This window comes from Kushneria aurantia DSM 21353, assembly GCF_000382245.1.
Classification (GTDB): domain Bacteria; phylum Pseudomonadota; class Gammaproteobacteria; order Pseudomonadales; family Halomonadaceae; genus Kushneria; species Kushneria aurantia.
This window is the reverse complement of record NZ_KB907883.1, coordinates 1-57501: the sequence shown is the minus strand read 5'-3', so window position 1 is coordinate 57501 and position 57501 is coordinate 1. Positions and strand designations below refer to the sequence as shown.

General features: G+C 63.8%; 49 protein-coding genes, 1 other RNA gene and 3 pseudogenes (1 of these 53 only partly in view). 18 read left to right on the top strand and 35 right to left on the bottom strand.

Translation table 11 applies throughout. The features are described from left to right. Positions 1-774: the beginning of a VWA domain-containing protein gene (locus tag H146_RS20335; RefSeq protein WP_019952525.1), read on the bottom strand. 1005 nt of this gene lie to the left of the window's left edge; 774 of the gene's 1779 nt are visible here — the first part of the coding sequence; it begins with the start codon at positions 772-774; its stop codon lies beyond the left edge, outside the window. Between the two features lie 2 nt (positions 775-776). Then, complete coding sequence (locus tag H146_RS0114065) at positions 777-1241, bottom strand: hypothetical protein (protein ID WP_019952524.1); 465 nt, start codon at positions 1239-1241, stop codon at positions 777-779. Between the two features lie 51 nt (positions 1242-1292). Between H146_RS0114065 and H146_RS0114060 the strand changes: the two genes are divergently transcribed. Next, positions 1293-3383, top strand: coding sequence for a S9 family peptidase (locus H146_RS0114060; protein ID WP_033195753.1), 2091 nt, complete (start codon positions 1293-1295; stop codon positions 3381-3383). A 15-nt stretch (positions 3384-3398) separates the two neighbouring features. On the opposite strand, the gene H146_RS0114055 is transcribed toward H146_RS0114060, so the two are convergent. The 7 genes from H146_RS0114055 to ffs all read right to left on the bottom strand — a co-directional run bounded on the left by H146_RS0114055 (position 3399) and on the right by ffs (position 8920). After that, complete coding sequence (locus H146_RS0114055; RefSeq protein WP_019952522.1) at positions 3399-3848, bottom strand: YcgN family cysteine cluster protein; 450 nt, start codon at positions 3846-3848, stop codon at positions 3399-3401. A gap of 26 nt (positions 3849-3874) precedes the next feature. After that, positions 3875-4183, bottom strand: a complete 309-nt coding sequence (locus H146_RS0114050) for a YcgL domain-containing protein (RefSeq protein WP_019952521.1) — start codon at positions 4181-4183, stop codon at positions 3875-3877. A gap of 23 nt (positions 4184-4206) precedes the next feature. Next, positions 4207-5361, bottom strand: a complete 1155-nt coding sequence (gene rnd / locus H146_RS0114045; protein ID WP_019952520.1) for a ribonuclease D — start codon at positions 5359-5361, stop codon at positions 4207-4209. A gap of 111 nt (positions 5362-5472) precedes the next feature. After that, a complete protein-coding gene (recR, locus tag H146_RS0114040; protein ID WP_019952519.1) occupies positions 5473-6075 on the bottom strand; it encodes a recombination mediator RecR in 603 nt (200 codons plus the stop codon). A gap of 13 nt (positions 6076-6088) precedes the next feature. Then, positions 6089-6415: a YbaB/EbfC family nucleoid-associated protein gene (locus H146_RS0114035; RefSeq protein ID WP_019952518.1), complete on the bottom strand. Its 327-nt coding sequence runs from the start codon at positions 6413-6415 to the stop codon at positions 6089-6091. A gap of 52 nt (positions 6416-6467) precedes the next feature. Continuing rightward, positions 6468-8606, bottom strand: a complete 2139-nt coding sequence (gene dnaX, locus H146_RS0114030; protein ID WP_019952517.1) for a DNA polymerase III subunit gamma/tau — start codon at positions 8604-8606, stop codon at positions 6468-6470. A gap of 217 nt (positions 8607-8823) precedes the next feature. After that, an RNA gene (gene ffs / locus H146_RS20815) (signal recognition particle sRNA small type) lies at positions 8824-8920 on the bottom strand. Positions 8921-9133: 213 nt separating this feature from the next. Between ffs and H146_RS0114025 the strand changes: the two genes are divergently transcribed. Genes H146_RS0114025 through H146_RS0114010 form a run of 4 tightly spaced genes read left to right on the top strand, consistent with a single transcriptional unit; the run spans position 9134 to position 13105 of the window. Next, on the top strand, positions 9134-9799 hold the full coding sequence (locus H146_RS0114025; protein ID WP_019952516.1) for a response regulator transcription factor: 666 nt from the start codon (positions 9134-9136) through the stop codon (positions 9797-9799). A 2-nt stretch (positions 9800-9801) separates the two neighbouring features. Continuing rightward, positions 9802-11226, top strand: a complete 1425-nt coding sequence (locus H146_RS19455; RefSeq protein ID WP_019952515.1) for a HAMP domain-containing histidine kinase — start codon at positions 9802-9804, stop codon at positions 11224-11226. Next, positions 11223-12347, top strand: coding sequence for an ABC transporter substrate-binding protein (locus H146_RS19450; protein ID WP_019952514.1), 1125 nt, complete (start codon positions 11223-11225; stop codon positions 12345-12347). Before H146_RS19455 ends, H146_RS19450 begins: the two co-directional genes overlap by 4 nt. Beyond that, the gene (locus H146_RS0114010; protein WP_019952513.1) at positions 12344-13105 is read left to right on the top strand and encodes a TlyA family RNA methyltransferase; all 762 of its coding nucleotides are present in this window, start codon (positions 12344-12346) and stop codon (positions 13103-13105) included. Before H146_RS19450 ends, H146_RS0114010 begins: the two co-directional genes overlap by 4 nt. Here the strand turns inward: H146_RS0114010 and H146_RS0114005 are convergent. Then, positions 13102-14007, bottom strand: a complete 906-nt coding sequence (locus tag H146_RS0114005) for a LysR family transcriptional regulator (protein ID WP_019952512.1) — start codon at positions 14005-14007, stop codon at positions 13102-13104. The genes H146_RS0114010 and H146_RS0114005 overlap by 4 nt on opposite strands. Positions 14008-14134: 127 nt before the next feature. On the opposite strand from H146_RS0114005, the gene H146_RS0114000 reads away from it, so the two are divergent. From H146_RS0114000 to H146_RS0113980, 5 genes are all read left to right on the top strand, one after another. Continuing rightward, a complete protein-coding gene (locus H146_RS0114000; protein WP_019952511.1) occupies positions 14135-14608 on the top strand; it encodes a DoxX family protein in 474 nt (157 codons plus the stop codon). Positions 14609-14884: 276 nt separating this feature from the next. Then, entirely contained in the window at positions 14885-15802 is a 918-nt protein-coding gene (locus H146_RS0113995) for a phospholipase A (RefSeq protein ID WP_019952510.1), read from the top strand. A gap of 122 nt (positions 15803-15924) precedes the next feature. Continuing rightward, positions 15925-16260, top strand: coding sequence for an ElaB/YgaM/YqjD family protein (locus H146_RS0113990; protein WP_019952509.1), 336 nt, complete (start codon positions 15925-15927; stop codon positions 16258-16260). Next, positions 16260-16688 (top strand): phage holin family protein, encoded by a 429-nt coding sequence (locus H146_RS0113985; protein ID WP_019952508.1) that lies wholly within the window; start codon positions 16260-16262, stop codon positions 16686-16688. The genes H146_RS0113990 and H146_RS0113985 overlap by 1 nt, the downstream gene beginning before the upstream one ends. Next, positions 16675-16956 (top strand): YqjK-like family protein, encoded by a 282-nt coding sequence (locus tag H146_RS0113980; RefSeq protein WP_026351997.1) that lies wholly within the window; start codon positions 16675-16677, stop codon positions 16954-16956. The genes H146_RS0113985 and H146_RS0113980 overlap by 14 nt, the downstream gene beginning before the upstream one ends. Before the next feature lie 239 nt (positions 16957-17195). On the opposite strand, the gene H146_RS0113975 is transcribed toward H146_RS0113980, so the two are convergent. The 14 genes from H146_RS0113975 to H146_RS0113910 all read right to left on the bottom strand — a co-directional run bounded on the left by H146_RS0113975 (position 17196) and on the right by H146_RS0113910 (position 35419). Beyond that, complete coding sequence (locus tag H146_RS0113975; RefSeq protein ID WP_019952506.1) at positions 17196-18395, bottom strand: BaiN/RdsA family NAD(P)/FAD-dependent oxidoreductase; 1200 nt, start codon at positions 18393-18395, stop codon at positions 17196-17198. 75 nt (positions 18396-18470) lie between these two features. Further along, positions 18471-19454 carry a phosphogluconate dehydrogenase (NAD(+)-dependent, decarboxylating) gene (gene gnd, locus H146_RS0113970; protein WP_019952505.1) on the bottom strand — a complete coding sequence of 328 codons (984 nt, stop codon included), beginning with the start codon at positions 19452-19454 and terminating at the stop codon, positions 18471-18473. 272 nt (positions 19455-19726) lie between these two features. Further along, entirely contained in the window at positions 19727-21106 is a 1380-nt protein-coding gene (locus H146_RS0113965; RefSeq protein WP_019952504.1) for an L-serine ammonia-lyase, read from the bottom strand. Positions 21107-21246: 140 nt separating this feature from the next. Next, positions 21247-22119 carry a formyltetrahydrofolate deformylase gene (gene purU, locus H146_RS0113960; protein WP_019952503.1) on the bottom strand — a complete coding sequence of 291 codons (873 nt, stop codon included), beginning with the start codon at positions 22117-22119 and terminating at the stop codon, positions 21247-21249. Between the two features lie 60 nt (positions 22120-22179). Then, positions 22180-22839 (bottom strand): sarcosine oxidase subunit gamma, encoded by a 660-nt coding sequence (locus H146_RS0113955; RefSeq protein WP_019952502.1) that lies wholly within the window; start codon positions 22837-22839, stop codon positions 22180-22182. Beyond that, a complete protein-coding gene (locus H146_RS0113950) occupies positions 22832-25885 on the bottom strand; it encodes a sarcosine oxidase subunit alpha family protein (RefSeq protein WP_019952501.1) in 3054 nt (1017 codons plus the stop codon). Before H146_RS0113950 ends, H146_RS0113955 begins: the two co-directional genes overlap by 8 nt. Continuing rightward, a complete protein-coding gene (locus H146_RS0113945) occupies positions 25882-26271 on the bottom strand; it encodes a sarcosine oxidase subunit delta (protein ID WP_019952500.1) in 390 nt (129 codons plus the stop codon). Before H146_RS0113945 ends, H146_RS0113950 begins: the two co-directional genes overlap by 4 nt. 173 nt (positions 26272-26444) lie before the next feature. Further along, complete coding sequence (locus tag H146_RS0113940; protein ID WP_019952499.1) at positions 26445-27695, bottom strand: sarcosine oxidase subunit beta family protein; 1251 nt, start codon at positions 27693-27695, stop codon at positions 26445-26447. A 13-nt stretch (positions 27696-27708) separates the two neighbouring features. Further along, positions 27709-29010: a serine hydroxymethyltransferase gene (glyA, locus tag H146_RS0113935; RefSeq protein WP_019952498.1), complete on the bottom strand. Its 1302-nt coding sequence runs from the start codon at positions 29008-29010 to the stop codon at positions 27709-27711. A gap of 178 nt (positions 29011-29188) precedes the next feature. Beyond that, a complete protein-coding gene (locus H146_RS0113930) occupies positions 29189-30250 on the bottom strand; it encodes a GlxA family transcriptional regulator (RefSeq protein ID WP_019952497.1) in 1062 nt (353 codons plus the stop codon). A gap of 132 nt (positions 30251-30382) precedes the next feature. Beyond that, a complete protein-coding gene (locus H146_RS0113925) occupies positions 30383-31147 on the bottom strand; it encodes an ABC transporter ATP-binding protein (protein ID WP_019952496.1) in 765 nt (254 codons plus the stop codon). Further along, on the bottom strand, positions 31144-32208 hold the full coding sequence (locus H146_RS0113920) for a FecCD family ABC transporter permease (RefSeq protein ID WP_019952495.1): 1065 nt from the start codon (positions 32206-32208) through the stop codon (positions 31144-31146). Before H146_RS0113920 ends, H146_RS0113925 begins: the two co-directional genes overlap by 4 nt. After that, positions 32205-33230 carry an ABC transporter substrate-binding protein gene (locus H146_RS0113915; RefSeq protein WP_019952494.1) on the bottom strand — a complete coding sequence of 342 codons (1026 nt, stop codon included), beginning with the start codon at positions 33228-33230 and terminating at the stop codon, positions 32205-32207. The genes H146_RS0113920 and H146_RS0113915 overlap by 4 nt, the downstream gene beginning before the upstream one ends. A 35-nt stretch (positions 33231-33265) precedes the next feature. Continuing rightward, entirely contained in the window at positions 33266-35419 is a 2154-nt protein-coding gene (locus H146_RS0113910; protein WP_019952493.1) for a TonB-dependent receptor plug domain-containing protein, read from the bottom strand. A gap of 246 nt (positions 35420-35665) precedes the next feature. On the opposite strand from H146_RS0113910, the gene dsbD reads away from it, so the two are divergent. From dsbD to H146_RS0113890, 3 genes are all read left to right on the top strand, one after another. Further along, positions 35666-37588: a protein-disulfide reductase DsbD gene (gene dsbD, locus H146_RS0113900; protein ID WP_019952492.1), complete on the top strand. Its 1923-nt coding sequence runs from the start codon at positions 35666-35668 to the stop codon at positions 37586-37588. A gap of 71 nt (positions 37589-37659) precedes the next feature. Then, a complete protein-coding gene (locus tag H146_RS0113895; RefSeq protein WP_019952491.1) occupies positions 37660-38871 on the top strand; it encodes a WD40 repeat domain-containing protein in 1212 nt (403 codons plus the stop codon). A gap of 43 nt (positions 38872-38914) precedes the next feature. Then, positions 38915-40393 (top strand): sensor domain-containing diguanylate cyclase, encoded by a 1479-nt coding sequence (locus tag H146_RS0113890; protein ID WP_156826832.1) that lies wholly within the window; start codon positions 38915-38917, stop codon positions 40391-40393. A 29-nt stretch (positions 40394-40422) separates the two neighbouring features. Here the strand turns inward: H146_RS0113890 and H146_RS0113885 are convergent, their stop codons facing one another. Further along, the gene (locus H146_RS0113885) at positions 40423-41658 is read right to left on the bottom strand and encodes an NAD(P)/FAD-dependent oxidoreductase (RefSeq protein WP_019952489.1); all 1236 of its coding nucleotides are present in this window, start codon (positions 41656-41658) and stop codon (positions 40423-40425) included. A gap of 15 nt (positions 41659-41673) precedes the next feature. Next, complete coding sequence (locus H146_RS0113880; protein WP_019952488.1) at positions 41674-42588, bottom strand: MBL fold metallo-hydrolase; 915 nt, start codon at positions 42586-42588, stop codon at positions 41674-41676. A gap of 216 nt (positions 42589-42804) precedes the next feature. Between H146_RS0113880 and H146_RS0113875 the strand changes: the two genes are divergently transcribed. Then, positions 42805-45000: an OsmC domain/YcaO domain-containing protein gene (locus tag H146_RS0113875; RefSeq protein WP_019952487.1), complete on the top strand. Its 2196-nt coding sequence runs from the start codon at positions 42805-42807 to the stop codon at positions 44998-45000. Positions 45001-45241: 241 nt separating this feature from the next. On the opposite strand, the gene H146_RS0113865 is transcribed toward H146_RS0113875, so the two are convergent. The 4 genes and pseudogenes from H146_RS0113865 to H146_RS0113850 all read right to left on the bottom strand — a co-directional run bounded on the left by H146_RS0113865 (position 45242) and on the right by H146_RS0113850 (position 50798). Beyond that, positions 45242-47671 carry a calcium-binding protein gene (locus H146_RS0113865; RefSeq protein WP_019952485.1) on the bottom strand — a complete coding sequence of 810 codons (2430 nt, stop codon included), beginning with the start codon at positions 47669-47671 and terminating at the stop codon, positions 45242-45244. 69 nt (positions 47672-47740) lie between these two features. Beyond that, entirely contained in the window at positions 47741-48442 is a 702-nt protein-coding gene (locus H146_RS0113860) for a hypothetical protein (protein ID WP_156826831.1), read from the bottom strand. 377 nt (positions 48443-48819) lie between these two features. Then, positions 48820-49017: pseudogene (locus H146_RS0113855) on the bottom strand (IS1595 family transposase); the annotation flags it as partial. A 260-nt stretch (positions 49018-49277) separates the two neighbouring features. After that, the gene (locus H146_RS0113850) at positions 49278-50798 is read right to left on the bottom strand and encodes an MFS transporter (RefSeq protein WP_019952482.1); all 1521 of its coding nucleotides are present in this window, start codon (positions 50796-50798) and stop codon (positions 49278-49280) included. A 132-nt stretch (positions 50799-50930) separates the two neighbouring features. On the opposite strand from H146_RS0113850, the gene H146_RS0113845 reads away from it, so the two are divergent. From H146_RS0113845 to H146_RS0113835, 3 genes are all read left to right on the top strand, one after another. Beyond that, positions 50931-51869 (top strand): LysR family transcriptional regulator, encoded by a 939-nt coding sequence (locus H146_RS0113845; protein ID WP_019952481.1) that lies wholly within the window; start codon positions 50931-50933, stop codon positions 51867-51869. A 115-nt stretch (positions 51870-51984) separates the two neighbouring features. Further along, on the top strand, positions 51985-52794 hold the full coding sequence (locus H146_RS0113840) for a hypothetical protein (RefSeq protein ID WP_156826830.1): 810 nt from the start codon (positions 51985-51987) through the stop codon (positions 52792-52794). Beyond that, positions 52794-53156, top strand: coding sequence for a HEPN domain-containing protein (locus H146_RS0113835; protein WP_019952478.1), 363 nt, complete (start codon positions 52794-52796; stop codon positions 53154-53156). The genes H146_RS0113840 and H146_RS0113835 overlap by 1 nt, the downstream gene beginning before the upstream one ends. A gap of 266 nt (positions 53157-53422) precedes the next feature. Here H146_RS0113835 and H146_RS0113830 read toward each other — a convergent pair whose 3' ends face one another. From H146_RS0113830 to H146_RS22495, 4 genes and pseudogenes are all read right to left on the bottom strand, one after another. Beyond that, on the bottom strand, positions 53423-53746 hold the full coding sequence (locus H146_RS0113830) for a helix-turn-helix domain-containing transcriptional regulator (RefSeq protein WP_019952477.1): 324 nt from the start codon (positions 53744-53746) through the stop codon (positions 53423-53425). A 1-nt stretch (position 53747) separates the two neighbouring features. Further along, on the bottom strand, positions 53748-54089 hold the full coding sequence (locus tag H146_RS0113825; protein WP_019952476.1) for a type II toxin-antitoxin system RelE/ParE family toxin: 342 nt from the start codon (positions 54087-54089) through the stop codon (positions 53748-53750). Between the two features lie 299 nt (positions 54090-54388). Further along, positions 54389-54766 (bottom strand): nuclear transport factor 2 family protein, encoded by a 378-nt coding sequence (locus tag H146_RS0113820; protein ID WP_019952475.1) that lies wholly within the window; start codon positions 54764-54766, stop codon positions 54389-54391. 170 nt (positions 54767-54936) lie between these two features. Then, positions 54937-55658: pseudogene (locus tag H146_RS22495) on the bottom strand (DUF1989 domain-containing protein). A gap of 543 nt (positions 55659-56201) precedes the next feature. Here H146_RS22495 and H146_RS20805 point away from each other — a divergent pair. Continuing rightward, positions 56202-57203: an alpha/beta fold hydrolase gene (locus H146_RS20805; protein ID WP_245558748.1), complete on the top strand. Its 1002-nt coding sequence runs from the start codon at positions 56202-56204 to the stop codon at positions 57201-57203. Positions 57204-57212: 9 nt separating this feature from the next. On the opposite strand, the pseudogene H146_RS22190 reads toward H146_RS20805, so the two are convergent. Then, positions 57213-57501 (bottom strand): annotated as a pseudogene (locus H146_RS22190) (hypothetical protein); the annotation flags it as partial.

Genomic DNA, 57501 nt, shown 5'->3' with positions numbered 1-57501 from the left:
TGCGATAAGCGTCACCGGCCCCTCGTCGGCAGCGTGAAAAACCAGCGCGGTGAATTCACGCACCCGCTCATCGACCTCGAAACGGCCGTTGTCCAACGGCAGTTGCTGGCGCGGTACGACCTGGTTGAGCACATCGAGGAAGGAGCGCAAAAGCTCGCTGGCGTCGGGCGCCACCGAGGCGAGACCGCCGGTCTGCTGCGACAGGGCGCGCATCAGATCGATATCGGCATTCTCCGACAGCGCAATGGTATGCACCACCACATTCCTGTCGGCGAGTTCGGGTGCCAGTTCATCGAGGATACGCTGGCGTGATTCCCTGTTACGGGCGTCACTGTCGGTCACGGCGGGAACGTCGACCATGCCGTCGGTCAGCACGATCAGATGCGTCGTGACGTGGCGGTCGAGCGTAGCGGTAACCCGCTCGAGCGCCGACTCGAGATCGGTGTACTGTTCATAGCGGGTCAGCTGCGGCAGCACATTCAGCGCGCGCTGGCGCCAGCGGTCGTTGACCTCGGCATCCGCCAGCGGATTGGTAACCTGCTGGCCAAAGGTCCAGAAACCGGCGCGGGTGCCGTCCGGCAGCAGATCGACCAGCAGGCGCACGCCGCTGGCGCGCAGATTGGCGCTGTCATTGTCCTTCATGCTGCCGGAAACATCGATCACAAGCCGCACGTCGGCGGCTTCAGGCGCACTGTCGTCGGCGGACCACGCAGGCACCGCGTTCAGCGACAGTACCCATAGCGTCAGCCAGAGTGTCAACCAGCGCGCGATCATGTCTACCTCCCCAGCGAAGGCTCCTGACGCCCGCCGCCGCTGCGCCGACGTGCCGACGTACCGGCTTCCCGGTCGGCATCGCGGCGACCGCGAGAAGCGCCTTTGTCGTTATCATTATCGTTGTCGCCACCGCGGCGATAGCACCACAGCGCGACCAGCAGCATACACAGCGCTGCGCCGGCCAGCATCAGCGAACCGGCATAGAACAGTTGGGCACTGTTGCGCTGCAAAACGCCCACAGCCGCCACCACCAGCGCCGGGGCCCAGCCGGAATAGCCCAGCTCCGACTCCGGCCCCGGCACGGTAAAGTGGGCCGGCATCCACAAACACCCCGCCACCATGGCAGTGATCAGCCAGCGCGGCAGGCGCGGTATGAACGAAATGGCAAAGTAGCCGAAAACCAGCACGATCAGTGATAGTACAAACCAGATGAGCCACAAAAGCGGCATCGAATCGGAAATCAGCACGGACGACAAACCTCCGGGTGAGTGATGGTGATCAATGTTACACTGCGTGGCATGAAAGCACATCCATCAGCGCCCTCGGTCGCGCGCTACCGACGCCCCGACGATCCTCTCTGGCACTGGCTCGAAGAGCGTGACAGTGTGCAGGTCAAGGATTTTCTCAACGCCGCCAACCTTGACTGCCAGCACTGGTTCAAGCCCCTGTCATCGCTTTCCGAGGCACTCTATCAGGGCCATCTGGCACGGCGCGAGCTGGCGGTAACCGGTCTTGCCACGCCGCTCGATCACTACGCCTACTGGAGTGAAACTGCCGCAGACGCCGACTATCCGGTGCTCTGGCGACACCCTCTCGGCGCCGGTCTGGACCATCACGACAGCGAGCGGTGTGGCCATCAGTGCCTGATCGACCTGCAGGCGCTGGCCCGTGATGAAGACTTTCTCGAGCTGGGCGATATCGTCTTTTCCGAGGACGAGCAGTGGATGGCCTGGACGCTCGACACCCGCGGCGACGAATTTTTCGACCTGTGGCTGCGTCACCTGCCCGACGGCGAGGCGCGGCGGCTGGAAAGCGGTATCGGTCCGGAGCTGTGCTGGGCCGAGGACAACGCCACCCTGCTGTTTACCCGCTACGACGACACCCAGCGTCCCGCCACCGTGTGGCGTCGCCACCGTGATGAAACCAGCGCGGTGCAGCTTTACGAGGAGCGCGACGCCGAATTCTGGGTGGGTCTGGGCAAGACCCGCTCGCGACAGTGGCTGGTGATCTCCAGTGCGTCCAGGGACACCAGCGAAAGCCACCTGATTCCGGCCGCGGCGCCAGCCACCGAGCCGCGCTGTTTCAGGCCGCGACAGAGCGGCGTAGAGTACGCTATCGATCACCGTCCCGGCACCTTCTACGTGCTGCACAACCGCGCCGGGCCGCATTTTCGTGTCGATATCGCCGCGGAGAATGCGTTCGACCACTGGCAGGTGCTGATCGAGCACCGCGACGACACCACTATCGAGGAGATCGACACCTTCGCCTGGGGGCTGGTGCTGACCGAGCGCGACCACACCACCGCTCAGGTGCATCTGCGCCTGTTGGAGCCGGACGCCGCTCACAGCCTTCAGCGCGACGAGTGGCTACCGATCTTCGAGATGCCCTGCAGCCTGGCGCTGGCCGACAACCCCCATTTCCATGAGCGCCGGCTGCGCCTGCACGAGGAGTCCTTTACCACTCCGCCGCGCTGGGTGGAGATCGATCTGGACAGCGGCGCGCGCCAGGTACTGCGCCAGCAGCCGGTTCATGGTGACCTGGCCCCCGAAAAGCTCGCCTGCCGGCGCCTCTGGGCAACCGCTTGCGACGGTGAGCGGGTGCCGGTGTCGATTGTCGCCCGTGCCGATCTGATCGATAGCGGCACACTGCCCACCCTGCTCTACGGCTACGGTGCCTACGGCCAGACTCTCGACCCCTGGTTTTCGATCTCACGCCTCGAGCTGCTGGCACGCGGCGCCGCCTTTGCCGTGGCGCACGTGCGTGGCGGCGGCGACCGCGGCGAGCCCTGGTATCTGGCCGGCAAGCTGGCGCACAAGGAGAACAGCTTTCGCGACTTCCTGGCAGCCCGCAACCTGCTGGTCGAGCAGGGCTTCGCCAACGAGCGCCACATCGCCGCCTACGGCGCCAGCGCCGGTGGCCTGCTGGTTGCCGCCAGCGTCAACCTGGATCCCGACGCCTTCTGCGCGGTGGTGCTCGATGTCCCCTTCGTCGACGTACTACGCACCATGGAAAACCCCGAGCTGCCGCTCACCACCGCCGAGTACAGCGAGTGGGGCGATCCTCGCGAGCCCGAGGCGCAGCAGCGCATTCAGGGCTACTCGCCGCTCGACAATCTCGCCCCGGTCTCCTGGCCGGCGGTTTATCTGCAGGGCAGCTGGCACGACACCCGCGTGCCCTATTGGGAGCCGGCCAAGCTCTACGCCCGCCTGCTGGAGATGAACCGTGCCCGCGGACCGGTACTGCTGCACACCGACATGACCGCGGGCCACGGCGGCGCCTCCGGACGTTTTCACGCCTGGCGCGACGTCGCGCAGCAGGACGCCTTCATCCTTTGGGCGCTGGGAATGGCGGAAAGAGAGAGGGCGCACCAGGGCGGCGATGCGCCATAAACCGGAGGCACCGCCCTACCCCTCGATCGGCAGCACGGCGATGATGTAATCCTCATAGTCCTGCTCGTCGACGGCGTCCTCGCTGATCGTCATGCCGCGCACACTGATGCCGGCACGATGAACGCTCATCGGGTCGCCGCTGATCAGCGGATGCCAGGCGGGCAGCGTCTCGCCGCGCGCCACCCGGCGATAGCCGCAGGTCTGCGGCAACCAGTAAAAACGCCGCACCCGTTCCGGGGTGAGCTGCAGGCAGCCCTCGGCGCGGCTGAGCCGGTTCGGGTAATCGCGGCAGCGCACCGCGTCGCTGTCCAGCAGCCGACAGGCGAGCGACAGTGTCGCGATATCGCCGCTCTCCTCGTCTTCCAGCCGCACCAGACAGCACTGACCGCAGCCATCGCAGAGTGCCTCCCACTCGTGCTCGTCGAGCTCCTCGAGGGCAAACCGCTCCCAAAAACGTTCACGCATCGCGCCCTCCGCGCAACGGTCGGTCGTCACTCTCCACCGGGCACCCCTGCCTCGTCGCCTTCGACAGAAAAGGCCCGATCGCGGCTCAGGACGTCGCCACCGGGCGGCATCTGCAGGTAGTAGCCCTTGTCGCGCAGCGCCTCGATCACCGCCTGTATCTCCACCCGCGCCAGCCGCCGTCGTTCATCGAGAGGAATAATCATCACCGGTCGCGGCGTGCCGAAGTGTTCGAGCAGCGCTTGGGGAACGTCCTCGAGGCCGCGGGCGCGGTCGACGTAGAGAAACATCTCCTCAAAGCGCGGACTGCTGAAGATCTGACAGAGCATCGGGTACATGACGGTCTCCAACGGTGCCGGGCTCACTCGAAGCTTTCGAGGGTATCGACCAGGATGGCGTTGAGTATCTCACCGCGCCAGCCGCCGAAAAACGGCCAGGGCGCGGCGTGCAGATCGGCCGCGATCCATTTTTCCAGATCGCGACGTGTCGCCAGCAGCTCGGGCGGCAGCGACAGCGCCTCGGCGCGCTCGCGTACCTGCTGCTTGAGCGCTTTCATGCGCCGCTTGTAGGTGGCGTCCAGCGGCGATGGCAGCGCATGGGGCAGCTCCTGGTCATCAAACTGTGCGGCCTGCGCCACCAGCGCCAGCACGGCGTCACCGTCGCGCTTGATAAAGCCCGGCTTGACGCCGTCAATGGCGGCCAGCTCATGACGGTTGGTCGGCATGGCCGCGGCGATCTCCATCAGCAGCGCATCGCTGGCCAGCCAGCCGCGCGGCAAGTCGCGATGGCGCACCGCCTGTTCACGCCAGCCGCACAGGCGCTGAAAGGCAGCCAACTGGCGCGGCGTCAGACGCCAGGCGTTACGGTGGCGCAGATACCACAGATCCGGGTCGCGCTCGCCGCGGGCGCTATCCAACAGCGCCGCGCACTCTTCATGCAGCCAGCCGAGGCGCCGGTCGGCGCCCAGCTGCGCCGACTGACGTCGCCACAGCGCCGGCAGCCAGCAGACATCGAGCGCCGCGTAGCGGCACTGCTCGGCGCTGAGCGGGCGCAGCAGCCAGTTGGAGCGGGTTTCGTCCTTGGGCAGATGCACCTGCATCCAGTGCGCCACAAGGCGCTGATAACTGATCGAAATCTCGTCGCAGAGCAGGGCGTGCGCCAGCTGCGTATCGACCATCGGTGAGGGCACATCGCCCATCCAGCGCTGAAAGATTTCCAGATCCTCGCCGCAGGCATGAAAGATCTTGAGCGGTCCTTCTTCACCCAGCAAACGCCGTAGCGCGGGGGTGGGAGAAAGCGCCACGGGATCGATCAGCCAGGCCTCTTCGCTGCTGCCCAGCTGGATCAGCGCCGGCTGCGGGTAGAAGGTCGTCTCGCGCATGAACTCGGTGTCGACACCGATCACATCGCAGCCGGACAGCGCCTCGCAGGCGCTGTCCAGCGCCGCTTCGCTGTCAACGAAATACCAGCGGACGCTATCAGACTCGCTGCCGCCTGACAGAGCATTGCTCGACATAGAGATTCCATTGAGGGCCGCAGGCCGGCGCGCAGCCAGTACGACCGTATTCAAAAGGCGAATATTCAAAAAAACGACGCGCGCCACAGGATGGCGTCGGCCCACCCTGCTTCACTCGAAAGGCTGGCGGCCCATGAAAGCGCGTGACAGGGTGCCGCCGTCGACGTACTCCAGTTCGCCGCCCATCGGCACACCGTAGGCCAACCGCGAGCACCTGACGCCCAGCGACCGCAGCTGCTCGGCAATGTAGTGCGCACTGGCCTCGCCCTCGACGGTCGGATTGGTGGCCAGAATCAGCTCGGAGACCTGCCGCTCGCTGACGATACGCTCGAGCAGATCGAGCCCCAGCGCCTCGGGGCCAATGCCGTCGATCGGTGACAGATGACCGTGAAGCACGAAGTAGCGGCCATTGAAACCGCCGGCTTCCTCAATCGCCAGCAGATCGGCCGGCGACTCCACCACACAGAGGCTGTGATCGTCGCGGCGGCTCTGTTCGCAGATGCTGCACAGCCGGCTTTCGGTCAGGTTACGGCAGCGTTCGCAGTAGCCCACCTTCTCCAGCGCCTCGGAAAGCACCTGCGCCAGCCGCTGGCCGCCCTCGCGGTCACGCTCCAGCAGATGAAACGCCATGCGCTGCGCGCTGCGCGGACCAACACCGGGCAGCACGCGCAGAGTTTCCAGCAGCCGATCGATCAGAGGAGAAAAGGTCGCCATGATATCGGCAGGCTCAGAACGGCATCTTGAAGCCGGGCGGCAGATTCATCCCCTCGGTCACCTCTTCCATGCGCGAGCGAGAGTTGGCATCGACCTTGCGCACCGCATCGTTGACCGCAGCGGCCAGCAGATCCTCGAGAAACTCCTTGTCCTCCGCCATGACGGCCTGATCGAGATTGATGGCGGTAACGTCGTGGCGGCCATTCATGGTCACCTTGACCATGCCGGCGCCGGATTCGCCATGCACTTCGGTTTTGGCGATCTCCTCCTGCACCTGCTGCATCTTCTCCTGCATCTCCTGGGCCTGCTTCATCATGTTGCCCATGCCACCCTTGAACATTGCAGAAATCCTCTCGCTGTTGCGGGCCGCGGTTATCGCCCGCCTGGTTGAATCAGCCCCGGTCGGTGCCACTGTCCTGCTCGAAAGAGGTCACCGTACGCTCCAGCAGCCGGGCGCCGAAGGTCTGCTGTAGTGATTGTATATGCGGATCATGCTCGAGCGCTTCAACGGCGCGCTGACGACGCTGCTGCTCGAGACGCTCGCGGTGCCGCGCCGGGGTCTCCAACTGCGGGTCGATCTCGTTTACCTCGATCATCACGCGGCGCGACTCACCGGCGCCCTCCAGCGCCGCGGCGAGTCGCTCGCGATGGACATCGGCGTTCATGGCGCTCTGCGACGGATCGAGGCGCAGCGTCAGCGCGCGGCCGTCGTCGCTGTCGACCACGCAGTTGGCGACCAGATTGGCCGTCATGCCGGAGAGCGCCAGTCGCGGAAAGAGGCGCAGCCAGCGGGTATTGTCGAGCGGCCCGCGGTCGTCCGGCTCCGCCTCGGCATCCGCCGGGGCCACCTCCGGGGGCGACTCGCTGCCGAGCGGTGGTGGCCCAGCGGGCGGCGACTCGGAGAGCGCTGCGGTGTCGACGGCTGCGGCGGGGGCATGGCTGAAGTACGCCTCAAAGGCACTGTCGGCGGCCTTTTCATCCATGCCCTCGTCGGCCTGCGGCGGTTCGGGCATGCCGAACGCCTCGGCGGTATCCTCGTCCGCCGGCGGCTCCGGCACCAGTCCGGGTTCGGTGGTATCGGCCACCGGCGGTTCGGCCCCCTCGTTGACGAGTGCTTCGGCAAGCGCCGCACTCTCTTCGCTGGCGGGAAGCGAGGAAGCGTCGCTGTCGTCGTCCCAGGGCGGTGCCGGCGAGGGCGCTTGCTGTGCGTCCGGGGGCACCGCCGAAGACTCCTCGACGGGCGCCTCCATGGGCTCCTCGAACCTCGCAGGGGCTACCGACTGCGACGATGGCGCAGCCGCCGGCGAACCATCGGCCGTGGCGTCCGGGCTCGACACGGCGGCAGAATCGCCAGTGCCGCCCCCGGTAGCCGAAGCCTCTTCCGACGACGCAGCCGGTGGTGCGCTTGCGCGAATCGGCAGTTCGGCGGGAGCCGGTGCCGGGGCGCCCTGAGGACGAAAGGCGAGCATGCGCAGAAGCGTCATCTCCAGCGCAGTACGCGCCTCCGGTGCACTGTCCATATCACCGCGCCCAGCAATGGCGATCTGATAGTAGAGCTGCACATCCTCGGCGCTGAAGCGCCCGGCCAGTTCGAGCAGCGCCTCCCTGTCGCCCTCGCCGTTATCCAGCGCATCCGGCACCATCTGGGCGACGGCAAGGCGATGAAACACGCCTGCCAGCGCATCCAGCACGCCGGCAAAATCGGGCCCCTGCTCGGCCAGCGTCGCCACCTCGGCGAGTACCGCGGCAGCGTCACCGCGCGCCAGCGCCTCGGCCAGGCCCAGAATGCGGCGCTGATCGAGGGTGCCCAGCATGGCGATCACATCGGCCTCGCGCACCTCGCCGTGACCGAAGGCGATCGCCTGATCGGTGAGCGACAGGCCGTCGCGCATCGAACCGTCGGCGGCGCGCCCCAGCAACCACAGCGCGGCCTCGTCGAAGGGCGTCCGTTCATGACCCAGGATATGGCGCAGGTGCCCCACAATACGCTCCGGCGTCATGCGCTTGAGCGCGAACTGCAGACAGCGCGACAGCACCGTCGCCGGCAGTTTCTGCGGGTCGGTAGTGGCAAGCAGGAAGCGTACGTGAGGCGGCGGCTCTTCCAGCGTTTTCAAAAGGGCATTGAAGCTGTGCGTCGACAGCATGTGCACTTCGTCGATGAGGTACACCTTGTAGCGCCCCTGGGTGGGCGCGTACTGCACGTTGTCGAGCAGCTCGCGGGTGTCCTCGACCTTTGTGCGCGACGCGGCATCGACCTCGATCAGATCGACAAAGCGCCCCTCGTCGATCGCGCGGCAGGTTTCACACACGCCGCAGGGGCGCGAGGTCACGCCGCTTTCACAGTTGAGGCAGCGCGCCAGAATGCGCGCCAGGGTGGTCTTGCCGACGCCGCGCGTGCCGGTAAACAGATAGGCATGGTGCAGCCTGCCCTGATCCAGCGCATTGACCAGCGCGCGGCTGACGTGCTCCTGCCCCACCAGCTCGTGAAACGTGCGCGGCCGCCATTGGCGGGCCAGTACCTGATAGCTCATGCAGCGCGATAGCCCTGAAAAACTCTGCCGTAATAGCGGATCGCAGCAACGTCCGGCGTGCTGCGCAAAGGCCTTATTCTATCGACTTGCCGGTGGTGCGCCAATTACCGTGAAGCGGCCGGCATCACAGCCCGGGGGGATGACGACAGCAAAAAGGGGAAAGGCCGGAAAGAAAGAAAAGGATGCGAGAGATAACACCAGGATAGAGGGTGGTAACCCCCGACAGCCACATCCCGGCACACGCAGCCATCACTACCGTTGCTCCCTTCCGGGCCTGGCGGGGTTTGCGATATAGCGTTGCGAGAGGACCATCGAGGGTCACCATAACAGGTTGATGCGAAACCGCCGACGGGCGGGCTTCAATCAACCGAGCGCGTATACTGGCAGCATGATTTCAAAGGGTCAAGCCTGACCGGCACCCCCTCAACCAATACCGCCGACTTCGGTTAGAATGTGGTGGCGCAGATGCCTTCTGCCAACTCTTGTTGCAACACCGCCCCCATCGCGAGCGAGAATCTCCAACCATCATGTCACTACTGCTGATCGAGGATGACGAACTACTGGCGCGCACGCTGGAGAAACTGCTGCGTCAGTACGACGAGACCGAGGTGATCGGCGACGGTCATCTCGCCTGCCAACGTCTGGCCCAAACCACCTCATGCGCGCTGGTGATCCTCGATCTCAATCTGCCAGGACGCAGCGGACTGGAGGCGCTGGCGGCGCTGCGCCGACACGACAGCAAAACGCCGGTACTGATTCTGACCGCCCGCGCCTCGGTAGAGGATCGCGTCGCCGGACTCGACGGCGGCGCCGATGACTACCTCACCAAGCCCTTCTCGCTGTCCGAGTTCGAAGCGCGTGTGCGTGCCCTGCTGCGGCGCCAGCGCAGCACGGTGGCGGAGTATGTCACGATGGGTGGGCTCAGCCTGCACCTGCCCACCCAGCGCCTGCAGCTCGGCGACGCCCCGCTGTCGCTACCGCCCCGCGAACAGCGCCTGCTCTCCTGCCTGCTGCGCCACGGCAATCGGGTCATCTCGCGTATGCGACTGATCGAGGAGGCCTTCGGCAGCGACGAGGAGATGCGCGACAACGCCCTCGAAGTGCAGATTCACCGCCTGCGCCGTCGCCTCGAGGAGAGTGATGTGCAGATTCGCACCATACGCGGCATGGGCTACCGGCTGGAGCAGCGCTGAAGATGTCGCGCGCGTCGTCTTCCCATCACGGCGCCAGCCTCTATCGCCGCCTGCTGATCTGGCTGCTGCTGCCGCTGGTGATCACTCTCGCAATGCTGCTTTTACAGGCCTGGCAGAGCGCTCAGCGCAGCGCCGACCGCGCCTATGACCGTCTGTTGGCCTCGGCAGCGGGCGTTATGGCCGAAAGCGTCAGCTGGCAGGATGATCGCCTGTGGTTCGATATTTCCACCACCGCCCTCGAGATGCTGGCGCCACGCGGCGACGAGCGGGTGTTCTACACCCTCGCTGATGCCAATGGCGCAATGATCACGGGCAATGCCGATCTCACGACCCTGTTGCCGCCTTCGCAAATGAGCACCGACTTTGCCACTGTCACCGCCTACTGGCACGGCATCGAGCTGCGCGTGGGGGCGCGTCACAGCCGGCTGACCGGCTGGCGCAACCGGGCGCCCTTCACGGTGCTGGTGGCCCATACGCCGGAAGCGCGCCACGATATGGCATGGGGACTGTTTCGCGACAGCGCGCTGCGGCTGGTGGGGGTGCTACTGCTGGCTGCCGGTGCCCTGCTGCTCGCTGTGGGCATGGCGCTGCGACCACTGCAGCGGCTGCGCCGTCATCTGCGCAGTCGCCGTGCCGACGACCTCAGGCCGCTACAGATGAAAGCGCCGCGCGAACTGGGCGAACTGATCGACGCCCTTAACCTGCTGCTGGCGCGCCAGCGGCGTGCGCAGATGCATCAGCAGCGCTTTATCGGCGACGCCTCCCACCAACTACGCACCCCGCTCGCCGGCATCTCGGCCAGCGCCGAGCTGGCGCTGCGCAGCGACGACAGCGTCCGCTGGCGCGAGGCGCTGATACAACTGCAGGGCGGCACAAGACGCGCTGCAAGGCTGGCCGAGCAGCTACTGTCACTGACCCGTTTGAACTCCCCGGAAGCGCCGCTGGAGCGGCGTCCGCTGGCGCTGGAGGAGATCGCCCGCGAGGCGTTGCTACGCTTTCTGGATGCCGCCGACCGGCGCGGCATCGATCTGGGCCTGGCGGAGCCCTGCCCGGCGCGACAACTGCCGGCCTGCGACTGGCAGCTTGAGGAAGCACTGGGCAACCTGATCGACAACGCTCTGCGCCATGCAGCTTCAAGGGTAACTGTCGGGGTAAGACAATCACCGCCGGCGCTGTGGGTCGCCGACGACGGCCCGGGCGTGCCGGTCGAGCTGCACAGCGATATGCTGCGTCCCTTTCGCCGCCGCGAGGAGGGCAGCGGCGGCAGCGGCCTGGGGCTGGCGATCGTCGACAGCATAGCGCGTGCCCACGGCGGGCGAGTGGCCATGACGGCTGCCGACGGCGACTTCACGATCTATCTGGAGCTGGGCGAGCACGGCGAACCGGACACCTCAAGCGACGCAGGCAGCGAGGAGCACCACCTTTGACAGCCGGATACCACAGGCCGGCGGCGCTTTTACTGGCCGCCCTGATCATTACCGCCACGCCGTCCCGAGCAGATACCCGGCTGCACTATCACGGCGACGGCAACACCCGGGGCGACGCTGCGGCGCTGGTGATCGCCGGCGTCATCGAACCAGCGGAGATCGATCCGCTACTGCGCGCCTTTCACGACCGATATCCGACGATCGATATTACCTATCAGGACGTTTCACGCTCCTACCAGGCCCATCAGCAGTGGCCGCCGAGTATTCGCGAAGGCTACATCGATCTACTGATGTCTTCCTCGATGGGCAATCAATACCGCCTTGCCAACGAAGGCTATGCGCGCCCCTTCGACGCCGACACCCTCAACCCGAACTGGCCACGCAACGCCCGCTGGCGCAATGAACTTGTGGGCCTGACCCGCGAGCCGCTGGTGATGGTCTATAACCGTGCGCTGCGCGACATTGCCACGCCGCCGCGTGATCACGGCGAACTGCTGACGCTGCTGACCCAACACCGGGAGGCGCTCGACGGCAGGGTAGTCAGCTATGACCCCGCCAGCAGCGCTACCGGTTTCATGGCGATGGCCAGCGATGTGGCGCGCTCCCCCGAAGCGTGGTCGCTGTTCGAAGCCATGGGAGCGGCCAATGCCGAATGGCGCGAAACCACCACATCGATGCTTTCAGGGCTGGCTGATGGACGCTATCTGATCGGCTACAATCTGATCGGCTCCTACGCCCGCCGCGCAGCGGCGCTGCATCCCGAGCTGGTCATACAGATGCCTCGGGACTACGCCCTCGCCCTGCAGCGGCTGGCCATGATTCCCCATAGTGCCCGCCACCCGCAGGCGGCACAGCGCTTTTTGTCCTTTATCACCTCCCCCGACGGTCAGCAGGTAATGGCCCGTGAGACCACCCTGAGCTCACCACATGCCGAGGGCGATGCGGCGGACGACGACGCACTGGTACCGATTCGTCCGGGGCCGGCGCTGCTGACACTGACCGATCCGCTCCAGCGAGCCTCGCTGGTGGCGCAGTGGCGATCATTGACGCAGGGCGAGACGACCGAGTCTCCTCGTATTCCTGCCATCAACGGCAATGCTGTCGAGAGCAGGAACCGATGAGTGGCCTGAAACGCCTTGATCAACTGCTGGTCGAACAGCAGCTGGTGCGCTCACGCTCGCGCGCGCAGCGACTGATCCGCAACGCTCGGGTGCAGCTGATAACCCCTGACGGCGCGCGCACCCTGACTCGCCCCGCCGAAAGGATGCCGGGCGACAGCCACCTTGTGGTTCTCGACGACCCCGAAGAGCGCTACGTCTCCCGCGCCGGCCTCAAGCTGGAGGCGCTGATCGCCGCCAGCGGCAGGCTCGACGGTCTGACAGTGCTGGATGTAGGCCAGTCGACCGGCGGTTTCAGCGACTGTGCGCTGCGCCACGGCGCGCGACGGGTGATCGGCATCGAGGTCGGCCACGGCCAGCTCGACGTCGACCTGGCAGCCGATGAGCGCGTTACCGTGCTGGAGGGCGTCAACGCCCGCCGCCTCCCCGACGAGGAGCTCGTAGCGCTGGCCCCGGAAGGCATCGAGGCGGTAGTGATGGACGTCTCCTTTATCTCCCAGACGCTGATACTGCCCGAACTTTCGCGCCTGCTGCGCCCCGGCGCGCGATTGCTGAGCCTGGTCAAACCGCAGTTCGAACTGTCGCCCGCAAAGATCGCCGCCGGCGGCCTGGTGCGCGACACGCGCCACTACGCCGAAGTCGAAACGCGCCTGCGAGCGGCCTGCGCCGAGTGCGGCTTCGAAATACTGCTGTGGATGGCGAGCCCGATCAGCGGCGGTGACGGCAACCGCGAGTTCCTGCTCCACGCACGGCGGCTTTAACCGTTCGCATAGCGGCGACAGGCGCCCACCAGAGCGTCGGCCAGCGCCGTGGTCGCCGGCCCCGCGCTGCGCCGGTCGCTGTGTACCAGAAACAGCTCCGCGCTGCGATGCTCACCGTCGATCAGCGGCAGCCGGCGCAGCCGATCGGCCGCCAGCTCATCACCGATGTGATCAATTGGCAGCCAGGCAAAGCCCAGGCCGTCGCACACCAGTCGGATCGAGGTGTGCAGGTGGGATACCGTCCAGCGCTGTTCGCTGGCGAAGCGGCCGGCGTCGCGCTGGCGCCGCAGTCCCGAGTCACGGACCACGAACTGGCGATAGCCGCGCAGATCGTCACTGCTGACCTCACGGCCGAGCCGATGCAGCGGATGAGCGGGGCTGGCGACCGCCACGAACGCCACCGTCAGCAGCGGCTGTGCCGGCAGACCCGGGGGCGTCTGGTGGGTGATCGCCAGCTCCGCGCGGGCGTCGAACAGCGCCTCCAGGGTGCCGGAGAGCATGGTTTCAACCAGCTGCACCCGACAGTCGCGGCTGGCCGGGGCGAAGTTGGCAAGGACGTGACTCAGCAGCGCGGGCGGAAAGATCTCCTCCACCACCAGCCGCACTTCGGGCTCCCAACCGTCGGCCAGATTGCGCGCCTGCTGCTCGAGACTCAGCGCCTCTTCGATGATAGTGCTGGCGCGGCGCAGCAGCGCCTCGCCGGCCGGCGTGATCACCGTACGCCGCCCCTGCGTCGTCAGCACAGGGACCGGGAGCTGCTGCTGCAGCCCCCTGAGCGCATAGCTGACCGACGACTGACTGCGATCGAGGCGCTCGGCAGCGCCGGCGAAACTACCCTCCTCGACCAGGGCCTGCAGCACCACCCACTGCTCGAGACTGATGGCGGGGATATCCTGTGCCATGACACTCCACTGACGCCGTTAATCATCGAATTATTCGATCATTATGCCCCGAATATTGCACCCATCGCACAGCGGCAGTCACATAAGCTTCTCCCATCGTTTCAGCCACCCTTCACGGAGAGATTAAATGACCGCCACGACAGCCGAACACAGCCCAGGCAGCACACTGATTCACCGACTTATCGCCTCCAGAGCCGGTCTGGCGGCGCTGGCGCTGCGCCTGCCGGTGGGTTTGATTTTCATGGCACACGGCAGCCAGAAACTGTTCGGCCTGTTCGGCGGCCATGGTCTTGCCGGCACCGCGCAGTGGATGGCCTCGGTAGGTATCGAGCCCGGCTATCCGCTGGCGCTCGCCGCCGGCAGCGCCGAATTCTTCGGCGGTCTGGCGCTGCTGCTGGGCCTGCTGGTACGCCCCGCCGCCGCCCTGCTGGCATTCACCATGCTGGTCGCCATCTTCAGTGTGCATCTGCCCAACGGCCTTTTTATCAGCAACAACGGCTATGAGTACGCCCTCTCTCTGCTCGCCGTCAGCGTCTCGCTGATCTTCAGCGGCGCGGGGAGGCTGTCGCTGGACCGCCTGCTGGCGCAGCGCCTGTCCTGAGGCGAGTTTTCAGCGCTCCGGCGCCGCCGCAGCAGCCGACGGGTAGAGTCCAGGCGCTGATCAAAGCGCGGTTGACATCGCCAGGCTGTTGCTGCTGATCGGACAGCTCGCTGACTGTCTCTGCCGGTCGCGATCGGCGCGATCGAACACCTTTCACCCTCGACAACCTCCAGCTCAACCGGCCCTCCGGGTCAACCCGGAGCGAGAACATCAGTTTAAAGCGAACGGTGCCATGATAAGCTCATCCACAAGACTGTCACCCATGGATTGATGCCCATGCACTCAGCATTTCGTTACTTTCCGTCACTGCTTCTGGCTACCGCTGCGGCACTGCCCGGCTCACAGGTGCTTGCCGAAGAAGCCTCGCCGGAAGAGGCCGTTCAGCAGCAACAGCAGCAGCGTCAGGCGCTGGAGCGCGAGGCGATGCTCAACCCGATGGCGATCACCGTCTACAAGCGCAATTACCTGATGCCCTGGACGTGGAACATGCGCCCCAATAGAGCGGCCTTTCGCAATATCGACAGCGAAAGCGGCATGGATAAAAGCGAAGTAAAGTTCCAGTTCAGCATCAAGGTGGGGCTGATCGACAACCTTTTCGGCAACAACGGTGATCTTTACTTCGGCTATACCCAGCGCTCCTGGTGGCAGGCCTACAACTCCGACGCCTCTTCGCCCTTTCGCGAAACCAACTATGAGCCCGAGGTGTTCATCACCTTCGACAACACCACGTCACTGCTGGGCTGGACCAACACCGCCAACCGTATCGGTTTCGTGCACCAGTCCAACGGCCGCTCCGATCCCATGTCGCGCAGCTGGAACCGTTTTTACCTGGACAGTATCTGGCAGCAGAACGACTGGACGCTGTCCGTTGCGCCCTACTGGCGTGTACCCGAATCCAGCGAGGATGACGATAATCCCGATATAGAGAATTACATGGGCTACGCCGATATCACACTGGGCTATCAGTTCGACAACGAACACGAGATCACCTGGCTGACACGCGGCAACCCGGCCCAGGGGCATTACGGCAACCAGATCGACTACTCCTTCCCGCTCTACGGCAAGGTGAGAGGCTTTGTACAGTACTACGAGGGGTATGGCGAGAGCCTGATCGACTACAATCACTACAACCGGCGTATCGGTTTTGGTTTCTCCCTCAACACCGCTTTTCTGGGCATTCCCGATACCATCTGACAGGCAGAGGCATAAAAGTTTTTTCGCCACAGGGTATAGCGCGCGTTGAAGCCGGCAGCGGGACTGCTATGCTTGAAAAGCATCGGCCTTTTTAAACCCTCATTTTCCGCAAGGAGAGCATCATGGCAATGGACCCCGTCAACGCCCCGAAACGCAGCGGTGAAGCCAGCAAGGAGCAGCTGCGTGATGACCTGCGCCAGCTCACGCATACCATCGAAGAGCTGATGCAGGCCACTGCCGATGACTCTCGTGAAAACGTGGCCAATCTGCGCCAGCGCGCCGAAGCGCGTCTGATGGAGACTCGCCAGCGTCTCTCCGAGCAGAGCGATCGCGTGCGCACCCAGACCCAGGATTCGATCGAGTGCACCGAAAGCTACATTCGCGGCAACCCCTGGAAAAGCGTCGGCTATAGCGCTGCGGCGGGTGTCATTGTCGGCCTTATTCTCGGTCGCGGCTGATGTCGTCGTCTTCCACCGGACCGGCCGAAAAGGTCATTCAGGCCGCGCGCAAGCTGTTGCACTCGCTGGTCAATTCCGGCGAGACGCGCTTGCGTCTGGCAGTTATCGAGCTGCAGGAAGAGCGCGCTCGGCTTTTTTCCCTGCTGATTCTGACCGGTATCGGGATCATGCTGGTCGCCTTTGGTATCGGCATGCTGATGCTGTTGGTGATTGTCGCCTTCTGGCAGGAGCATCGGTTGCTGGCTATCGGCATTGCTTCGGGAATACTGCTGCTGCTCGGCCTGCTGGTACTGCTGCGGGTACGCGCCATCTCCCGCGAGCCCAGCCTGCTGCGCTCCACTCTGGCGCGCTTTAGTGAAGACAAGCAGCTGCTGGACGAGTACCGCATCGATCACGACAAGGTGGGAGAGCCACGTGAAGAGCGCTGAAATGGCGGCGCGACGCCAGCGACTGGAACAGCGTGTCATACAGCAGCGCCTCGAGATGCTGGAGGCTACCCGTGAGTGGTATAGCGCCATGGCGCCGGTCGATCGCGGCTGGCAGAAGCTCTCCTATTACCGTGGGCCGTTGCTGCTGGGCTCCGGCATGGCGATCACCGCCGTGTCGCGACGCCCACGCCGTATCGGACGCTGGCTCAAACGCGGTATTGTCATTTACACGCTCGCCAGGCGCGCGCGTACGCTGATGCGTCGCTGACCGCACTGCCTGTATCGCTGCCCAGGAGGGTGTTTCAGAACCGGCTTCTTACCGCCGAGGGCAGGTTGCCACGAGGGCGCTATAAACCCCTCCGTGGGCGCTACTATCGCTATCTGACCGCCATGGATGGCGGCAATGCCGGAAACTCAGGGAGTTTTTTCCGGCCATGGCGATAGACCCTTGTTTCAACCTCCCCTCGGCTATTGGTACATGGCAGTGTTTGTGTTTTGAAATGCGCTCTAAAGCGCAGCGGCGCAGGCCACACCCGAAGCCCACGCCCACTGCAAGTTGTGCCCGCCCAGCTGCCCGGTGACATCCAGTGCCTCGCCGACAAAGTGCAAACGCGGGTGGCTTTTGACCGAAAAGTCCTTTGAAGACAGCGCTGCGGTGTCAATGCCGCCCATGGTGACCTCGGCCGTACGCCACCCTTCGCTACCCGCCGGTTTCAGCCTGAAATGGCTCAGCCCGGCAGCCAGCGCCTCGATTTGACGATTGCTGCAATTCGATAGCCTCATCTGCCAATCGAACGATGCTTCAGGGACCAACCACTCTGTCATCGCCTGCGACAGCCTTTTGGGCAGCCGCTCCCCCAGCCATCCCGCCGGCGTGCGTGACGGTGTTTCGGCTCGTGCCTGCCTGAGCGAGGCGGCGATATCCTCGACCGCCGGCAGCCAGTCGATCGCGATCTCGTCACCGGGCCACCAGTGGTTGGAGGCCTTGAGAATCGACGGACCGGAAAGCCCGCGGTGAGTCAGCAGCAGCGGCTCGCGGTAGCGGCCATCACGGCAGCGCACCTCGACCTCGCTGGCGAGACCGGAAAGGGCTGCCATGCGCGCCTTCCAGGGCTCGCCCAGGGTCAGCGGCACCAGCGCCGGGCGCGGCGTGACCACGGCAAGCCCCAGCCTGCGGGCGAGATCGAAGGCGAAACCGGTCGCCCCCAGGGTGGGAATCGATAATCCGCCGGTGGCTACCACCAGCCGGTCGGCCACAACTTCGCCACCGGAGGTGGCCAGACGCACGCCCGCTTCATGCACATCGACTTCATCAACGCGGGTCGACAGGCGCAGCTCGACCCCCGCCCAGCTGCACTCGGTGAGCAGCATATCGACGATCGGCTGGCTGGAGTCGGCGCAGAACAGCTGGCCCGGCGCCTTCTCTACCGGCTCGATGCCGTGACGCTCGACCATCTCGACAAAATCACCCGGCGTGTAGCGTTTGAGCGCCGACTTGCAAAAATGGGGGTTGGCGGAATAGAAGTGCTGCGGCCCGGTCGCCATATTGGTGAAGTTGCAGCGCCCGCCGCCGGACATCAGTATTTTCCTGCCGGCGCGTTTGGTGTGCTCGATCAACAGCACCCGACGGCCGCGGTAACCGGCGTGCAGGGCGCACATCATGCCGGCGGCACCGGCACCGATGACGACAACGTCCCAGTGGTTCATGGCACTTCATATCGAATTGAAAACAATACCCCCGCCGACAAGGGCGGGGGCACGTGACGGTCAGGGGCGAGAGTATCAACCGCCACCCTCGACGTGACCGCCGAACTGCTGACGCATGGCAGAGAGCAGCTTCTCACCGTAGGTGTGGTCGCGCCGCGAGCGGAAGCGGGCAAAAAGTGCGCTGCTGAGCACGTTGGCCGACACCGCCTCCTCGATTGCCGCCTCGATGGTCCATCGCCCCTCACCGGAGTCGTCGACCCTGCCGTTGTAATCGCCGAGTTTTTCGTCCTTTGCCAGCGCGATCGCGGTCAAATCCAGCAGCCAGGAAGAGATCACGCTGCCGCGACGCCACACCTCGGCGACATCCGCAAGGTTGAGATCGAAACGCTCATCCTCCGGAAGTTCTTCCTTATTGCGATTTCTGAGAATATCGAAGCCCTCGGCATAGGACTGCATCATGCCGTACTCGATGCCGTTGTGAACCATCTTGACGAAATGGCCGGAGCCCGCCGGTCCGCAGTGCAGATAGCCCTGCTCGGCGCGGTCGTCCAGATGCTCCTCGCGGCGACCCGGGGTTTCATCGATGTCGCCCTTGCCCGGCGCCAGGGTGCTGAAAATCGGATCGAGACGCTCGACGACAGATTTTTCGCCACCGATCATCAGGCAGTAGCCGCGCTCGCGCCCCCAGACGCCACCGGAAACGCCCACGTCGATGAAATGAATATCGCGCTCGCTCAGCTCGCGGGCGTGGCGCACCCCTTCCTTGAAAAAGGAGTTGCCGCCCTCGATGAGGGTATCATCGGCTTCCAGCATGTCGCCGAGCGTGGTGATCGTCGAGTCGGTAATCTCACCGGCCGGCAGCATCAACCAGATCGTGCGCGGCGCCGACAGGCTGTCGACCAGCTTCTGCAGCGAGTCGGCACCCTCGGCCCCCTCCTTTTGCAGCTCCGCCACCGTGTCACTGTTGGTGTCGAAAACAACGCACTCATGATCTGCATCCATCAGACGGCGTGCGATGTTGCCACCCATTTTACCCAGACCGACGATTCCGATTTTCACTGTAAAGGCTCCTTTTGAACGTCCTGAATACAGACCGGCTTCCGATGCCACTGAATGTGAAGTTTAACAAAGGAGTGAAGACTATGCTCGACAGGCAGATGCCGGACGACTTTGTAATCACAGGGTGTTACAAAAATAATAACTTATGTAAAATAGGGATCAGTGTTGCCGGCCCTACCGGTAATGCCTTTTCGGGCCGGCAAGATTACCCTCGCGCCGGCCCTTTTTGCGCGATTCTTTCGTGCGCCATTTCCTTTCCGCTCTCCTCGTCTTCAGCACTCGATGGCGTTAACCGCCAGGCCGCCGCGCGAAGTCTCCTTGTACTTGTCCTGCATGTCGCGACCGGTATCGCGCATGGTGCGAATCACCTTGTCCAGCGAGATAAAATGCTCGCCGTCCTCTTCGAGTGCCAGCTGCGCGGCGTTGATCGCCTTCACCGAGGCGATGGCGTTGCGCTCGATGCAGGGCACCTGCACCAGCCCGCCGACCGGATCGCAGGTCAGGCCGAGGTTGTGCTCAAGACCGATCTCGGCGGCATTCTCGACCTGTTCGGGCGTGCCGCCCATGACTTCGGCCAGGCCCGCTGCAGCCATCGCGCAGGCCGAGCCGACCTCGCCCTGGCAGCCTACCTCGGCGCCGGAAATAGAGGCATTTTTCTTGCACAGAATGCCCACCGCGGCGGCCGCCAGCAGGAATTCGACGGCGTCGCGTTCGCAGGCACCGGCCTGGAAGTTCATGTAGTAGTAGAGCACCGCCGGGATGATGCCTGCTGCGCCGTTGGTCGGCGCGGTGACCATGCGCCCACCGGCGGCATTCTCCTCGTTGACCGCCAGCGCGTAGATATTGACCCAGTTCATCGCCGACAGCGTGGTGGTGATCAGGTCGGGGCGCTCGGCCATCGCCAGCAGGCGCTGATGCTTGCGTCGCGCGCGGCGCTTGACGTTGAGCCCGCCGGGCAGAATACCCTCATGACTCAGACCGTTCTGGATGCATTCGCTCATCGCCTGCCAGATGCGCCACAGGCCGCTGCGAATCTCCTCTTCACTGCGCCACGCCTTCTCGTTTTCCAGCACCAGCTCACTAATACGCAGGTTGTGCTCTTTGCACAGCGCCAGCAGCTCGACGGCGCTGTTGAAGTCGTAGGGCAGCCGGGTGTTGTCGACATCCAGCTCCCCCGCCTCGGCCTGAGCCTCGTCGATCACGAAGCCACCGCCCACCGAGTAGAAGGTGTTCTGATAGAGCACCTGCTCCCCTGCGTGAACGATCAGGCGCATGGCGTTGGGATGACGCGGCAGGCTGTCGGGATGCAGTTGCATATCCCGCGACCAGTCGAAGGTCACCTCGCGGCGGCTATCGAGGTGCAGCGTGCCGCTCTCCTTCAGCGTCTCGATGGTGGGTATCACGATGGCGGGGTCGATAGTGGCCGGCTTCTGCCCCATCAGCCCCATGATGACGGCGCTGTCGGTGCCGTGGCCGATGCCGGTGGCCGACAGCGAACCGAAAAGCTGTACCTCGACCCGCTCGACCCTGTCGATCAGCCCCTTGTCGCGCAGCGCTTCGACAAACAGCCAGGCGGCATGCATCGGGCCCACGGTATGGGAGCTCGACGGGCCGATGCCGATCTTGAAAAGATCGAATATGCTGATGGCCATTCGGTTCATCCTCTCTGTTGCGATCCGATAATCGGGCAGAACGGCGGCTCCTGTCGCCGGGCCGTACCGCCACTGTGCTGCCCGTCATTGTCATTCGTCGTCCGCCGTGCTGCCCCGGCACAAGCGTCATCGACGTTGCTCTAATCGGCAAAGACCACTGTCTTGCCCTGGTGCAGAAAGATGCGTTGCTGCACGTGGTAGCGCACCGCCCGGGCCAGCGTCAGACACTCGATATCGCGGCCGCGCGCCACCATGTCGTCGGGCGAATGGGTATGATCGACCGCCTCTACGCCCTGGGCGATGATCGGCCCCTCGTCGAGGTCTTCATTAATATAGTGCGCCGTGGCGCCCACCAGCTTGACGCCTTTCTCCCAGGCCTGGTGATAGGGTCTTGCCCCGCGAAAGCCGGGCAGCAGCGAATGGTGGATATTGATCGCACGACCGCTGACCCGCTCGCAGAAGGCCGGCGTCAGCACCTGCATATAGCGCGCCAGCACGATCAGTTCAGCGCCGCTGGCGTCGATCACCTCGCTGATCTGCGCCTCCTGCTCGGCGCGCGTCTCCGCCGTCACCGGCAGATGGTAATACGGCAGCTGATGCCAGGCCGTCAGCGCCTCGAGATCGGGATGATTGGAGATCACCGCGCGGATATCGATCGGCAGCTGGCCGATACGATAACGATAGAGCAGATCGTTCAGACAGTGGTCGGCCTTCGACACCATGATGATGGTGGGAACGCGACGACTGGCGGCATTGAGCGTGAAGCTCATGTCGAACTCGCCGCTGCGCTCGGCGAAGTGACGCTGAAACGCCTGCTCGTCGAAGCCCTGCTCGGGGCGAAACACGGCGCGAATGAAAAAACGCTGCGACAGCGCGTCGTCGAAGGAGTTGAGCTCGGTGATGTAGCAGTGACGCTCCTTGAGAAAGCGCGTCACCACATCCACGGTGCCCAGCCGGCTGGGACACTGGGCGGCGAGAATCCAGCTGTCGCTGTGGCTATTGTCAGTGGGCATGTTGGCTCCAGCCACGGGTGCCGGCGCCAAAGCGCTGGCACCCGGTCGTCATGGTGAAAGTCATTCGACGCTCAGGCCGTACTCGCGACCGGCGTCCAACAGCCAGCGCACGCAGTAGTCGGCGAAACTGCGCCGTACTACCAGTTCGAAACGATCTTCACGCGGCCGGCGCAGGTTGACACTGGTCTTGGCGAAGACGGTGCCGACCCCCTTGCCCACCGGCAGTCCGTGGCTGTGCACATCGTAGGTGACCGACTTCATCAGTACCTCGCGGGCGTGCTCGCCGGAGAGTTCCAGCAGCGTCTGCCCGCCGCTTGCGTTGACGATGGCGAAGTGGGCGTCGCCAAGCTGCGCCCGCAGCCGGTTCTCCAGCTCGAACTCCTCGCCGGCGGGCACGATCACCAGCCACTCATCGGGGGACAGCCACTGCACCGAGCGGCTGCCGTCGGCGTCGTGGTTGAGGCCCAGCGGCTGGCCCGGCAGGCTCACGCCCAGCGTCTCGCGCACCGCCTCATCCAGCACGATAGCGCCGCCGCGCAGAATCAGATGACCGAGGAAGGGGCGTTCGACCACCGTCACCTGCCCCTCGCCGGCGGCGGCGTCGATGACGCCGCGCTGCCGACTCCAGTGCAGCGGCGACTCGGCGTCGATCGCATCGCTCGGATGAGTGTCGAACACGGCGACATTGCTGGCACTGTTTTCAGAACGGGCTTCAGACATTCTGGCGCTCTCCCTTGGGGTCAACGAAAATGGTGCTGACGACCTCGGCCTCGTGGGTCGTGCCGTTGGACATGGGCAGATAGACCGTCTCGCCCATGCGCTTGCGACCGCCCTTGAGTACCGCCAGCGCGAAGCCGCTCTCCAGCACCGGACTGTAGTAGCTCGACGTCACATGGCCCATCATGGTCATGGGAATCGCCTGATCGGGGTCGAGTACGATCTGGGCGCCCTCCTCCAGTACCACCTTCGGGTCCTTCGGTTTGAGCCCCACCAGCTGCTTGCGGTCCTCACGGGCGGTGTCGGGACGATTCAGGGCGCGCTTGCCGATCCACGCGAAGGGCTTGTCATAGCCCACCGCCCAGTGCATGCCAAGATCCTCGGGCGTCACCGAACCGTCGGTGTCCTGGCCGGCAATGATCAGCCCCTTCTCGGCGCGCAGCACGTGCATGGTCTCGGTGCCGTAGGGGGTCAGGTCGTACTTTTCACCGTGCGCGAACAGCGTCTTCCAGACGTGCAGGGCGTAGTTGGCCTGAACGTTGATCTCGAACGCCAGTTCGCCGGTGAAGGAGATACGGAACACCCGCGCCGGTACCCCGGCTACCCTGCCTTCGCGCCAGTCCATGAACTTGAACTGCTCGCGGTCCAGGTCAATGTCGGTCACTTCGGAGAACAGCTTGCGCGCCTCCGGGCCGGTCACGGTGATGGTCGCCCAGTGGTCGGTCACCGAGTTGAAGTAGACCTGCAACTCCGGCCACTCGGTCTGATGCCACAGCTCCAGCCACTCCAGCACGCTGGCGGCGCCGCCGGTGGTGGTGGTCATCAGGAAGTGGTTGTCGCCCAGACAGCTGGTGGTGCCGTCATCCATCACCATGCCGTCGTCCTTGCACATCACACCGTAGCGCACACGCCCGGGCGCCAGTTTGGCCCACTTGTTGGTGTAGACACGGCCAAGGAACTCGCGGGCATCCGGCCCCTGGATATCGATCTTGCCCAGCGTCGAGGCGTCGAGAATCCCCACCCCCTGGCGCACGGCCAGGCACTCGCGCGCCACTGCCTCATGCATCGTCTCCAGACGCTCTTGACCGTCGGCGCGGCGTTTTTGTGGAAAATACCAGGGGCGTTTCCACTGGCCGACATCCTCGAACTCGGCGCCGTTCTCGACATGCCACTGGTGCAGCGCGGTGTAGCGTTCGGGGTCGAACAGCTCGCGGCAGTGGCGGCCGACGATGGCGCCGAAAGTGACCGGCGTGTAGTTGGGACGAAAAACCGTGGTGCCGACCTCGGGAATCGAGCGATGCAGGCAGCGCGCGGCGATCGCCATGCCGTTGATGTTGCCGAGCTTGCCCTGATCGGTACCGAAGCCCAGCGCGGTGTAGCGCTTGACGTGCTCGATCGACTCGAAGCCCTCGCGGGTAGCCAGCTCGATCGCTGCCGCGGTGACGTCGTTCTGGAAATCGACGAACTGTTTGGGCGCGCGCAGCGAGGTCTTCTCGTGCGGCACCTGATAGAGCGCTTCGGTAGCGCTCTCGCGGCGCGACGCGGCGGCGGGCAGGGTCATCGCCCCGGCTGCTTCGAAACCGCCGGCGCGAGCCGCCTCGGCGCCGGCGCGAGCGCCGTCGGCAAGACTCTCGTCCAGCGCGTAGATGCCCTGAACGCCGCCGGCGTAGTGCATGCCCTTGACCTCGCCGGGCACGAAGCCGAGCAGGTCGTCGCGCCACTGCGGACGCTTGCCGGTGTGCGAAGCCAGGTGCACCACCGGGCTGTAGCCACCGGAGCTGGCGATGGTGTCGCAGTCGAGCTCCTCGATGCTGCCGGTCACCACGAAACGGGGGGTATCGATCGCCACCACCCGCGCGCCGCTGACGCGCTGGTTGCCCTTGCCTTCCATCACGGCGCTGCCGGTGATCACGCGAATGCCGCTGTCGCGAGCCTGCTGAACCAGCTCGCCGTCGGGGTTGGCGCGCGAGTCAACCACCGCGACCACATCGCGGCCGGCCTCCTGCCAGTCCAGCGCGGCGCGGTAGGCGTGGTCGTTGTTGGTGGTCAGTACCAGCTTCTGGCCGGGCACCACGCCGTAGCGGCGGATATAGGTCGACACCGCGCCGGCGACCATGTTGCCGGGCACGTCGTTGTTGGCGTAGACCAGCGGCCGCTCGTGGGCACCGCTGGCCAGCACCACCTGCTCGGCGCGGACCCGGTGCAGGCGCGAGCGCACCTCCCCTTCGCGGCCGGCGCCGGCGGCGGTGTCGGCGAGGTGCTCGGTGCGCCGCTCGTGCAGAGTCACGAAGTTGTGGTCGTGATAGCCGTTGGCGGTAGTGCGCGGCAGCAGGGTCACGCTCTCCATCGCGTCCAGCTCGGCGACGGCCTTCGCCACCCAGTCGGCGGCGGGGGCATCGTCCAGTGACTCACGGCTGTCCAGCAGCGAACCGCCCATCTCCTCCTGCTCGTCGCACAGGATCACGCGGGCCCCGGCACGGGCCGCGGAGAGCGCCGCGCCGAGCCCGGCCGGACCGGCGCCGATCACCAGCACGTCGCAGTGCTGATTGAGGTGGTCGTAGATATCCGGGTCGGACGCTGCGGGGGAGCGGCCCAGGCCGGCGCCCTTGCGGATCCACTTTTCATAGGTCATCCACATCGAGGCGGGAGCCATGAAGGTCTTGTAGTAGAAGCCCGGCGGCATCAGATGGCCGCCCAGACGCCCGACCCAGCTCATCACGTCGCGCTGCACGCTGGGCCAGCCGTTGGTGCTGCGCGCCACCAGACCGTCGTAGAGCGCCTGCTGGGTGGCGCGCACGTTGGGCACCTGGGCCGCCTCGCTGGCGCCCAGCTGCATGATCGCACTGGGTTCATCGGCGCCGGCGGCGATAATGCCGCGCGGCCGCGAGTACTTGAAGCTGCGGTTGACGATATCGACGCCGTTGGCCAGCAGCGCCGAGGCCAGCGTATCGCCGGCGAAGCCCTGATAGCGCTGACCGTTGAAGGTAAACGACAGCGACCGCGAGCGGTCGATGCGCCCGCCCTGATTGAGACGGTTGTGCTGGCTCATGACGGCGTCTCCTCGTTGAGCTTGCTGTTCTCGGGCCGCGCCCCTACGGTCTGCCAACCGCCATCGGCAGTCTGCACGCCCTGCTCCTGGCGTACGCCGGCGCGCTCGGCGGTTACCGTCGGGCGCTCACCCATGGGGTAGGTCTCAAGAATCTCGTAGGTCGTGGTGTCGCGGGTAATGTTGAAAAACTTGCGGCAGCCCAGCCGGTGCACCCACAGCTCGTGGTGAATGCCGCGCGGGTTGTCGCGGAAAAACAGGTAGTCACCCCACTCCTCGTCACTGCAGTTCTCGGGGTCGGCCGGCCGCGTGATGTGCGCCTGACCACTGGGGTGAAACTCCTCCTCCTCGCGTCTTTCGTCGCAGTAGGGGCAGAAGATATAAAACATGAGCTCTCTCCTTGGGCCGAGCCTCGGAACTTATCCCGCCGTCGCCGGATGCGGGTTTGCGCAAGGGCGCTATGACCCCCTCCATGGGCGCTGCTTTCGACTTCCCTGTCGAAAGACCCTTGCTTCAACCCAGCCCCGGCGCTCGGGCGATAATGTCGTTGTGCAATATGCGCTCAGTGTGCGACGCCGGCGGCACCGTGCTCGTCGATCAATGCGCCGGTATTGAAACGGTCGATCGAGAAGGGCGCGGCGATGGGGTGCATCTCGCCCTTTGCCAGGCTGGCGGCGAACACATGCCCCGAACCGGGCGTGGCCTTGAAGCCGCCGGTGCCCCAACCGCAGTTGAAGTAGAGCCCCTTGACCTTCGTCTTCGACAGGATCGGGCAGGCATCCGGGCAGGTGTCGACGATGCCACCCCACTGACGGTTCATGCGCACCCGCGAGAACATCGGGAACATCTCGACGATCGCCTGCAGGGTGTGCTCGACGGTGGGGAAGCTGCCGCGCTGACCGTAGCCCAGGTAGCCGTCGATGCCGGCACCGATGACCAGATCGCCCTTGTCGGACTGGCTGCAGTAACCGTGCACATGGTTCGACATGGTGACGGTGTTGAGAATCGGCTTGAGCGGCTCGGAGACCAGCGCCTGCAGCGGATGCGACTCCAGCGGCAGCTTGAGACCGGCCATGTTGGCCAGCACGCCGGAGTTGCCGGCGGCCACGCAGCCCACGGTGTTGGCCTCGATATCGCCGCGGTTGGTGTGCACGCCCAGCACCTTGCCGTCGCGAATCCGAAAACCGGTCACCTCGGTGTTCTGCAAAAGGTCGACGCCCAGCGAGTCGGCGCCGCGGGCGAAGCCCCAGGCGACCGCGTCGTGGCGGGCCACACCGGCGCTTTGCTGCCAGGAGGCGCCCATGATCGGATAGCGCGCGCGCTTCGAGGTATCCAGCGCCGGCTCGATCTCCTTGATCCGCTCGGGGGTGACCACCTCGCTGTCGATACCGTTGAGGCGGTTGGCGTTGACCCGGCGCTGCACGTCACGCATGTCCTGCAGGGTGTGGGCGAGATTGAGCACGCCGCGCTGCGAGAACATGACGTTGTAGTTGAGATCCTGCGACAGCCCCTTCCACAGATCCAGCGAGTGGTTGTAGAGCTGCGCCGCCTCGTCCCACAGATAGTTGGAGCGCACGATGGTGGTGTTGCGAGCGGTGTTGCCACCGCCCAGCCAGCCCTTCTCGATCACCGCGACATTGGTGATGCCGAACTCTTTGGCCAGATACCAGGCGGTGGCCAGGCCGTGGCCGCCGCCGCCGACGATAATGACGTCGTAGCGCTTTTTGGGCGTGGGGTTGCGCCAGTGGCGCTGCCAGTTTTCGTGGTGGCTCAGCGCGTGCTTGAACAACCCGAATCCGGAATAACGTTCCATGAATGCGCTCCTGTCAGGCGGTGGCGGTTTCAGCGACTTCGCTGCTGCTGGCGCTGCCGGCATAGACCGGATGGCGCGCGCACAGCTCGGTAACGCGACTGCGAACCTCGGCTTCGGCCTCGGCGCTGTCGCCCTCGGCCAGCGCATCGAGCAGATCGCAGATCCAGCCGGCGAGCTGTTCGCAGTCGTTGCGGTCGAAGCCGCGAGTGGTAATGGCCGGCGTGCCGATACGCAGCCCCGAAGTAACGAAGGGGCTCTGCGGGTCGTTGGGCACGGCGTTCTTGTTGACCGTGATATGGGCGCGGCCCAGCGCAGCGTCCGCGTCCTTGCCGGTAATCCCGCGGGAGATCAGCGACACCAGGAAAAGATGGTTGTCGGTGCCGCCGGAGATCACCTCATAGCCTCGTTCGATGAACACCTCGGCCATGGCGCGGGCGTTGTCGATCACGCGCTCCTGGTAGCGCACGAACTCCTGGTTCATCGCCTCCTTGAAGGCGACCGCTTTGGCGGCGATAACGTGCATCAGCGGGCCGCCCTGCTGGCCCGGAAACACCGCGCCGTTGAGTTTTTTATACAGCGACTCGTCGCCGCCTGCGGCGAGAATCAGGCCCCCACGCGGGCCGCGCAGGGTCTTGTGGGTGGTGGTGGTGACAACGTGCGCCCAGGGCAGCGGACTGGGGTAGTGGCCGGCGGCCACCAGCCCGGCGATATGCGCCATGTCGACCAGCAACCAGGCGCCTACCTCGTCGGCGATAGTGCGGAAACGGCGCCAGTCGATTACGCGGGAGTAGGCCGAGAAACCGGCGATGATCAGCTTCGGCCGGTGCTCCCGGGCCAGTCGGCGCACCTCGTCGTAGTCGATCTCACCGGTAGCCGGATCGAGACCGTACTGTACGGCGTTGTAGTGCTTGCCGGAAAAGTTGGGCGCCGCACCGTGGGTCAGGTGACCGCCGTGGGCGAGACTCATGCCCAGCACGGTATCGCCGGGCTGGACCAGCGCCATGAACACCGCCGCGTTGGCCTGAGCGCCGGAGTGGGGCTGCACGTTGGCGTAGTCGGCGCCGAACAGATCGCAGGCGCGGCGAATGGCCAGCTCCTCGACCACGTCGACGTGCTCACAGCCGCCATAGTAGCGCTTGCCGGGATAGCCCTCGGCGTACTTGTTGGTCAGGTGCGTCCCCTGGGCGGCCATCACCGCGGGACTGGCGTAGTTCTCCGAGGCGATCAGCTCGATATGTGCTTCCTGACGGGTCATCTCGTCGGCGATGGCGCTGGCCACGCGCGGATCGGATTGAAGCAGCTGCTCCATGGACATGGGGGGCTCCCTGTAGGTCGGTCGGCAAACAGTGGACTGGCCGGCGCTTGTGACACTCTTTTTACCGCGACCCCGGGAAGGGAAATTGAACAAATGCGACAGGATGTTTGCGCTGTCGTTTCTGAATAAAAAAGTGACGATAAGAGTGTGTTTCGAAGGCCGGGAAGCGCAGCGCCGGTTACGGCGAATCCGCCTTGCCGACCTGCAGGATGAAGGGGTCGATCAGCGCCTCCTGCACGCCGACCTCCTTGCGCCGCACCTCCGAAGGAGTGAATCCGAAGGTGTCCTTGAAGCTGCGCGAGAAGTGGGCGGTGTCGGCGAAACCGCAGCGCTCGCCGATCTCGGTAATGCTGTGGGCGGTGAAGTTCAGCATCCACAACCCGTAGCGCAGGCGCAGTTCGCGGGCGAACTTCTGCGGGCTGACCCCCAGCGATTCACGAAAATGACGCTCCAGCGCGCGGCGCGAGCAGCCGCTGCGTTCGGCCAGTTCATCCATCGAGACGATATCACCCAGGTGCTGTTCGAGTACCGAGATGGCGCGCCGCACCGTGCGGTTGTCGACCTTTTGCAACACCATCGGATGGGGCTGCGGCGCGTTGCCCCGACGCGCCTCGTCGATCAGCATGATGTAGAGGCTCTTGCGCGCCCAGGTGCGTCCCAGGTGGCGCTCGATCAGCCAGGCGGCAAGATCGGCGGAGGCGATGCCACCGGCGCAGGTCAGGCGGTCGCCGTCGTCGATGTAGAGCTGATCCGGCACCGACAGCGCCTCGGGGAAGCGCCGCTTGAGATCGTCATGGTGATACCAGCTGACGCAGCAGCGCCGGCCGTTCATCAGCCCGGCCTGCAGCAGGGCGAACACGCCGGTGCAGATGCCCACCAGCGGCACGCCGCTGGCCGCCGCCCGCTCCAGATAGTCGATGGTCTGACGATCGACGCCGCCCTCTCCCTCCAGCACGCCGGCAATCACCACCAGATAGTCGAACTGCGCCGGGTCGCTGTAGGGCATGCAGGGGCTGATCGCCGCGCCGCAGCTGGAGGTCACCGGCGCCCCGTCGGCCGACATGAAGTGCCAGCGACAGCGCAGCTGGCGGCTCATGTCGCCTTCGTCGCCGGCCAGGCGCAGGCAGTCGACGAAGGCGGCAAAGGGCAGCAGCGTAAAGCGCGGCAGCAGTACGAAGCCGACCGACAGGGTGCCGGAGGTGGCGCTATCGGGTGTGGAAATGCCGGTCGAGGCGGGCAAGGCGCAACTCCGCAGGGGAAAAATAAGCGTGCCGGTAGGCGCATGGCCGACCGGCACGCTCTGGAACGCCTTATTTAACCCCTGCCGCGCCGGGCGATTCAATATGGCGACCGCAACGCCCTTGCCGGTCAGTCACCGCAGCTGGCGAAAGTGCAGCACCGGCTCGCCGCCCTGCGGATCACGCAGGAGTCTGGCGTGGACGCCGAAAGTGTCGCGCAGTTGCTCCACGCTCAGTACTTTTTCAGGCGTATCCAGCGCTATCAGCCGCCCGCCGTCGATCACGGCGAGGCGGTCACAGCTCAGCGCCTGATTGAGGTCGTGCAGCGCGATCACCACCGTGATCGGCAGTTCTCGTACCAACTGCAGAATGCGCAGCTGGTGACGAATATCCAGGTGATTGGTGGGCTCATCGAGCAGCAGAATGCGCGGCTGCTGGGCCAGTGCCCGGGCGATATGGGCACGCTGGCGTTCGCCACCGGAGAGACTGTGCCAGCTGCGCTCGGCAAGCGCGGTCATGCCGACCCGCGCCAGCGCATCAGCGACAATGGCATCATCCTGCGCCGACCAGTCTTGCAGCGGCCCCAGAAAGGGCGTGCGTCCCAGCGCGACCGCCTGGCGCACGCTGATCCGCTCGCCGGTGTCAGCCTGCTGCGCCACCATGGCGATGGTGCGGGCGATCTCGCGACGCGGCATACCTCGCATATCCCGCCCATCGAGCCATACACGCCCGTACGTCGGTCGCCACAGCCCGGCCAGCAGGCGGAGCAGAGTACTCTTGCCCGAACCGTTGGGGCCGACCAGCCCCAGCGTCTCTGCAGGCATCACCTCAAGATCGACCGCCTCCAGCAGCGCGCGACGCGCCATCTGAAAACCGAGGTTCTCGGCGCGCAGACTCATACCCGCCCGCCGCGAATCAGCACCAGGGCAAAGGCCGGCGCCCCAATCAGAGCGGTAATCACGCCGATCGGCAGTACCTGCCCTGCGACCAGAATACGTGACACCACATCGGCGGCGATCATGAACACCGCGCCCGCCAGTGCCGTGGCCGGTACCAGCCGGGTGTGGCCGCTACCCACGATGAACCGCATGGCGTGGGGCACCACCAGCCCCACGAAGCCAATGGCGCCGACCCGCGACACCATCACGGCAGTCACCAGTGCGACCGCCGCAATCAGCACGCCCTGCACGCGACGTACATTGATGCCCATCGAGGCCGCGCTGTCGGCCCCGAAGGCAAAGGCGTCCAGTGCGCGGCGGTTCCAGAGGCAGATCGCCACCGCCGCCAGGGCGGCAGGCAGTGCCAGGCCGGCATCCCCCCAGCGCACTCCGGAAAGATTGCCCATCAACCAGAACATGATGCCGCGCGCCTGTTCGGCACTGGCGGAGCGGGCGATGATAAAGGCGGTCAGGGCATTGAAAAGGCTCGACCCGGCGATACCGGCGAGAATGATCGCCCCCGCCGCCGGCAGCCCGGCACCGCCCCCCGCGCCGCTAACCGCCGCACGCGCCAGCGCCACCACCAGCGCAAAGGCGGCGATTGCCCCCATCATGGCCCCCGCCGACAGGCTGATAACACCGCCCCCCAGGCCGGCGACCGCCACCAGTACGGCGCCGGTCGAGGCGCCGGCGGAAATGCCCATCAGATAGGGGTCGGCCAGCGGATTGCGCAGCAGCGCCTGCAGCACCATCCCGGAGAGCGCCAGCCCGGCACCGCAGCAGGCGGCAACCACGGCGCGACTGAGCCGATAGCTCCAGATAATACCGCCTTCAATGCGATCCACGGCGTAGTCGGCGCCCAGCAGACGATTGGCGATCACCTTCAGGATGGTATCGGGGGCGATGGCGGTCTCACCGATGGCGGCGCCGGCCAACAGCGCCACCAGCAGCACCGCGGGCGCCGTCCACCACCAGCCCGGGACGCGATAGCGTCGCAGGCGCAGCGCGGTAACAGCACTCATGGGTCGAACGACATCGACTCGAGCGCCGCGACCAGGCTTTCGAGGCCGAAGATCGTGCGCATGGTGGCACTCATGGCATGGGCATCCATCTCGACGATGTGATTCTGCTGCACGGCGCTCATCTGGCTGGCTACCGGGTCGCTTTGCAGAAATTCGCGCTTGCCGGCGATATCATCCATCGGATAGCGGCGCCGATCCATGCGCGCCAGCACGATGATGTCCGGGTCGGCACGAGCGATGGTCTCCCAGTCGACGGTCGGCCACTCCTCGCTGGAGCCGATAACATTGCGAATACCGAGCTGGCGCATCATATAGCCCGGCGCCCCCAGCCGGCCGGCGACATAGGGTGCAGCCCCCTCGTCGGGAGATGAAAACCAGAACAGGGCGCTCAAATCCTGCGGCAGATCGAGTTTCCGGGCCGCCTCGACCGCCCGCGCCTCGCGCTGTTGCAAATCCTCTATCAGCGCCGTACCGGCGGGCTGGACATCGAAGATGGCCGCCAGCTCGCCGATGCCCTTGTACACCGAGTCGATGGAGAAAGCCGCCACGCGGGTGCCATCGCCGCCGGTGCTGTTGTCCTTGGTATCGCAGTCGGCGGGCATGATGTAGGTCGCGATGCCCAGCTCGCTGAACTGTTCGCGGCTGCCGACGCTGCCGGCAGGGCCGATATGCCACTCATACTGGGCCGCCACCAGGTCGGGCCGCCGGTTGACCACCGCCTCGAAACTGGGGTCGTTGTCGGCAAGGCGCTCGATGCCGGCATTGACCTCGCGAAACTGCGGCAGTACCGGCGTGAACCACACCGAGGTGCCCACCACGCGGTCCGCCAGGCCCAGTGCATAGAGTATCTCGGTGGCCGCCTGGCCGACGCTCACGGTACGCTGCGGCGCGGCGTCGAAGCTCAGCTCGACGCCGCAATTTTCCAGCATCAAGGGGTAGTGGGTCGCCTCACGCGACTCGGACGCCGCACTGTTGACGGCAAAGCCGAGCAGTGCCGCGAGGGCATAGCGATAAAGGGGCATGAATGGGCCTCCCTGCTGGATCGAAAACGCGACCTTCAACCGCCAAAGGGCAGCCGTGCGGTCAGCCGAATATCGCGCCCCGGCGACAGCGCATAGCCCTTGTAGGTGTCGAGAAAGCCGCGATAGGTCTCGTCGAGCAGGTTGTGAACCGCCAGGTCGAAGTGCACCACCTGATTGCCGAAGCGCGGCGAGATACCGGCGCCGATATCGACCAGCGTATAGCCGTCGGTAGAAGCGCTGCCGAAGGGAGCACCGTCGAACTGGCTGAAGGGCTCGCCGGGCGCGGCGTCCTTCGACGCATAGTGACGCAGCGTCAGCGAGGCGTAGGGGTCGCGCAGCCAGCCGCCACGGTCATCGGGGGTGACGCGCGCGCCGAGGCGCAGATTGTCGGCCGGCAGCAGCGGCAGCTCGTCGCCGTTGTCGCGGCGTTCGCCGTCGACCGTCTCGGCAGCGGCCGACAGGGTCAGCCAGCGGTTGATATCCTTCTCCACCGACAGCTCGACGCCGGTCAGCAGGGCGTCGGTCTGATCGTAGGCAAACACCGGCAGACCGCCGCGGCTGGTGCCGGTATCGCGCGGATAGATGTAGTCGTCGATGGCGTTGCGATAGAGCGTGGCACTGGCGCGCAGCGTGTCGGAGGCCCAGCGCAGCGACAGGTCGGTATTCAGCGAGGTCTCCGGGTCGAGGTCCGGATTGCCCTGCTGAAAGGCCGCCACCCCGCCGTGCTGACCGGCCACATACAGCTCGAAAAGCCCCGGCGCGCGGAAGCCGCGGCCGACGTTACCGGCCAGCGACAGGTTATCGGTGAAGCTGTAGATACCGCCCAGCGAGCCGGTCACGACATCGTAGCTGTGACTTTCGGCGTTGCTCACGCTGGTCGAGGGGTTGGCGGTTTTCGACGCCTCGCCCTCGATGCGGTGGTGGTCATAGCGCAGCCCCGTCTGCAGCAGCAGATCGCCGAAGCGACGTTCCTCGAAGGCGAAGGTAGCGAAATTGCTCACCGTGCCGCCGGGCGAGAGCTGGGTGCCGCCACGCGACACCTGATCCTTGTCGCTGTACTCCACCCCCAGGGTGCCGCCGTCGGTGAAACCCACCGGACCGTGCTGACCGGTCAGCCGCGCGGTGTACTGATCGAACTCGACGTCGATAGCGTCATCGAAGCCCGCCGAGCGCGGCCGTCCGGCGGCGTTGGAGCGGCGCCGGTTGTTCTGCCACATCAGTTTGGGCTGCCAGCGGATGCCGTCGACACGCTTGTCGCCGGCCAGTTCCAGCTGATGATTGTCGATGTACTGGCCCACCCCCTCCTCGCCTGCCGGCGGCGGCAGTTGGCCGGCCGGCGGCGGCAGCAGGAAGTTGTGCTGATCGTTGAAGCGCGCATAGCGCGCCGTCCACTCACCGCCCTCGTCATCGCGATAGCCGAAGGCGAGATCGCCATTGACCTGATTGAAGTCGGTGTAGTCCAGCTCGCCGCTGTAGGCCGGGGCGTCGCGATGCTGCGGCGCGGGCGGCGGCGGAAAATAGGTGGTCTCGTCGGGGGTCTCGATATTGCCGGCATCGCGGCGAATGATGCCGAAGGCGTAGCCAAAACGACCGTCGCCGCCGCTCGCCTTGACGCCAGTGTCCCATTGGCCGTTGTTGCTCGAGTAGCGCGTCAGCGCCTCACCCTCGACCGGGCTGTCCCAGGCGATCTCCCGCGGCAGCAGATTGACGGCCCCGCCCAGCGCGCTGGAGCCATAGAGCACGCTGGAGGCGCCGCGCACCACTTCGACGCGGTCGAGCAGAAAGGTATCGGTGGTGGGCATGTGACGCACGCCGTACTGTTGGGAGTCAACGCCCATGCCGTCGGAGAGCATGCGGATGCGATCCCCCGACAGGCCACGGATCACCGGCTTGCCGACGCTGTTGCCGGTGCTGATCGAATCGACGCCGGCCAGCGGCGCCAGCGCCTCGCCGAGGTTGGTGGCGCCCTCGGCCTCCATGCTGTCGGAATCGACCACGTCGACCTCGGCGGCCTGCGACAGCGGGCTGCCCGGCAGCGGCGTACCGGTCACGGTGATGGTAGAGAGCGACTCATCGCTCGCCGCCGTGGCGGTCTGCTGCGCGGCGGTGGCCTCGCCGCCCACCGCCGTCAGGGTGAGAAAAAGCGCGCCGGAGACTACATGTGAAGCGCTGTGTGATGCCGAAGACATTGAACTATCCCTGAATGCTCTATTTTTGGTATGTTATAAAATAACATTTACACCCTAACACTATCGTTACTGCGGTGTAAAAGTGCACTACCAGAGCGGGAAGGGGTCGACCATCGCTTCGCATTCGAGCGCCTCCAGCGGCGTGTCGATCAGGCAGTCAAATAAGCGCACGGCGAAAGGTGTTCATGCTCGGCTCGTCGCACTCAGGCACAATGGCCGGGCACTATTCGAACGGGAAGCCACAGCATGCGCCGCGCGCGACACTCATGGCGCCTTTTTACCGGGATACTGACCCTGCTGCTGACGCTGATGGCGCTGTGGCCGGTCACCTCGTTGGCGCAGTCCTCCTTTTTCGACGATCAGCCGCAGATACTGCCCGCCGATCAGGCCTTTCAGCCCCGACCCGAAGTGGTAGGCGACAGCCTCGTCATCGACTGGCGCATCGCGCCCGGCTACTACCTCTACCGTCACGCCTTCGCCCTCGACGCCGAGGGGCGCGCGCTATCGCTCGAGCTGCCCGACGGCGAGCCGATCGAGGACGAGTACTTCGGCCGTTCCGAGGTCTACCGCCTCGGCCTGAGCATGAGCGCCCCACTGAATGGCGCCACACAGGTAACCCTGCACTGGCAGGGCTGCGCCGACGCCGGGCTGTGCTATCCGCCGCAGCAGCGCAGTTTCGATGTCGACAACCTCACCGCGAGCAGTTCGCCCTTCGACGACAGCACCGCGCCGGCGGCCTCTCCTCTCGCCTCTCCTGCGTCTGATGCAACGAACGCCTTCGATGCCAGCGCGCCGACCGAGGCCACAGCGCCGCAGGGCGCCGCCGCGAGTCCCGACATTGCCGAGGATCAGCGCCTCGCCGCCCGGCTGGCCGGCAGCGCGTGGCTGTGGACGCTGGCGGCGTTTTTCGGCATGGGGCTGCTGCTCACCTTCACTCCCTGCGTGCTGCCCATGGTGCCGATCCTGTCGAGTCTGATCGTCGGCCAGCGCCGCGAGGGCGAGCAGCGGCGCACAGCGGGGCTGGTGCTGTCGCTCGCCTTCGTACTGCCAATGGCGGTGACCTACGCGCTGCTGGGGCTGATAGCGGCGCTGGCGGGGGCCAATCTGACCCTACTGCTGCAGAACGCCTGGTTCATCGGGGCGTTCGCGGCGCTGTTCGTGCTGCTGTCACTGGCCATGTTCGGTCTGTTCGAACTGCAGCTGCCGAGCGCCCTGCGCCAGCGCCTCGATGCCGGCCTGTCGCGCCAGCGCGGCGGCCGCCTGAAAGGTGCCGCCGCCATGGGGGTCCTCTCGGCACTGCTGGTCGGCCCCTGCATGACGGCACCGCTGGCCGGGGCACTGCTGTTTATTGCCGACAGCGGTAACCCCTGGCTGGGCGGCGCCGCGCTTTTGATGCTGGGCCTTGGCATGGGCGCCCCGCTGGTGCTGATCGCCACCCTGGGCAACCATCTGCTGCCGCGCCCCGGTGCCTGGATGGTGCGCGTTCGCGTGCTGTTCGGCTTCGTACTGCTGGGCATGGCGGTCTGGTTTGTCGCTCGGGTCGTGCCGGCCAGTGTCGCGCTGGCGCTGTGGGGCGCGCTGGGGCTCGCCCTTGCGACCACCCTGTGGCCACGTCAGCGGCGCGGTAGCGCTTCGAGGCACATCGCCATGGCGCTGGCGGCCATTATCGGCGTTTGGAGCCTGCTGATGCTGGCCGGCGGCGCCGGTGGCAGCCGCGATCCGCTGCAGCCGCTGGCGGTGTTTACGGCTGCGCCGCTCGGCACAACCACAGCGCGGTTCGGTGACGATGCGCCGGTTGCGTTCGACCGGGTGGAAAGCCTCGGCGCCCTGCAGTCAAGAATTGTCGATGCCGCGCAGAAGGGGCAGATCACGCTGGTGGAATTCACCGCCGACTGGTGTATCGCCTGCCGGGTAATCGAAAATGAGGTGTTCAGCGCCCCCGACGTCAAAAGGGCGCTGGCCGACGTGCAGCGCTTGAGTGTCGACTTGACCGATTACAGCACTGCCGACCGCAACATCATGCAGCACTTCAACGTGATCGGCCCACCGACGCTCCTGTGGTTCGGCGCCGATGGCGTCGAGCGGCGCGACCAGCGTGTTATCGGCGAGCTGAGCGCGAAGGCCTTTCTTGAGCACCTTGAAAAGGTGCGTTATACCATCGGGGGGTAGGCGTGCGCCTGCCTCAAGTTTGTCACTGCTTTACCGTTAAAAAGCAGTAGCACATCACCGAGGCAGCCCCCGTGAGCATCCCCTCTACCCCCACCTGGTGTGTCACTCCGCATCCGGGCTACCAGATCAACTCTACCGCCATTAGCGCCGATGGCCAGCGTTGCGTTCTGGGCACATCGAGCGAATACGCCAGCGGCGACTTCGCCGTCTACGGCTACAACGGCAACGGACAGTCACTGTGGTGCGACCCACTGGGTGAAACCACTTACCAGGGCGTCTTCTGGGTCTCGATGAGTGCCGACGGTCGCTATGCGGCAGCCGCCGGCACCTGCACACAGAACGGCCGGGTGGGTTTTCTACGCGCCTACGACGCCGATAGCGGTCGGCGGCTGCTCGACCAGACCTTCGCGGAACGCGTCAATCAGGTCGCCCTGAGCGATGACGGCGAGGTGCTGGTTGCGGTAAGCGGTGCTGCGATCAGCGCCTATCGTCTCGGCCCCGCTCTCGACTACCGGCTGTGCGCCACGGCCTCGCTACCCGGCGCATACTGCCGCAGCTGTGCGATCAGCGGCGATGGCCAGCGGCTGGTGGTAGGCGCCTCGGTCGATACCGAAACCGTCGTCCCGAGTCGTCATAACGACGCCGGCAGCGACAGCAGCGGCTATGTCGCCGTCTTCGATCTGAGCGGCGATCGGTTACAACTGCAGGCGCGCACCAGCGTCGATTGCGCCATTATGTATGTCGACCTGCTTGCCGACGGTCAGTGGTGGGCGGCTTCTCGCCACGATGGCGGCCTGATGGCCTTCAATGCCGCCTCGTCGCTGCCTGACGGCAAACCGCTGTGGACGTTCACACCGCCCGGGCAGCCGCTTTCAGTCGCCTATGGTGTCGCCCTGGCCAGACGTGATGACGCTGATATTCAGTTCGCCTGTGGCGCCAATCTGACCGGCAGCGATGACGGCCATGGCCTGCTCTACGTTGTGACCTGCTCACCTCAGGGCGGCGCGCCACAGCCACTATGGCAGTATTTTCTTCACCATGATCCCAATCCCGGTATTGGCATGGATCGTCAGGCGCGTTATATCTGTGCCACCGACGGTCAACCCGCTGTCAATGGGCAGGAGAGCGCCGGCGATTTCTACCTGTTCGAGGGAGCCAACGGCACATTGCGATGGTGCTATCCCACCTCACTGATGAACTGGCCCATGCAGGTCGATGCCAATGGCACCGCCGCCTTTGGCGCCAGCGACAATGGTTCGGCATACTATTGGCAACTTGAATAAATCAATCGGTCCCGAGCCGACCTGCAAGAGGTGATGGTAAGCCATGCCATCAATGCTGAACGACCTGTCGGGGCGCTGGTCCCTGGGCAGCAGCGCTGTCGGGCTGAACTATCTGCTGCTGATGCTCGTCTGGCTCCTGCTGTGGCGCCTCTCCGCACTGATGGAGTATGCCCCCCACGCCAGCCTGTGGTTCCCACCTGCCGGCCTGACTTTCGCCGCGCTGATGATGCTCGGCTGGCGCGCTCTGCCGGCGCTGGCGCTGTGCGCTATCGGCGCCACTTTCTGGATGGGCCATATCTATCACACCGGGTCACCCTGGCAAGAGCTGCTTACCGCAGGAGCACTGTTTGCAGTGGCACACTGCAGCGCCTATGGGCTGGGCGCCTGGCTGCTCAAACGCCTGATCGACACGCGCATCATGGCCTCGGCACTCGCCGTTATTCCCCTCTTTCTGCTGCTGGGCTGCCTTTCGGCACTCGGGGCAGCGCTGGCCGGAACCGGTGCGCTGGAGAGTGCCGGCATTATCGACAGCCGCGATGCCGGCGCGTCCTGGCTGGCCTGGTGGATCGGCGACATGGCCGGCGTTATCGTACTGACACCACTGTTCATGGGTATTCTGAGCTGGCGCTATGCACGTCCCGAGCCCTGGTTGGGCAGCATGGACCTCACCCTCTTGAACGGGCCGCCCGGGCGCTTTGTGCTCAAGCTCGCCATCCAGCTGTCACTGCTGAGCCTGACCATGCTGGTCGCCGCTCACATCCGGACCGAGGAAGTGGCCTACGCCCTTTTCTTTCTAATCATTCCCCAGATGTGGATCATCTACACCGAAAGCGCCCTGCGCAGTGCCCTGAGTCTCGCCCTCTTCAGTACCGCAGCCGCCCTCTGGGTGGCCCTGCTGGGGCTGGTCGAGCAGTCGCTGACCTATCAGTTCGCCATCTGTGTCATCGCCGCCAGCAGCTATTTCGGATTCACTGTACCGGCGCTGATGGCGCAGAATCGCCAGCTCGCCGAGCTGGCCTTTCATGATGGCCTGACCGGCACCCTGAACAAGCGCTATTTCTTCGAGCGCGCCGAACAGCAGCTGACTGTTGCCCGGCACCAGGGGCGAGCGCTGTCACTGGTACTGGCCGACATGGATCACTTCAAGCAGATCAATGACACCTATGGTCACGACATCGGCGATGCGGCGCTGGTGAAGCTATGCCAGCGTCTGCGCAAGGCACTCGATGACGGCGACCTGCTCGGCCGCTTCGGCGGCGACGAATTCATTCTCCTGCTGGGTAACGCCGAAGCGGCCGAAACCAGAATCGAGAGGCTTCAGGAGCTGCTTGCCGCTACCTGCGTTCCCGGTACCGAGCAGTCCCTGTCGGCGACGTTCGGCGTGGTCACGGTGGCAGAACATGAAAACATCACGATGGCCTTCAAGCGTGCCGATGCGCTGCTGCTGGAGAGCAAGCGACAGCGCCACGACGCCGAGCGACAGTCTGCCCCCTTCAGCGCCGGAGAGTCCCGCCGGCAGTGAGTGGGACAGCGCGGAACCGACGCCGCGCTTCAGCGGCGCGAATCGGGTCTGATCAGCCACTCGTGGCCCTTGAGCAGCATGTGCCAGTACACCATCGGCAGCGCCGTGGTCTTGAAATGCCAGGCAAGCGCCGTGGGCGCGGTACCGCGATTGAGCCACTGCGGAAAACTGGGCTGCAGCTCGCCGCCGTAGCCGAATTCGGCCAGTACCACCCGGCCACGCTCGACCGTCAGGGGGCAGGCACCATAGCCGCGATAGGCGGCGTTCAGCGCTCGGTCATTGAGTCGCGCCACGAGGTTTTCGGCCACCACCGGTGCCTGCTTGCGTATCGCCGCGGCGGTCTTGGCGTTGGCGGTAGCGCTGGCGTCGCCCAGCCCGAAGACATCGTCAAAGCGGTTGTGCTGCAGGGTTTCGGGATCGAGATCGAGCCAGCCGGCGTCATTGGCCAGCGTCGATTCGCGCACCAGCGCCGGGGCACGCTGCGGCGGCACCACATGCAGCATGTCGAAATCGATCTCGATCTCGTCATCGCCGGCAACGCGAAAACGCGCCTTCTGCGCCGGGCCGTCAACCGCCACCAGGTTGTGCTGAAACTGCTTGTCGATGCCGTAGCGCTCGATATAGCGCTCCAGCGCCGGCACATAGGCCGGCACGCTGAACAGGGCGTTGCCGGCATTGCAAAACTGTACTTCGATATCCTTCAGCGCGTCCCGCTTCTCCCACTCACTGCAGGCGAGATACATCGCCTTTTGCGGCGCACCGGCGCACTTGATCGGCATCGGCGGCTGGCTGAAAAGCGCACGGCCCCTGTGTAGCGACTGCACCAGTTGCCAGGTGTAGGGCGCCAGATCAAAGCGGTAGTTGGAGGTCACGCCGTTGTCACCCAGCGTCTGCTCCAACCCTTCGATGGCCTGCCAGTTCAATTCAAGCCCGGGCGCCATCACCAGCGCGCGGTATTCGAGCGAGCGGCCGTCGTCCAGCGCCACGAGATGCGCCTCGGGGTCGAGGCTTTCGACACGATTTTGATACCAGTCGACAAAGCCCGGCATCACCGATGCCATGCTGCGCCGCGTCTGTTCAGCGCTGAACACACCGCCGCCGACCAGCGTCCAGCCGGGCTGATAGAAATGATCCTGCTGCGGCTCGACGACAGCGATATCCAGCTCAGGCTGGCGCTTTTTGAGACTGGAGGCGGTAGCGATACCGCCGGTACCGCCACCGACGATCACTACGTCGTGGCGTTGGGCTGGTGTGGTATGACGCATGGTGTGCTCCTCCTGTTATGAAACATCGCCTGTTGACCAGCGGGCGCCCTCCAGAGCGTCGAGGGGAATTTTCAGATAGCGCTTGCCGTTCGCCTCCGGCATCGGCAGACGCCCGCCCATGATATTGACCTGCAGAGCGTGCAGAATCAGCTTCGGCATCGGCAGCTGGCGGTCGCGCTCTTCGCGCAGTTCGACATACTGCGCCTCGCTGAGCTCACCGAGACGATGCCTGTTGTCGCGGCGCTGCTCGGCGACGCTGCTCTGCCACTGCGGCTGGCGGCCGTCGGGCATGTAGTCATGACCGGTGAACAGTCGAGTGTCGTCCGGCAGTGCCAGGATCGCCTGGATCGAGTGCCACAGCTGATGGGCGCTGCCACCGGGGAAATCGGCGCGGGCGGTGCCGAAATCAGGCTGAAACAGCGTGTCATGAACGAAGGCGGCATCACCGATCAGGTAGGTGACCGAGGCCAGCGTATGGCCGGGCGAGTGCATCACCTTGACCTCCATCTCGCCCAGCTCGAAGCGCTCGCCGTCATCGAACAGATGGTGCCACTGGCTGCCGTCAACGGCCAGTTCGGGCCAGTGATAGAGCTCCTTCCAGAGCTTTTGCACCTCGACTATGGAGCGACCGATCGCGGTGGGCGCGCCGGTTTGTTCATGCAGGTAGCGGGCGGCTGAGAAATGATCGGCGTGAGGATGGGTATCGAGAATCCACGTCGGCGTCAGCCCTTCGCGCTCGATATAGGCCAGCAGCTCATCGGCGTGGTGGGTAGCGGTAGCGCCGGATTTCTCGTCGTAGTCGAGTACCGGATCGATGATGGCACAGCGCCGCGTGGCGCCGTCGCTGACCACGTACTGCACGCTGAAGGTGCGCGGGTCGAAAAAACCGGCGACATCCGGGTGGCCCTTCGACAGGGTAAAGGTGTTCATGCGGGCTCCTCGGCCGGGTGGTGCTGAGACGATAGCGGATGGTGCGGCGGCAATGGTAGCTCGCCATCCCTGGTATGAGCGCCGGTGGCGACAACGGGCACCGTGGCGTGAAAGCCGCCCCATCGATTCGACATCCACCGGGACGTTGCCGGCCAAAATCCGCATAATGAGCGCCATTCGCCCGCGGCGTCCACACTCACCAACCCGGCTTTCGTTATGGAAATCAAGGTCAACTTTCTCGAAAACCAGCGCCTGGAAGCGAAGTTCGACGACTTCAGCGTGATTACCGACCAGCCGATTCGCTACAAGGGCGACGGCTCGGCACCCGGCCCCTTCGACTACTTCCTCGCCTCCTCGGTGCTCTGCGCGGCACATTTCATACGCGTCTACTGTAGCGCGCGGGATATTCCCACCGACAATATTCGCCTGTCACAAAACAACATCGTCGACCCGGAAAACCGCTACAACCAGGTCTTCAAAATCCAGGTGGAGCTGCCGGAGGGTCTTTCGGACCGGGATCGCACCGGCATTCTGCGCTCAGCCGAGCGCTGCACCGTCAAACGCGTGGTACAAAACGACCCGGCGTTCCAGATCGAGGCAGTCGACCACATCGACGAGGATGCCGGAGCGCTTTTGATGTCCAGCACGGTGGCGGACGCCACCACCTGGATCGAAGGCAAGGACCTGCCGCTGGAGCAGACGGTCGCCAACATGACCGCCATTCTCGAGCGGCTGGGGATGAAGATCGAGGTGACCTCGTGGCGCAACATCGTGCCCAACGTCTGGTCGCTCAACATTCGCGATGCCGCCTCGCCAATGTGCTTTACCAACGGCAAGGGCGCCAGCCGCGAAGCAGCGCTGTGTTCGGCGCTGGGCGAGTTCATCGAGCGTCTCTCCTGCAACTTCTTCTACAACGACCAGTTCTTCGGCCGCGAGATCGCCAACAGCGACTTCGTTCACTACCCCGATGAGCGCTGGTTCAAGCCCGGCGCCGACGACGCCGTGCCCGAGGGGCTACTGGACGATCACTGCCGGGCGATCTTCGACCCGGACGGCGAACTGCGCGGTTCACACCTGATCGACACCAACTCCGGTCGCCGCGACCGCGGTATTGTCGCCCTGCCCTTCGTGCGCCACTCCGACGGCGAAACGGTGTGGTTTCCGTCCAATCTGATCGAAAACCTCTACCTCAGCAACGGCATGAGCGCCGGCAACAGCGTCGCCGAGGCGCAGGTGCAGTGCCTGTCGGAGATTTTCGAACGGGCGGTGAAAAAACAGATCATCGAACAGGAGCTGGCGCTACCCGAAGTACCCGCAGCGGTGCTGGATCGCTACCCCGCTTTGGTCGAGGGGATAAAGGCGCTGGAGGCGCAGGGCTACCCGCTGCTGGTGCGCGACGCCTCCCTCGGCGGGCGCTTTCCGGTCGCCTGTATCACACTGATGAACCCGCGCACCGGCGGCGTCTTCGCCTCCTTTGGCGCCCATCCCAATATGGGCGTGGCGCTGGAGCGCAGCCTCACCGAGCTGCTGCAGGGGCGCAGCTTCGAGGGGCTCAACGACCTGCCCCAGCCCACCTTCAGCAGCGAGGCGGTGACCGAGCCCAACAACTTCGTCGAACACTTTATCGACTCCTCCGGGCTGGTGTCGTGGCGCTTTTTCAGCGACCGCGCCGACGTCGAATTTTACGACTGGGACTTCTCCGCTACGACCGAGGAGGAGCAGCAACGCCTGTTCGCCATTCTGCAAGCGATGAATCTGGAAGCCTACGTGGCGGTACACGAGGAGCTGGGCGCGCCGGCCTGTCGCATTCTGGTGCCGGGCTACTCCGAGGTTTATCCGATCGAGGATCTGGTGTGGGACAACACCAATATGGCGCTCGATTTCCGCGCGGATATTCTCGATCTGCACCGCCTTGACGACGCCCAGCTGAGCGCCCTGCTCGAACGGCTGGAGGAGAGCGAGCTCGACGAGCAGATGAAAGTCCTCAACCTGATCGGCATCGAGTTCGACGACAACAGCGTCTGGGCCGAGCTGACCCTTCTGGAGCTCAAGCTGCTGATACAGCTGGCGCTGGGCCAGCTGGAGGACGCACTGGATCGGGTGGAGATGTTTCTGCAGTTCCACGACAACAGTGTCGCTCGCGAACTCTTCTACCGCGCGGTGCATGCCCTGCTGGAGATCGAACTGGACAACAGCCTCGTGCGGGACGATTTCCTGCGTAACCTGCGACGCATGTACGGCGAGGAGATGACGGCGGCAGCAGTCGGCTCGGTCGACGGCAACGTGCGCTTTCACGGCCTGACACCCACCAGCATGGCGCTGGAAGGCATCGAACGGCATCAGCGGCTGATCGAGAGCTACCAAAAGCTGCATCAATGGCGGGCGCGTCATGCAAAGCGCCAGAGCCGGTAACGGCTTGAACTCGCTGTTGCCCGCGCATCACTGCTGCGCATTCTGGCACTGGCCCGGGTTATCCAGCATCAAGCTGGAGAGCCAGTCGAGGAAGACGCGCAGGCGCGGAGTGAGCTGTCACCTTGAGCAGCGAGACGAGCATACTTACGCGTTCTCTCTGAAGGACCCGGGGCCCTTCAGAGATGGTCAGCAGATCGGATACTGCGTCTCGACTGTCATGATCGCAGGCGCGTTCTAGACCTCAAGCGAAGACGAGTGCGTTGGTGGAAGATGTCGCCTGGAAGGCGGCCGGACCGAAGTCGTTGACGGCCTCGTCGAGAATGCCGGCGAGCTGCGCCCGACCCAGCTCCTGGCCAAAGGCCGCACCACGCTCGTCCTCCGACAAATAGCTGTCATTGTTCCAGAAGAACCCTTTCAGCGTCAGCGACGAGCTCTCGTCCGGATGATCGAACGTCAGCACCAGATCGCCGCCGTTGGCCGAACGCATCCCGCCGATCTCGCCATCGGCGAGCATCTGCGCAAAGTCGACATTGTCCGACCCGGTCAGACGATCGCCCTCGCCGAGGCGGAACCCGTTCACCGTGTCCGAACCGAAGCCCGCCGCAGCGCCCGTCTCGTCCTCGAACGACAGTACGAACAGATCCGCACCATGGCCCGTCGAGTAGCTGTCATCGCCGTCGGAGGTCGCACCCGCGATCCCGCCGAGCCACAGCGTGTTCGACCCGCCACTGTCGTAAAGCGCGTCGTCGCCCGACCCCGGAATGATCTGGTCGTCACCCCAGCCCGTCGTCAGGCGATCATTGCCCGCGCCGGCATCGACGACATTGTCGCCGCCGCCGGCATGGATGATGTCATTGCCCGCACCGCCATCGATCACGTCGTCGCCCCAACCCGCCGTGATGGTGTCGTGCCCTTCGCCGCCGATGATCCAGTTCGTGCCCTCGCCGCCATGGATCATGTCGTTGCCGAACCCGCCATCGAGAAGGTCGGAGCCGAAACCGCCCATCATGACATCGTCGCCATCTCCCGCGAACAGGCGGTCGTTGCCGGCACCGCCGGTCATCAGGTCCTTGCCGGCCCCGCCGATCATCAGGTCGTTGCCGGACCCGCCGATCATCTTGTCGCTGCCGGACCCGCCGAGGAGATAGTCGTCTCCACCGGTGCCCCAGTAGCCGCCCCACTTCGACGCCGTCCGGGCAGTGTCGAACGAGGCATAGTCGGCCGTGAAGGTTCCGGAGACGAGACCGCCCTCGCCATCACCGACGGTGAACGCGAAACTGTCCGCCGGACCGTTCGCACCGGGCATCACCGCGCCCGCCGTCAGGACCACCGATCCGGCGTCGATATCGGCCCGGGTGAAGGTTGTGCCCACCGAGGCTTGCTCGCCGTTCACCAGCAGCATGCCCGCAGGAAGGCGCGTCACGGTGTAGGTCACCTGACCCTCGACCCCCGCGGTCGCAAGATCGTCCGAACCGATCACCGCATAAAAAGCGTCACTCGCCAAAGCCTGCGTCAGGCTGCTGTTGGCAATCGACATATTCGGCGTGAACGTGCCGCTCGCCACGTCATAGGTGCCGTTGCCGAAGCTCAGCGTCTCGATACCCTCGAGCGTGTCGGTGCCTTCACCGGTGACCGTCAGGCCAGCGCCGGACGCGGCGATGGTGTAGCTCGAAAAGCCGTTCGCGTAGACCGCCCGATCATTACCGGCGCCGCCGACCAGAACGTCGTCGCCGCCCCCGCCCGTCAGCACGTCGTCGCCGTCCCGGCCTTCGAGGCGATTGGCACCGATATCGCCGGTGATAACGTCGTCGTGGGCGGACCCGATCACGTTCTCGATCGAGATGAAGATGTCGCCTGCGGCATCGCCGGTGTTTCCGGCAACGTCGGCCAGGCTGATCGTAACGCCCGCCTCGGCATGGACATAGCTTGCGAAATCCGAGCCGTCCCCGCCATCAAGCATGTCCGCTCCGGCCCCACCGCTCAGCCGATCGTCGCCCGATCCGCCGATCAGCCTGTCGTCACCTTCGAGGCCATAGACGAAATCGTCACCGGCACCCGACTTCAGCTCGTTGGCGTCGGCGCTACCGATCAGCAGATCCTTCTGTGGCTCCAGATAGGTACCGCCTTCGGTCGTATCGTAGTCGTTGGGCAGCCAGGACCACTTCTTGACCCAGGCATAGTCGAGCTTGATGCCGTCAGAATAGGCATATCCGTCCTTGATGATATCGCCGGAGGCGTCATAGGCCATATAGGCGAGCTGCTTGACGTAGTCTCCGCCCATCTGCTCGATGATCTCGTTGACGAAGGCCTGGTTTTCGCCGGCGGGAAGGTCCTTGCTGTAATCGTCCGTACGAGCCGTCAGGGCATGACCGAGTTCGTGAATGATGGCGACGAGAGGCGTGTCGTGTACGGCATTGCCGTAGAAATCGATATAGTGAGCGTTGTCGAGCTCGTTCAAATCGATAGTGGCAACACCGTCCCAGGCATCGAAACGCCCCTCTCCATAGTAGAAAGTGATGTCACGCCCGGAGGCAATCCAGTTGTCGAACATATCACGCGCTATGGTGGAACCCTGGTAGGCTTCCTTGATAACACCCAAAATGACCGCCCGATCCTCGGCGGAGAATGCAGGGTCGATATTGGTGGCTTCGAAAATATCTTCGTACGACATACGGCATGACTCTCCGTTCAGTTATAATTGGTTAACGGCAGTCGGACAAAGGGGATTCCGACTGCTTTTTTATCGGATATTCTCAATCCGTAGTGTCCTCTTGACGGGGGGCGTCAAGACCTTGCTCGAAATATCTTCCAGGGAAGATATTTCGACTTGCTCGGTTCTATTCGAGAGGGCGGTGGCAACAAGCGACTGTATTACGTCTCGATATCCGGGTTCGGTACGCTCCATCAGGTTGTCGAGAGCGTCGGAGACGTAGCCTTCGAAGGGACCCCGTGTCGACTGCGTTGCGTTCTCGAAGAGCCAGAGGAGATCGAAGGGAATCTGTCCCTTCAGGTCGGCCAGCCGCCTGATACGCTTCTCGGGCGATGGCGCGCGAAACGAGGCTTCGATGTACTGCTCGACCCAATGTGACATCTGCGCCGCGCTGACCGAGGCTGCCTGCCCGTCCGGTAACGCCGGCGCCGCACCATGCAGCCATGCCTGATCGCGCAGAATCCGGCGCTCGTTCCAGACGATGCGAATATCCAGGCCGCATGCGGTGCCCTGCATGGGGCTGACGGAAACCCATGGGCTCTGGAGGATAAAGTGATCAGGCTGCGTCGAATTCTCGGCTTCCGCCATTTCGCTCACCAGCCTGCGGCGGACAAACCGCAGATGAACCTCGCCGACATTCGAGGACTCGACATCCGCTTGAAGCGCTGGGGCAAGATCTTCGATCAACTGGCGAAATGAATCTCTCGATGGCAATGATGTCGGATCGATCATCCGAGCCTCGTCCTGGACCAGCATCTCGGTGACGCGAGGAGGCGCACAATCCGCTCTTGCCGCAGTGCTCGACAAAGACCCCGCGACAACGCCGCACGCGATCGCGACCTTCGCTGAAAGACTTCCGGCTGACCGCGTGCAGAAGCGCCGCCCCGCAGTTGCGGTGGTTGCAAAGCGGGTGGTGCGATGGCACTGCTTGCCTGACTGACGGAACATCATGAAACCAGAGGTGCCAGGAACTCGTGCGAAAGTTTCCAGGCGCCTTCGAGTACCCGACCGGAACAATTCAAGGTCCAGCCTTCGATGTCTGAATACCCGTTGAAACAGGCTGATCAATATACTTTTCTTATTACGCATATGACTCAGCCATCTGCAGAAACCGGCATGGGATGGCCTTCTTCATCGGTTTGCGCGGCAGCGACAAACGGGAATTTGCGCTCGGCGCCGCGTCCTCGCTTTCCCGATCGCTCACTGCTCGGGCAGGCATCGTCGTCGATCTCAATGCGCCCGAAGAGCTGTTCTAACGGGTAGCGCTCGTGCACGACCTGCAGCAATTCATGCTTGAGCTTGCGGGCCATGACATCACCCTCTCTACTGGAGATAGAGCCAGCATAAAGAAGATTGGCGGAACGATAGCTGATCGACATGGAATGTATAGACATATTGTTGGCATTTTCCAGAACGGTAGATAATCATTCAGTGCCTGTCAACGTATTTGGAAAGCGGCAATGGTCCGGCGGCGACGCAGACCCGCCATCTCACAGAGCTGTACCATGGATGGAGGTCACCGGAGCGCATGGTGACCACCTTCTCCGCCGCCACTTGCGATGCGCGCTCACACCTTCTCTGCGCCGGCCTCTCTCTCCTCCCTGCCGAGAAACAGAAAAACCACCAGCGCGGTAACCGCCGTGATGCCGGCCAGCAGCAGGAGCAGCCCGCCGAAAGCCGCACTGTAGGCGCTCAGAAGATCAGCACTATCGCCTGCTGTCAGCAGGGTCAACGCGCCACCAGGGTCGCCGCCGGCAAGCCGCTGCGCCACTGCACCGGCGGGGCCGGCAACACCACTTGCCTTGATATGCGTGGCGATCAGCCCGGCGAGGATCGCGCCGACCACGGCCAGCGCCACCCCTTCACCGGCAACGCGAACGGTGGAGAAGATACCGGTGGCCATACCGGCCCGCTCCTTCGGCACCACGCTGACGGCGAGCCCATCCATCAGTCCCCAGGGCAGGCCGATGCCGATACCAATCACCAGCATCGCCAGCGCCGTGGACAGCACGGGCGCACCGACCGGCGTCATCGCCAGCCACAGCAGGCCGACCGCCGATATCAGCAGGCCCAGCCCGCAGATCGTCGCCGGGCGCAACCAGCGCGTTGCCATCCCGGCCAGCACGGGCAGCACCAGCAGCGGCGCCGACATGGCGATCATTAAAGCACCTGCCGCGGCCTCGCTCATTCCCTCGATAGCGACGAAGCGCACCGGCAGCAGGATAAGCAGCACCACGAAACCATAGGCCGGAGCAGCGGCCAGCAGCTGTACGCCAATGAAACGCGGATAGCGAAACAGCGACAGATCGAGCATTGGGCGCGCGAGGCGACGTTCGGTATGAATGAAGAGTGCAAGGCAGACCACCGAACCGGCGAGCAGGGTGAGGACAAGAGGCGCGCGCATCCCCAGTGCCGGCACCCACAGCATGGCGCAGGTGAAAAGCACGAGCATGGCGGTAAAGCTGAGCGCACCACGCCAGTCGAGACCGGAGGCGGCAGGATCGCGGCTCTCGTTCAGGCTGCGGCGGCCCAGCAGAAAGGCCAGCCCGGTAAAGGCAACGACAGCGAGAAAGATCGAACGCCAGCCGAAAGCCTCGGCCATCAACCCGGAAGCCACCGGACCGAGCGACAGACCGACGCCGAAGCTGGTGCCGACGAGGCTGAAGGCACGCAGCCGCGCAGCACCATGGAAGTTCTGCGCCAGCGCCGCCGCGCCACCCGCATAGGCTGCCGCGGCCGCCAGCCCCTGAGCGCCGCGCAGCAGATCGAAAATGACAATGTTCGGCGCGAAAACCAGCGCCAGCGAAAACAGCGCAAAGGCAAGTGCCCCCGACAGAAAGACCCGTCGGCGTCCGTAGCTGTCGGCCAGCGCACCGGCCACCATCAGGGCGGAACCGAAAGTGAGCATGAAGGCGTTGGTGGCCCAGGCCATGGCCACCGGCGTGCCGCCAAGCGCACTGCCGATCGCCGGCAGTGCCACGGCGGTGCCGGTGAAGGTCAGCGGCATGGCGGCGGCGGCGAGGCAAACCGCCAGCAGCGAAAGTCGTCCTTGTGTGACGTCCAGGGGTGCATCGTGATCGAGAGACATGAGGCGTGATCCGGTCAATGGAGGGAAAAGGGAGGCGCCTTCCCATACCGGTCAGTGTATTGTCGCTCGAATAAAGGTTAAGATCGCATTCCTGCCGCGCAATGTGGAATAAAACGCTCGAATGGCATCATTATGGACTCTCTGAATCTGAAAGGTCTTTCCGCCTTCGTCCGCACCGCCGATCTCGGCAGCTTCGTGGCGGCGGGGCGTGTTCTCGGTCTCTCCCCTTCCGCCGTTGGCAAGGCGGTCACGAAGCTGGAGAACCAGCTCGGCGTGCGGCTTATCCAGCGCTCTACCCGCAGCCTGCGGCTGACTGACGAGGGGCGCGCCTTCCACGAGCGCTGCCGGCGCATTCTCGACGATCTCGATGACGCCCACGAGAGCCTCCTGCGCACGCGCGAAACGCCGCGCGGCCGCATTCGCGTCTCCTGCCCGGTCATCGCTTACCATTTTCTGGTGCCGGTACTACCGGAATTCATGGCACGCTACCCGGAAATCGGCCTTGATCTCGACTTTTCCGACCGCATCGTCGATCTGATCGAGGAAGGCGTCGATGTTGCCATTCGCAGCGGACAACTTCCCGACAGCCGGCTGGTGGCGCGCGCACTGCGCCCCTTTCGCCTGCTGCTGTGCGCCTCGCCGGGCTATCTGAAGCGCCACGGCACGCCGCGCTGCCCGCGCGAGCTCAGCGGTCACCGTGCAATCGGTTTCCGCTACCCCAACTCCGGCAAACTCCAGCAATGGCCGCTGTGCCAGCCCGAACAGGACCCTGAGCCGCGCCCCGACTACGTCATGACCTGCAACAATATGGAAGCGCTGCGTGGGGCGGTGACGCGCGGACTGGGCATCGGCTGCATGCCGGATTTTCTCGCCGCCGATCCGCTCGCCTCGGGCGCGCTTGTCGCCGTGCTGCTCGACCATCTCGACGCCCCGGGTCAGTTCAATCTGATCTGGCCTTCAAGCCGCCATCTCTCCCCCAAGGTGCGCGTATTCGTCGATTTTCTCGCCCAGCGGCTGTTCGCAACGCAATGTCAGTCGGCATCGCTGGCAGTCACTCCTTCCATGTCATGACAGGAACGGCGCTACGGTCGGTGGCCAAAACAGTTGGCCACTACAGTTTGACGCCGACGTCAGGACTGCTCAAGATAACAGACGCTCAACGAAAAACGCCCTTGCAGGTGCGCCCATGCCATTGCCATTGCTTCGTACCAACGTCATTTCCAATGCCTTGAATGAGTTCAATCGCATGGATGACCGGCGTGGTCACACTACACAATTGGATGAGCGTCGCTTAAAACGAGCGCTTGACCAGCTGGATGATAGCCTCGAAAGTGCCATCACTCGCGCGGCGATCGATGCGATCTGGCGTCGAGATTTTCTCGCCGCCGATACTGCTATTGAACGACTGATCGATGCCAGGAGCCTGAGCCATCCAGAGAGTCTTTACGTCAACTTCTCGCTTATGAGCCTGCGTAACCTCAACGTGGCGCTCGGCACCCAGTTGAACCACCTGGCATTTGCAACCAATCGAAACGAGCCCGAGTTTCTCAATCACGTGCTGCGCAACGCCTGGATGTGCGGGGATCTTGCGACCTATGAAAGTGCCCTCGCAAAATTGTCGAGCCTCAAAGCCAATGACCATGATCAGTTGGCCGAACCTTTCGGCGTTGCAAAACGAGTTCTTTCTCGCCATGGCCTCACCTTCGAGATTTATCACGCCCATGTAAAGCGGGTAGTCGAGCGGGTTCGCGCCTTGTTTGCAGGGCGTATCGATGCGCAGGTGCTATTCAATATTGCGCCGGAAACCTTCGATGACGGTCAGCAGGAACTGGTGATCGAATTCGACCTGGGCGTCGATGACACCACTCTGGATACCATCGACGAGGAAATTCTGAATCTGCTCTCCGACCCCGAGCAGGTCCATCCCGAGTTGAACATGGCGGTCGGTGTGTTGGTCCGGGACTACTCACTCGAAACCCGCGCCGAGGCGTGCTGATGCCGGATCGTCTGCTGTCCATCGCCAGCGAGCAGCTGGACGCCACACCTCTCGATCAACCTCGCTTGCGTACCGCCATCAACCGCGCCTATTACGCGGCGTTTCTCACCGCACGCACCTATTGCGAATACCATCAGTTCGCGCCGGAGAGCGGCGCAAGCCATGAGCGCGTAATCAATAGTCTGCTGGCGCGGCCGAACCTGGCCCGCTATGGCAATCAGCTCAACACCATCAAACGGCTGCGACACAAGGCGGACTACGACTGGCAGCGCGACATCTCCCGCCGCGATGTCAGCAAAAGCCTCAAGACCTGTGGCGAGTTGATCCTATGTTTCAAGGTGCCCGAGCTGCCCCCAAAATAGGACACTGGTTGGCCTGGCGTGGAACCTGAAACGCATGGACGTATCGCGCTCGACATCCGCCCGAAGGGCCTGAAAAGCGAGCAACGGAGCGCGTTTCGGGGATATGAGGCGCGAAAAAACGTCATCATGCGCCATTATGGCGCAAAAATATGCCGAGGCAGATCGCACGCCTCATCTGCCGGCGGCAAGCCCGACAGGCGGCCAGATTCAAAATCGGCGGGGCAATGCCCCACCGAGTGCACTATTTTTCGCGTACAGCGCCAGAATCACGCCGCGCTGACAGTATGCACCTCGAGGTTAACCTTCAGCGTCTTACGGACCGCACCGATGATCGCAGACAGGTTGTCCATGCCGGGATTGCCCGAGGGTGACAACATGCGGTGGAGGCTCTTGCTGGGCTTGCCAGTCTCGTTGGCCAGTGCCTTGAAACCCACGGTTGCATTGACCAGGTCGCGGAGCATCGCGCGCGCGGTGTCGGGCTCGCCATTGAGAAACAGTGTGACGGCCTCATCCAGCATGGCTTTCGCAAACGCTGGATCGCATTCGACGCGCGCAGCAATCGTCGCCTTGAAATCACGGGTCAGTGCCATCTCACTTCCCTCCCTTCTTTGCCTGGCGTTTACGCCGCCTGTATTCGTCGCGTAGCGCCCTGGCATTGTCGATATCAGCCTGCTGGCGTTTTTTCGTACCACCTCCGAACAGGATGATCAGTTGTTCGCCATCGCGAGCCAAATAGATGCGATATCCCGGCCCCCAGTCGATGCGATATTCACCGATCCCCTCGAACCATTTGATGTTCGATGTGTTGCCCATCGACATACGGTACTCGGCGGTAGCCACCTTCGCCGCAGCCTGAGCATCGAGCCCTTCAAACCACTCCTGGTAAGGGTTGGACCCGTCATCACGTAGAAATTCTCGAAGCTCGACCTTCATAGAACCAATAGTAACTTATACGTTACTAACCGGCAAGCAGACAATCAGATGCAGAGCGAACGGGAATGCTCTCGCCACGACACCCGGCAGTGAGCCGCACCTGGCTCACCACCACGCCTCGTAGAGGCGACCATCTGGCCCATAGCGATTTCCTGGCATCAGGCGCAGGCGCGGGGGCCTCGACCTCGACTTTTCCGACCGCATCGTCGATCTGATCGAGGAGGGCGCGCTTGCCGTCGTGCTGCTCGACCATCTCGACGCCCCGGTTCAGTTCAATCTGATCTGGCTTTCAAGCCCTATCAACTGGCGTCGATGATTTCCGTAATCTTTCCACCGGCCATGGAAAAGAAGGAAGTGCCCTTCATCGCGATCTCCTGACCCGTCTTCCAGCCATTGGGAAGGTCGCATCGCACAGTAGCATTGTAATCGATGCGCAATGCGGCACGATCGTCCATCGCGATGCAGGCGCTCACGGTTTGCCGACGTTCCGAAAACGCCGCGACACCTTGTTCCGCCAATGCTCGAAACTCGGCACGCCCATTCGTCTCGTTCGTGACCTGTCCGTCAAACTTGTTCAGAAACCGAACGTCGTCGGAAAGGCAGTCGATCATGGAAGCAATGTCCATGTCGTTATAGGCTGCGATATAGCGAACAATGATGGGCGGTAAGGTATCCATGGTTTTTCCTCCACTCTGCGTTAATCTCAATTTCAGTCTACATGGTCATTGTGACGTTTGCGCTCTCCAATAGCTCGGGGTTCGAGGCGAATCCGGTGGACTAAAGAGTCGTCAACCCGGTGTCCAGTAGTGTCGATGACCGTACCCATATCCTTCGCTGTCCATTACCGTTATCGCCTTGTCAGCGGCGCGCCTCGGTCACCATTCTGACAGCGAGAGCGGCGAGCACCCGCTGATATGTCGAGCCGGATGCCCGTACATCGTCCCCCGTTCGTCGGATGGTAGTCGACAGCACAGGCCGTGACGACGAGAAGGATATCCGTCTCCGCCTTTAGCAACACATTCCCGCCTGGCGGGTTGTCCGAGGCAAGAACTTCCAGGCGACCGTCCGCTTGAGGTTCGGATCGCTGAAACAAATTCACCGGATCGGGAACGATCGGCGCTTCGATACCGGCGCAACGAAGCTCCGCTAACAGATTGTCCCGGCAGTTTGGATGATTCGGGTTCCTGCCCGTTCGTAGAGGAGGCGATTGCAGGCGGGAAACAGCATGTCATGTGGACAGGACGAGTTGTCCTCGATCAGCGTCAGAAGGGAGTACGCCCGCTCGCTGTAGAAGTGCTCACCGACTCTGGGGAACAGGCGCTCAGTCATGTCGCGGGTCTGCGACACGCTGAGCCAGTCGAGGGTTTCGCCGTCAACGGCGAACGCCCATAGGTCGGCCACCTGTTGTCCTTGCGGATCAATGACGCGGACGGTATCTCCTCTGGACAGGCGAACAAGACCGCCTGACTGTGGCTCGATATCGAGTTGGCGTTGCGCTGGCAGGACAACCCTCCTCTCAAAATCACTCGCTTCCAGCGTAGCGCTCCGCCCCCAATCGCGCCCTTTCAATCGCCCACAGTATCAAACCGCCTTCAAACCGTAGAAGGTGTACCCGAAGGAGCCCAGGGCTTCCTCAAAGAGTGCGATTTCACGGCGGGTCTCTTCGATAACAATCCGCATGACCGCGGATGCCCCTGGTGACAGTTCATCCGCTCTTGCGCTCAATGGCTTGTAATATCCCTCACGCCAGGCGTCCGTCGGAAGACGTTCCGTGAACAGTACCTCGAAGCCGCGTACCTGTGCCGTCGCGACGTTAGCACCAGATCGAGTTGCTGCTGGCCGATGAACTGCCCCAGGAACACGTCGCTCAGTGCCAGGGCGGCCTATGGGTCAGCGAGCAGGAGTGGTTCGACTTCGTCGGGGATGCCGCTCTTCGTGAAATAAGCACGCCATTTCATTATGAACCGTGAGGCTCGCCTCACGGTTTGCCGCTTTGTGTTTTAAAACGATCGTCCAATTAAAAAAATTCGCGCAAGAAATGGCTGGGGTTTTAATCAATACATTAATGTGAAAAACTGCACTGGCAAGGGCAGATTTACGAAAAGCCTCTATATGACAATTTCAACAGCCATTGGGAATTTTATGCATTTGAATACAAAAGCGCTGTGCAGCAGCTTATTTCTGCTATTCGCCTTTAGCACGTCATATGCTCATGCAGCAGAGAGCAGTAGAACCATACCACGACTTGAAAGTACCAGCTGCGCCACGCAGGCACTCAAGGACTTAAATGCCAGTTGCTATACTTTTTATGGTGAAGAAAACTGGAGCGCGCCTAGTGGAAACACCGTAGAGCTCCCTGTCGGCGTTATTCCGCCCGATTCGGATGCCAGTACTGAAAGTGGCAGTCCAGTGATCTTTTTCCCCGGCGGCCCGGGCCATTCGGCGCTCAGTATTCCCGATTATATTGCACAGCTACGCAAGGATATCGGAAACCGCACTCTGGTTCTTTTCGATCCGCGCGGTTTCAAGCATGCCAACCCCACGCTTTCATGCCCTTCATATGCTTCGGTGTCTCCTTATCACAACATCGTTCACACACCGGCTCTCACTGCCTCGCTCGACCCCATGGGGCGGATGAAGCACATTACGAACGAGGTGTCTTCCTGCTATCAAAAGCTTGAAAACGAAGGCATTGAGGTTTCTCAATATACAGAAAGCGCAACAGCACGCGATATCGAGGAAATTCGCAGCCGTCTTGACTACGATGCTGTCGACATTTACGGCTCCTCGACTGGAAGTGGTACGGCGCTGTCCTATATTCGCTATTATCCTGATAGTGTCAGATCCGCAATTCTTGGCTGGCCATGGTATACAAGCCTTCGTAATCGAGCCCCGCTCGATGAATTTTACACATTAAAAGGAAAATTCACCGATGTTTTAGCCATGTGCGTTGAGGATAGCCAAGCATGTCGGGAACAGGTACCGGCATGGTTTCTGGCGATTGATCGTACGCGTCGTGCACTGGATGACAGGCCCTACACCGCTCGAGTCGGTTCGGAAGGTCAGGAAAAGACCCTGTATTTTGATGGTGCAGCTTTCCTCGACACTCTTTAGTCGCCCCTGCTAAACCCCGATTTTTTCCGGGGAGTCGAATTCGGCTCTCCTTATACTGGCCAATGAGCACAAAAAATTGAAGATCATTGACCGGACATAACGCCAAAATAGACCTGAAAAGCGGAAAAAGTAACAGACAAAAAGAAGCTCCCTGAGCTTCTTCATGACTTTCCTCAAATTCATGCCGACACCACACAGCAGCGCATGAATCCGATCGCCCTTGCGCCCTTTCAGATAACAGCGTGACAGCAATCCTTCGCTTTTCATGTGACCGATGATGGGTTCTATACTGTTTCTT

Excerpts from the sequence above, each read along its gene's own strand:
- H146_RS0114050 (WP_019952521.1), bottom strand. The coding sequence starts at position 4,183 with ATGTACCCGATGCTCTGTCAGATCTTCAGCAGTCCGCGCTTTGAGGAG.
- glyA (WP_019952498.1), bottom strand. The coding sequence starts at position 29,010 with ATGTCCATGGAGCAGCTGCTTCAATCCGATCCGCGCGTGGCCAGCGCC.
- H146_RS0114025 (WP_019952516.1), top strand. The coding sequence starts at position 9,134 with ATGTCACTACTGCTGATCGAGGATGACGAACTACTGGCGCGCACGCTG.
- H146_RS0114010 (WP_019952513.1), top strand. The coding sequence starts at position 12,344 with ATGAGTGGCCTGAAACGCCTTGATCAACTGCTGGTCGAACAGCAGCTG.
- rnd (WP_019952520.1), bottom strand. The coding sequence starts at position 5,361 with ATGTCGAGCAATGCTCTGTCAGGCGGCAGCGAGTCTGATAGCGTCCGC.
- H146_RS0114035 (WP_019952518.1), bottom strand. The coding sequence starts at position 6,415 with ATGTTCAAGGGTGGCATGGGCAACATGATGAAGCAGGCCCAGGAGATG.
- H146_RS20805 (WP_245558748.1), top strand. The coding sequence starts at position 56,202 with ATGACAATTTCAACAGCCATTGGGAATTTTATGCATTTGAATACAAAA.
- H146_RS0113860 (WP_156826831.1), bottom strand. The coding sequence starts at position 48,442 with ATGATCGATCCGACATCATTGCCATCGAGAGATTCATTTCGCCAGTTG.
- dnaX (WP_019952517.1), bottom strand. The coding sequence starts at position 8,606 with ATGAGCTATCAGGTACTGGCCCGCCAATGGCGGCCGCGCACGTTTCAC.
- H146_RS19455 (WP_019952515.1), top strand. The coding sequence starts at position 9,802 with ATGTCGCGCGCGTCGTCTTCCCATCACGGCGCCAGCCTCTATCGCCGC.
- H146_RS0113955 (WP_019952502.1), bottom strand. The coding sequence starts at position 22,839 with ATGTCTGAAGCCCGTTCTGAAAACAGTGCCAGCAATGTCGCCGTGTTC.
- H146_RS0114055 (WP_019952522.1), bottom strand. The coding sequence starts at position 3,848 with ATGCGTGAACGTTTTTGGGAGCGGTTTGCCCTCGAGGAGCTCGACGAG.
- H146_RS0113920 (WP_019952495.1), bottom strand. The coding sequence starts at position 32,208 with ATGAGTGCTGTTACCGCGCTGCGCCTGCGACGCTATCGCGTCCCGGGC.
- H146_RS0113915 (WP_019952494.1), bottom strand. The coding sequence starts at position 33,230 with ATGCCCCTTTATCGCTATGCCCTCGCGGCACTGCTCGGCTTTGCCGTC.
- H146_RS0113880 (WP_019952488.1), bottom strand. The coding sequence starts at position 42,588 with ATGAACACCTTTACCCTGTCGAAGGGCCACCCGGATGTCGCCGGTTTT.
- H146_RS0113940 (WP_019952499.1), bottom strand. The coding sequence starts at position 27,695 with ATGGAACGTTATTCCGGATTCGGGTTGTTCAAGCACGCGCTGAGCCAC.
- H146_RS0113820 (WP_019952475.1), bottom strand. The coding sequence starts at position 54,766 with ATGGATACCTTACCGCCCATCATTGTTCGCTATATCGCAGCCTATAAC.
- H146_RS0113845 (WP_019952481.1), top strand. The coding sequence starts at position 50,931 with ATGGACTCTCTGAATCTGAAAGGTCTTTCCGCCTTCGTCCGCACCGCC.
- H146_RS0113875 (WP_019952487.1), top strand. The coding sequence starts at position 42,805 with ATGGAAATCAAGGTCAACTTTCTCGAAAACCAGCGCCTGGAAGCGAAG.
- H146_RS0113975 (WP_019952506.1), bottom strand. The coding sequence starts at position 18,395 with ATGAACCACTGGGACGTTGTCGTCATCGGTGCCGGTGCCGCCGGCATG.
- H146_RS0113950 (WP_019952501.1), bottom strand. The coding sequence starts at position 25,885 with ATGAGCCAGCACAACCGTCTCAATCAGGGCGGGCGCATCGACCGCTCG.
- H146_RS0113840 (WP_156826830.1), top strand. The coding sequence starts at position 51,985 with ATGCCATTGCCATTGCTTCGTACCAACGTCATTTCCAATGCCTTGAAT.
- H146_RS0113925 (WP_019952496.1), bottom strand. The coding sequence starts at position 31,147 with ATGAGTCTGCGCGCCGAGAACCTCGGTTTTCAGATGGCGCGTCGCGCG.
- H146_RS0113890 (WP_156826832.1), top strand. The coding sequence starts at position 38,915 with ATGCCATCAATGCTGAACGACCTGTCGGGGCGCTGGTCCCTGGGCAGC.
- purU (WP_019952503.1), bottom strand. The coding sequence starts at position 22,119 with ATGCCCACTGACAATAGCCACAGCGACAGCTGGATTCTCGCCGCCCAG.
- H146_RS0113910 (WP_019952493.1), bottom strand. The coding sequence starts at position 35,419 with ATGTCTTCGGCATCACACAGCGCTTCACATGTAGTCTCCGGCGCGCTT.
- H146_RS0114000 (WP_019952511.1), top strand. The coding sequence starts at position 14,135 with ATGACCGCCACGACAGCCGAACACAGCCCAGGCAGCACACTGATTCAC.
- H146_RS0113985 (WP_019952508.1), top strand. The coding sequence starts at position 16,260 with ATGTCGTCGTCTTCCACCGGACCGGCCGAAAAGGTCATTCAGGCCGCG.
- H146_RS0114060 (WP_033195753.1), top strand. The coding sequence starts at position 1,293 with ATGAAAGCACATCCATCAGCGCCCTCGGTCGCGCGCTACCGACGCCCC.
- H146_RS0113945 (WP_019952500.1), bottom strand. The coding sequence starts at position 26,271 with ATGTTTTATATCTTCTGCCCCTACTGCGACGAAAGACGCGAGGAGGAG.
- dsbD (WP_019952492.1), top strand. The coding sequence starts at position 35,666 with ATGCGCCGCGCGCGACACTCATGGCGCCTTTTTACCGGGATACTGACC.
- H146_RS0113995 (WP_019952510.1), top strand. The coding sequence starts at position 14,885 with ATGCACTCAGCATTTCGTTACTTTCCGTCACTGCTTCTGGCTACCGCT.
- H146_RS0113965 (WP_019952504.1), bottom strand. The coding sequence starts at position 21,106 with ATGGCCATCAGCATATTCGATCTTTTCAAGATCGGCATCGGCCCGTCG.
- H146_RS0114005 (WP_019952512.1), bottom strand. The coding sequence starts at position 14,007 with ATGGCACAGGATATCCCCGCCATCAGTCTCGAGCAGTGGGTGGTGCTG.
- H146_RS0113885 (WP_019952489.1), bottom strand. The coding sequence starts at position 41,658 with ATGCGTCATACCACACCAGCCCAACGCCACGACGTAGTGATCGTCGGT.
- H146_RS0113830 (WP_019952477.1), bottom strand. The coding sequence starts at position 53,746 with ATGGCACTGACCCGTGATTTCAAGGCGACGATTGCTGCGCGCGTCGAA.
- H146_RS0113850 (WP_019952482.1), bottom strand. The coding sequence starts at position 50,798 with ATGTCTCTCGATCACGATGCACCCCTGGACGTCACACAAGGACGACTT.
- H146_RS0113825 (WP_019952476.1), bottom strand. The coding sequence starts at position 54,089 with ATGAAGGTCGAGCTTCGAGAATTTCTACGTGATGACGGGTCCAACCCT.
- H146_RS0113835 (WP_019952478.1), top strand. The coding sequence starts at position 52,794 with ATGCCGGATCGTCTGCTGTCCATCGCCAGCGAGCAGCTGGACGCCACA.
- H146_RS0113990 (WP_019952509.1), top strand. The coding sequence starts at position 15,925 with ATGGCAATGGACCCCGTCAACGCCCCGAAACGCAGCGGTGAAGCCAGC.
- recR (WP_019952519.1), bottom strand. The coding sequence starts at position 6,075 with ATGGCGACCTTTTCTCCTCTGATCGATCGGCTGCTGGAAACTCTGCGC.
- H146_RS0113865 (WP_019952485.1), bottom strand. The coding sequence starts at position 47,671 with ATGTCGTACGAAGATATTTTCGAAGCCACCAATATCGACCCTGCATTC.